At 59.8% G+C, this 57,671-nt stretch carries 45 protein-coding genes and 5 pseudogenes (1 of these 50 only partly in view); 24 read left to right on the top strand and 26 right to left on the bottom strand.

Annotated elements, in window-relative coordinates; all coding sequences use genetic code 11:
- Positions 1-1,879: the 3' portion of an SH3 domain-containing protein gene (locus LPJGGPFB_RS22615; protein WP_210264581.1), read on the top strand. The gene continues 719 nt to the left of window position 1, outside the view; 1,879 of the gene's 2,598 nt are visible here — the last part of the coding sequence; the start codon falls outside the window, past its left edge; its stop codon occupies positions 1,877-1,879.
- A gap of 128 nt (positions 1,880-2,007) precedes the next feature.
- On the opposite strand, the gene LPJGGPFB_RS22610 is transcribed toward LPJGGPFB_RS22615, so the two are convergent.
- The 7 genes from LPJGGPFB_RS22610 to LPJGGPFB_RS22580 form a co-directional block, all read right to left on the bottom strand.
- A complete protein-coding gene (locus LPJGGPFB_RS22610; RefSeq protein WP_173422126.1) occupies positions 2,008-3,687 on the bottom strand; it encodes an ABC transporter ATP-binding protein/permease in 1,680 nt (559 codons plus the stop codon).
- Positions 3,688-3,816: 129 nt separating this feature from the next.
- Positions 3,817-6,168, bottom strand: coding sequence for an ethanolamine ammonia-lyase (locus tag LPJGGPFB_RS22605; protein ID WP_173422125.1), 2,352 nt, complete (start codon positions 6,166-6,168; stop codon positions 3,817-3,819).
- Between the two features lie 58 nt (positions 6,169-6,226).
- Positions 6,227-7,546, bottom strand: coding sequence for a glucoamylase family protein (locus tag LPJGGPFB_RS22600; RefSeq protein ID WP_173422124.1), 1,320 nt, complete (start codon positions 7,544-7,546; stop codon positions 6,227-6,229).
- Between the two features lie 2 nt (positions 7,547-7,548).
- Entirely contained in the window at positions 7,549-11,388 is a 3,840-nt protein-coding gene (locus tag LPJGGPFB_RS22595) for a GH36-type glycosyl hydrolase domain-containing protein (RefSeq protein ID WP_173422123.1), read from the bottom strand.
- Between the two features lie 22 nt (positions 11,389-11,410).
- Positions 11,411-13,867 (bottom strand): phosphoketolase family protein, encoded by a 2,457-nt coding sequence (locus tag LPJGGPFB_RS22590; RefSeq protein WP_173422122.1) that lies wholly within the window; start codon positions 13,865-13,867, stop codon positions 11,411-11,413.
- 54 nt (positions 13,868-13,921) lie between these two features.
- Positions 13,922-14,950: an alcohol dehydrogenase AdhP gene (gene adhP, locus LPJGGPFB_RS22585; RefSeq protein WP_173422121.1), complete on the bottom strand. Its 1,029-nt coding sequence runs from the start codon at positions 14,948-14,950 to the stop codon at positions 13,922-13,924.
- 65 nt (positions 14,951-15,015) lie between these two features.
- The gene (locus LPJGGPFB_RS22580; RefSeq protein ID WP_173422120.1) at positions 15,016-15,681 is read right to left on the bottom strand and encodes a CBS domain-containing protein; all 666 of its coding nucleotides are present in this window, start codon (positions 15,679-15,681) and stop codon (positions 15,016-15,018) included.
- Between the two features lie 272 nt (positions 15,682-15,953).
- Here LPJGGPFB_RS22580 and LPJGGPFB_RS22575 point away from each other — a divergent pair, with 272 nt between their 5' ends.
- Together LPJGGPFB_RS22575 and LPJGGPFB_RS22570 are read left to right on the top strand one after the other, a co-directional pair.
- Entirely contained in the window at positions 15,954-16,625 is a 672-nt protein-coding gene (locus tag LPJGGPFB_RS22575) for a DUF938 domain-containing protein (protein WP_173422119.1), read from the top strand.
- 210 nt (positions 16,626-16,835) lie between these two features.
- Entirely contained in the window at positions 16,836-17,945 is a 1,110-nt protein-coding gene (locus LPJGGPFB_RS22570; RefSeq protein ID WP_210264543.1) for a sulfite oxidase, read from the top strand.
- A 356-nt stretch (positions 17,946-18,301) separates the two neighbouring features.
- On the opposite strand, the gene LPJGGPFB_RS22565 is transcribed toward LPJGGPFB_RS22570, so the two are convergent.
- Together LPJGGPFB_RS22565 and LPJGGPFB_RS22560 are read right to left on the bottom strand one after the other, a co-directional pair.
- Positions 18,302-18,505, bottom strand: coding sequence for a cold-shock protein (locus LPJGGPFB_RS22565; RefSeq protein WP_173422118.1), 204 nt, complete (start codon positions 18,503-18,505; stop codon positions 18,302-18,304).
- A gap of 333 nt (positions 18,506-18,838) precedes the next feature.
- Positions 18,839-19,620, bottom strand: a pseudogene (locus LPJGGPFB_RS22560) (IS5 family transposase).
- Positions 19,621-19,859: 239 nt separating this feature from the next.
- Between LPJGGPFB_RS22560 and LPJGGPFB_RS22555 the strand changes: the two are divergent.
- On the top strand, positions 19,860-20,162 hold the full coding sequence (locus LPJGGPFB_RS22555) for a hypothetical protein (RefSeq protein ID WP_173422117.1): 303 nt from the start codon (positions 19,860-19,862) through the stop codon (positions 20,160-20,162).
- Positions 20,163-20,301: 139 nt separating this feature from the next.
- Positions 20,302-20,778 carry a hypothetical protein gene (locus LPJGGPFB_RS22550; RefSeq protein WP_173422116.1) on the top strand — a complete coding sequence of 159 codons (477 nt, stop codon included), beginning with the start codon at positions 20,302-20,304 and terminating at the stop codon, positions 20,776-20,778.
- On the opposite strand, the gene LPJGGPFB_RS22545 is transcribed toward LPJGGPFB_RS22550, so the two are convergent.
- Positions 20,768-21,424: a LuxR C-terminal-related transcriptional regulator gene (locus LPJGGPFB_RS22545; RefSeq protein ID WP_173422115.1), complete on the bottom strand. Its 657-nt coding sequence runs from the start codon at positions 21,422-21,424 to the stop codon at positions 20,768-20,770. The two genes, LPJGGPFB_RS22550 and LPJGGPFB_RS22545, sit on opposite strands and share 11 nt — an antisense overlap.
- Positions 21,421-22,815, bottom strand: coding sequence for a sensor histidine kinase (locus tag LPJGGPFB_RS22540; RefSeq protein ID WP_173422114.1), 1,395 nt, complete (start codon positions 22,813-22,815; stop codon positions 21,421-21,423). The genes LPJGGPFB_RS22545 and LPJGGPFB_RS22540 overlap by 4 nt, the downstream gene beginning before the upstream one ends.
- 276 nt (positions 22,816-23,091) lie before the next feature.
- On the opposite strand from LPJGGPFB_RS22540, the gene LPJGGPFB_RS22535 reads away from it, so the two are divergent.
- Positions 23,092-23,763, top strand: a complete 672-nt coding sequence (locus tag LPJGGPFB_RS22535) for a hypothetical protein (RefSeq protein ID WP_173422113.1) — start codon at positions 23,092-23,094, stop codon at positions 23,761-23,763.
- 205 nt (positions 23,764-23,968) lie between these two features.
- On the top strand, positions 23,969-24,463 hold the full coding sequence (locus LPJGGPFB_RS22530; protein WP_173422290.1) for a YciE/YciF ferroxidase family protein: 495 nt from the start codon (positions 23,969-23,971) through the stop codon (positions 24,461-24,463).
- 231 nt (positions 24,464-24,694) lie between these two features.
- Here LPJGGPFB_RS22530 and LPJGGPFB_RS22525 read toward each other — a convergent pair whose 3' ends face one another.
- From LPJGGPFB_RS22525 to LPJGGPFB_RS22515, 3 genes are all read right to left on the bottom strand, one after another.
- The gene (locus LPJGGPFB_RS22525) at positions 24,695-25,084 is read right to left on the bottom strand and encodes a hypothetical protein (RefSeq protein WP_173422112.1); all 390 of its coding nucleotides are present in this window, start codon (positions 25,082-25,084) and stop codon (positions 24,695-24,697) included.
- An 844-nt stretch (positions 25,085-25,928) separates the two neighbouring features.
- Positions 25,929-27,767, bottom strand: coding sequence for a PBP1A family penicillin-binding protein (locus LPJGGPFB_RS22520; RefSeq protein WP_234903007.1), 1,839 nt, complete (start codon positions 27,765-27,767; stop codon positions 25,929-25,931).
- A 1,335-nt stretch (positions 27,768-29,102) separates the two neighbouring features.
- Positions 29,103-29,297 carry a hypothetical protein gene (locus tag LPJGGPFB_RS22515; protein ID WP_173422111.1) on the bottom strand — a complete coding sequence of 65 codons (195 nt, stop codon included), beginning with the start codon at positions 29,295-29,297 and terminating at the stop codon, positions 29,103-29,105.
- Positions 29,298-30,134: 837 nt separating this feature from the next.
- Between LPJGGPFB_RS22515 and LPJGGPFB_RS22510 the strand changes: the two genes are divergently transcribed.
- Both LPJGGPFB_RS22510 and LPJGGPFB_RS22505 read left to right on the top strand, forming a co-directional pair.
- Positions 30,135-30,605 (top strand): BA14K family protein, encoded by a 471-nt coding sequence (locus LPJGGPFB_RS22510; protein ID WP_173422110.1) that lies wholly within the window; start codon positions 30,135-30,137, stop codon positions 30,603-30,605.
- Between the two features lie 56 nt (positions 30,606-30,661).
- Positions 30,662-31,205: pseudogene (locus LPJGGPFB_RS22505) on the top strand (LysR family substrate-binding domain-containing protein); the annotation flags it as partial.
- 114 nt (positions 31,206-31,319) lie between these two features.
- On the opposite strand, the gene LPJGGPFB_RS22500 reads toward LPJGGPFB_RS22505, so the two are convergent.
- From LPJGGPFB_RS22500 to LPJGGPFB_RS22485, 4 genes are all read right to left on the bottom strand, one after another.
- Positions 31,320-31,874, bottom strand: coding sequence for an OmpA family protein (locus LPJGGPFB_RS22500; protein ID WP_173422109.1), 555 nt, complete (start codon positions 31,872-31,874; stop codon positions 31,320-31,322).
- Positions 31,871-32,548, bottom strand: coding sequence for a L,D-transpeptidase (locus LPJGGPFB_RS22495; RefSeq protein WP_173422288.1), 678 nt, complete (start codon positions 32,546-32,548; stop codon positions 31,871-31,873). Before LPJGGPFB_RS22495 ends, LPJGGPFB_RS22500 begins: the two co-directional genes overlap by 4 nt.
- Positions 32,549-32,816: 268 nt before the next feature.
- Positions 32,817-33,296, bottom strand: a complete 480-nt coding sequence (locus LPJGGPFB_RS22490; RefSeq protein ID WP_173422108.1) for an Lrp/AsnC family transcriptional regulator — start codon at positions 33,294-33,296, stop codon at positions 32,817-32,819.
- Between the two features lie 35 nt (positions 33,297-33,331).
- Positions 33,332-33,934 carry an amino acid synthesis family protein gene (locus LPJGGPFB_RS22485; RefSeq protein WP_173422107.1) on the bottom strand — a complete coding sequence of 201 codons (603 nt, stop codon included), beginning with the start codon at positions 33,932-33,934 and terminating at the stop codon, positions 33,332-33,334.
- A gap of 170 nt (positions 33,935-34,104) precedes the next feature.
- Here LPJGGPFB_RS22485 and LPJGGPFB_RS22480 point away from each other — a divergent pair, with 170 nt between their 5' ends.
- From LPJGGPFB_RS22480 to LPJGGPFB_RS22435, 10 genes are all read left to right on the top strand, one after another.
- Positions 34,105-35,910 carry a helix-turn-helix domain-containing protein gene (locus tag LPJGGPFB_RS22480; protein ID WP_173422106.1) on the top strand — a complete coding sequence of 602 codons (1,806 nt, stop codon included), beginning with the start codon at positions 34,105-34,107 and terminating at the stop codon, positions 35,908-35,910.
- A gap of 179 nt (positions 35,911-36,089) precedes the next feature.
- Entirely contained in the window at positions 36,090-37,076 is a 987-nt protein-coding gene (locus LPJGGPFB_RS22475; protein ID WP_173422105.1) for a flavin reductase, read from the top strand.
- Between the two features lies 1 nt (position 37,077).
- Complete coding sequence (locus tag LPJGGPFB_RS22470) at positions 37,078-38,592, top strand: aldehyde dehydrogenase (RefSeq protein ID WP_173422104.1); 1,515 nt, start codon at positions 37,078-37,080, stop codon at positions 38,590-38,592.
- 34 nt (positions 38,593-38,626) lie between these two features.
- Entirely contained in the window at positions 38,627-39,703 is a 1,077-nt protein-coding gene (locus LPJGGPFB_RS22465; protein ID WP_173422103.1) for an LLM class flavin-dependent oxidoreductase, read from the top strand.
- A 2-nt stretch (positions 39,704-39,705) separates the two neighbouring features.
- Positions 39,706-40,515, top strand: a complete 810-nt coding sequence (locus tag LPJGGPFB_RS22460) for an alpha/beta fold hydrolase (protein WP_173422102.1) — start codon at positions 39,706-39,708, stop codon at positions 40,513-40,515.
- Positions 40,508-40,897: a carboxymuconolactone decarboxylase family protein gene (locus LPJGGPFB_RS22455; protein ID WP_173422101.1), complete on the top strand. Its 390-nt coding sequence runs from the start codon at positions 40,508-40,510 to the stop codon at positions 40,895-40,897. The genes LPJGGPFB_RS22460 and LPJGGPFB_RS22455 overlap by 8 nt, the downstream gene beginning before the upstream one ends.
- A 144-nt stretch (positions 40,898-41,041) precedes the next feature.
- Complete coding sequence (locus LPJGGPFB_RS22450) at positions 41,042-41,875, top strand: transporter substrate-binding domain-containing protein (RefSeq protein WP_173422100.1); 834 nt, start codon at positions 41,042-41,044, stop codon at positions 41,873-41,875.
- Between the two features lie 59 nt (positions 41,876-41,934).
- Positions 41,935-42,909, top strand: coding sequence for an amino acid ABC transporter permease (locus LPJGGPFB_RS22445; protein ID WP_173422099.1), 975 nt, complete (start codon positions 41,935-41,937; stop codon positions 42,907-42,909).
- Positions 42,906-43,649, top strand: coding sequence for an amino acid ABC transporter ATP-binding protein (locus LPJGGPFB_RS22440; RefSeq protein ID WP_173422098.1), 744 nt, complete (start codon positions 42,906-42,908; stop codon positions 43,647-43,649). Before LPJGGPFB_RS22445 ends, LPJGGPFB_RS22440 begins: the two co-directional genes overlap by 4 nt.
- A 930-nt stretch (positions 43,650-44,579) precedes the next feature.
- On the top strand, positions 44,580-45,044 hold the full coding sequence (locus LPJGGPFB_RS22435; RefSeq protein WP_173422097.1) for a BA14K family protein: 465 nt from the start codon (positions 44,580-44,582) through the stop codon (positions 45,042-45,044).
- Positions 45,045-45,175: 131 nt separating this feature from the next.
- Here LPJGGPFB_RS22435 and LPJGGPFB_RS22430 read toward each other — a convergent pair whose 3' ends face one another.
- Both LPJGGPFB_RS22430 and LPJGGPFB_RS22425 read right to left on the bottom strand, forming a co-directional pair.
- Positions 45,176-48,316 (bottom strand): efflux RND transporter permease subunit, encoded by a 3,141-nt coding sequence (locus LPJGGPFB_RS22430; protein ID WP_173422096.1) that lies wholly within the window; start codon positions 48,314-48,316, stop codon positions 45,176-45,178.
- Positions 48,313-49,467, bottom strand: a complete 1,155-nt coding sequence (locus LPJGGPFB_RS22425) for an efflux RND transporter periplasmic adaptor subunit (protein ID WP_173422095.1) — start codon at positions 49,465-49,467, stop codon at positions 48,313-48,315. The genes LPJGGPFB_RS22430 and LPJGGPFB_RS22425 overlap by 4 nt, the downstream gene beginning before the upstream one ends.
- A gap of 631 nt (positions 49,468-50,098) precedes the next feature.
- On the opposite strand from LPJGGPFB_RS22425, the pseudogene LPJGGPFB_RS33155 reads away from it, so the two are divergent.
- Positions 50,099-50,215 (top strand): annotated as a pseudogene (locus tag LPJGGPFB_RS33155) (LysR family transcriptional regulator); the annotation flags it as partial.
- Positions 50,216-50,766: 551 nt separating this feature from the next.
- Here LPJGGPFB_RS33155 and LPJGGPFB_RS22420 read toward each other — a convergent pair.
- Positions 50,767-51,204, bottom strand: a complete 438-nt coding sequence (locus tag LPJGGPFB_RS22420) for a hypothetical protein (RefSeq protein ID WP_173422094.1) — start codon at positions 51,202-51,204, stop codon at positions 50,767-50,769.
- 227 nt (positions 51,205-51,431) lie between these two features.
- On the opposite strand from LPJGGPFB_RS22420, the pseudogene repC reads away from it, so the two are divergent.
- The 3 genes and pseudogenes from repC to LPJGGPFB_RS22405 all read left to right on the top strand — a co-directional run.
- Positions 51,432-51,752, top strand: a pseudogene (gene repC, locus LPJGGPFB_RS22415) (replication initiation protein RepC); the annotation flags it as partial.
- Positions 51,753-51,828: 76 nt separating this feature from the next.
- Positions 51,829-53,067, top strand: a complete 1,239-nt coding sequence (gene serA / locus LPJGGPFB_RS22410; protein WP_173422093.1) for a phosphoglycerate dehydrogenase — start codon at positions 51,829-51,831, stop codon at positions 53,065-53,067.
- Positions 53,068-53,225, top strand: a pseudogene (locus tag LPJGGPFB_RS22405) (plasmid replication protein RepC); the annotation flags it as partial.
- A gap of 326 nt (positions 53,226-53,551) precedes the next feature.
- On the opposite strand, the gene LPJGGPFB_RS22400 reads toward LPJGGPFB_RS22405, so the two are convergent.
- The 3 genes from LPJGGPFB_RS22400 to LPJGGPFB_RS22390 are packed head-to-tail and all read right to left on the bottom strand — an operon-like array spanning position 53,552 to position 55,351.
- A complete protein-coding gene (locus LPJGGPFB_RS22400) occupies positions 53,552-54,703 on the bottom strand; it encodes a site-specific integrase (RefSeq protein ID WP_173422092.1) in 1,152 nt (383 codons plus the stop codon).
- Positions 54,693-55,112: a type II toxin-antitoxin system VapC family toxin gene (locus LPJGGPFB_RS22395; protein ID WP_173422091.1), complete on the bottom strand. Its 420-nt coding sequence runs from the start codon at positions 55,110-55,112 to the stop codon at positions 54,693-54,695. The genes LPJGGPFB_RS22400 and LPJGGPFB_RS22395 overlap by 11 nt, the downstream gene beginning before the upstream one ends.
- A complete protein-coding gene (locus LPJGGPFB_RS22390; protein WP_090300147.1) occupies positions 55,109-55,351 on the bottom strand; it encodes a type II toxin-antitoxin system Phd/YefM family antitoxin in 243 nt (80 codons plus the stop codon). The genes LPJGGPFB_RS22395 and LPJGGPFB_RS22390 overlap by 4 nt, the downstream gene beginning before the upstream one ends.
- A gap of 181 nt (positions 55,352-55,532) precedes the next feature.
- Between LPJGGPFB_RS22390 and LPJGGPFB_RS22385 the strand changes: the two genes are divergently transcribed.
- Complete coding sequence (locus tag LPJGGPFB_RS22385) at positions 55,533-56,672, top strand: RHE_PE00001 family protein (RefSeq protein ID WP_173422090.1); 1,140 nt, start codon at positions 55,533-55,535, stop codon at positions 56,670-56,672.
- A 287-nt stretch (positions 56,673-56,959) separates the two neighbouring features.
- Here LPJGGPFB_RS22385 and LPJGGPFB_RS22380 read toward each other — a convergent pair whose 3' ends face one another.
- Positions 56,960-57,373 carry a hypothetical protein gene (locus LPJGGPFB_RS22380; RefSeq protein ID WP_173422089.1) on the bottom strand — a complete coding sequence of 138 codons (414 nt, stop codon included), beginning with the start codon at positions 57,371-57,373 and terminating at the stop codon, positions 56,960-56,962.
- An 86-nt stretch (positions 57,374-57,459) separates the two neighbouring features.
- A partial coding sequence (locus LPJGGPFB_RS32885) for a hypothetical protein (protein ID WP_210264541.1) occupies positions 57,460-57,671 on the bottom strand: 212 nt, incomplete at its 5' end.

The following is a 57,671-nucleotide window of genomic DNA, read 5'->3' as shown; positions in this document are numbered from 1 at the left end:
CAAGGGTGTTAACGGCCTATCGTTCGTGGTCAATACGAACTGGGATCTCTTCAAGGTGGATCAGTCGGGCGACTACTTTTTGCGAAGCGACAAGAACTGGCTCACCTCAAAGACATTGGAGGCAGATTGGGTTGCGACGGAAACGGTTCCGGATCTGATTTCCAAACTTCCCGAGAGCGAAAACTGGAAAGAGGTAAAGACCGCGCTCCCGCCAACACGCTTCAACGAGGACGGGATCCCGAGGGTTTTCTATTCCCAGAAACCAGCGGAGCTTTTGCTATTTGAAGGAAAGCCTGTGCTCGAACCGGTGGCGGGTACCGGACTTGACTGGGTCTCCAATACCACCAGTTCGGTCTTCTTCCATCGTAGCAGCAAGAACTGGTACACCCTTATCTCCGGCAGATGGTTTTCATCCGCCTCGCTCAAAGGACCCTGGACCTTTGCTACTCCAGACCTGCCGGACGATTTCCGGAACATACCGGACGACGCGTCCTATTCGGCAGTGCGCGCCTCGATACCTGGCACGTCCGAGAGCGCGATGGCGCGCCTGAGGGCAAGCATTCCGAAGCTCGCGCGCGTTTCCACCGATGGGTCATTGAAGGTCGATGTACGCTATAATGGCGAGCCGAAATTCGAAGCGATTGAAGGCACGTCCTTGTTTTATGCCGTCAATGCGAATGAGCAGGTCATCAAGGTTGCGGATAAATACTTCGTCCTCAAGGATGGCATCTGGTTCGTCGGTGACACACCGACCGGTCCGTTTGCCGTTGCGCGCTCCGTTGCGGACGAGATCTATACGATCCCATCATCGTCTCCGTTCTATAACGCGACCTATGTCCGGGTCTATGACACCGAGCCCGACGCCATCTGGTACGGGTACACTCTCGGCTATCTCTATACTTATCTCGCCTGGGACACGGTCGTTTGGGGGTCGGGATGGTATTATCCGCCCTATTGGGACTACTACGACGACGATTGGCCCTATTATCCGCCTCCGATAAGCTACGGCTTCGGCGCTTCCTACAATCCGGCTTACGGAACCTTTGGACGCTACGGTTACGCCTACGGCCCCGAAAGAGGTTTGGCGTTTGGTGCGGCTTATAATCCAGTGACTGGAACCCGGTTCCGTGCCGGCGCGGTGGCAGGACCTGGTGGCGAACGAGGCTTTATCTCCGCCTACAATCCAAGCACCGGCAACGCCATGGTCGCGCGTGGCGGACAGAATGTCTACGGTTCGTGGGGCAGTGTGTCCGTCAAGCACGGCGGCGAATTCGCGCGCATAAGCGGAGGAACGACCGGGAGTGCTGGCGGTCTGCGCTGGCGCAACACCGAAGGCGAAAAAGGCTTCATCGTCGGTAGCAAGGGTGGTGACGTCTATGCCGGCCGCGACGGCAACGTCTATCGCCGCCAGGACGGGCAGTGGCAGAAGCACTCACCGGACGGTTGGCAGCCCGTTCAGCGGCCTGACGCAGAAAGCGTTCGCAACGCCGCTCAGCGCGCAGCATCCAACCGGCCGCAAGCCGCGCAACGCATCCAGAACCGGGCTGAGACGAGGCCCGCGCCACGCCGCAATCAGCAGGTTCGGCAACGGGCACCGGATCATCTTTCATTTGATCGGGCCGGACGACAATTTGGCAACCAGAACGAGCTGAGCCGCAACTATGGCCGTCTCTATCAGCAGCCTGGCGGCAACTTCCAGAACTTTGACCGCGGCAGCTATCGCGGCGGCGGTTTTCAGGGCGGCAACCGCGGAGGTTTCCAAGGGGGCGGCGGTCGCGGAGGCGGACCAGCCTTCAGTGGTGGCGGTGGTGGGCGTGGTGGTGGGGCAGCCTTCCGGGGTGGCGGCGGCGGGCGTGGCGGAGGCGGTCGGGGGCGCTAAGAAACCGGGTCAAGTCAGGTAAGAGCCGGCCGATCCATCTGTCTCGGTAACTGCTGTCGGCCGCTCCGTCGATAGTCGGCGCGGTTGGCGTATGCGCAGTAGCTGCCCCTTGCTGGGACTGCCGGTGGTCACAAGCGGATGGCTTTCCAAGCCCACTGACCGTCCTCGTGGCATTCCAGCACGGCGTCGTAGAGGTCGCGTTTATTGGATCGCTCACCGTTGTTGACGCACGTGATCGACTTTGCGGAAAAGAGATGCAGCACCCTGTCGAACTGGTCTTGCCGCAGCATTGACTCGACGCGATCCATAAAGACGAACTGTGGTTTCGACAGGAGGACCTTGGCGATGGCCAGGAGCTGTTGGTCGCCCAGCGAGATTTCTCTATTTTGTTCTTTGCCCAGCCCTTCGACATCGCCGGCGAGTTCCTCCAAGCCAAGTTCTCGCAGGACCTGCCGGAGCCGGGCATCGGAGGTCGCGCTGACTTCGCCCGGAGGAAGCAGAATTTGTCGCAGCGAGCCAGGCGTCAGGTAGGGTCGCTGCGGGAGAAACATGAGGTCTTCCGAGCCCGGTCGAATGATCCGACCGGCTCCCGCCACCGGGATCCCCGCAGCCGCCCTGAACAAGGCTACCCCGACGGCCGGGCTGGCTCCCGTAACCAGCACCCGGCTACCAGCAGGTATGCTTATCGAAAGGTCATTCAGAAGAGGCGATCCATCCGGCAACCGCAGTGTCACCCGCTCAAATGCGAATTGTCCCTTCTGTTCTTCGAGTTCAATGCGCGATTCATCGCTTGTATGGGTTCGTTCAATCGCTTCCAGCAATGAACTCAGACGAGAAACGACTGCGGCAAAGTTCGAGATCGAGTTGAACTGGCGAATGATCAATGAAAATGCGCCGACGAGCATCGCAAAGGCTGCGCCCGGCTGGGTGATGACGCCAAACTCGATTTCGCCTCGCATGAAGGCCGGGGCTATGATGAGGTCCGGAATAATCTGGATCATCCAGTTGTAGCCGTTGGTGAAGAAGCCCAGGTTCCGGTTGACGGCGATGATACTGCGAATGTTGGCGACCAGATCGTCAATGCGGTGCAGCAAGCGGGTTCTCTGCCGATCCTCGCCGCGCGTCACAAGAACGGATTCGGCGTTTTCACGAACGTGAATGAGGCTGGAGCGGAAGTTGGCCTCCTTGTCGAGCCGGTCGTAGTTCAGATCAATGAGCGGTCGACCCAGGACGATCGTCATGTAGGAACCGGATGCCGCGTAGAGGACGGCCACGCCAAACAGCAAGGGACTTATGGACCAGAGCACGCCGGAGAAGCTCACCACCGTCAAAGCGCTGCTGAACAGCATGATGACGTAGGAAAGCGTCGTGACGGTGAAGGCGCGGATATCCTCGGCAATGCGCTGGTCCGGATGAGCGAGTTGCCCGGATATGTCGAGGCGATAATACGTCCCCTCTTCAAGATAGAGGTTCACGGCGCGGCGCGTGAGGAATTCACGCCAAAGCAAGGCCAGTCGCTCTTCGGTGAAGCGGGCGATGACCCCGACAATGGTAAGGATAGCGAAAACGCAGATGTAATAGACCGCCTGTCGGACGAACTCATCGGTCTGGCGCTCCGCGATGGCGGTCATGAAGTTTCGGCCGACATAGTTGTTGACGACATTGAGACCGTTCAAGCCGAACAACAATGCCACGAGCCCGGCGAACGTCAGCTTCGCCCTCCCACCTACCTCGGAGCGCAATAGAATTCGCACGGATCGCAAGAAGCGAGCCGCCGTCACTTTGAGTGACGCTTGCTGGGTCTCCATGCCGTTTTCCTTCGCGAAAACGCCGGCTGCGAAGATGGAGCCCTAGAAAGCGGGCACCAAACCTCCAATCAGGACCACTGCCCGTCAACCTTTTGCGGATCGCACGGCGCGCCGTGCGATGGCGGCTGCCTACCCATATCTCCTGCTATTGTTAACCTGTTTACCAACGATCTCCCTGATGATCGTCAGGGTTTCCCTGGCAGCGTCTCGCGGGTGCAGCGCGGTGTCAGCCACATTGCTCACAAGTCTTGTGGCATCGTGGTCGATACCCTTCTGCGACCATCGCTTGCCCTTGGCGACCGTGATGTAGACCGAGTATGCGTGGTGCGTTGTGCCCGGTCGCTCACCGATAATATGGAGAATCCCCCTCAGACTGTCTGGGTCCGACTTCTCAAAGAGCGTTTCGCCGATGCGATATCCGGCCCGCACTCTTCCACTGGTGACGAGGATGTTGTCTTCGCTCATGGTGACACCGGCGTCCGAAAGCAGCTTGCGCACTTCCTCCAGGTAAGGTGCAAGATGCCCGTCGTCCATGATGGCCTTGGCGTTAAGGCCGTCGGAAATGACGATCTGGCCCTTGGGCATATCGTTTCCCCAGGAGGCCCTTATCCGTTCAATCTCCCCAATCGACTCCGGGCTCAGCGTCTCACCGGTGGTCGGGTGCGCGATGTAGTCGTTCCGATCCTTGGACAGGGTGCGAACGGGAACGACGTTGGGGACGGCCGCGATAAACCCCGGTGTAAGTTCGGCCCAAAGAGAGACTTTGGCGTCGTCATAAAGGCCCCTGACTTTTGCGGCGAGGGCCGGATTGAGGTCCCAGATCTTCTCCCCATGCCCCATGGCCAGGTCGACGCCCCTCGCTTCGACTTCCCGGACCTTCTCACGACCTTCATCGTAGATCGCGTCCTGGGGCCTGCCATCACCCTTGGCGAGGCGATATTGGTAATAGACCCACAGAGGATCTCCGTAATACCTGGTGAAACGCCCGTCCTCGCCAACGACCCCGATGCGCTTGTAGAAATCCCACATCGCGTCGTTGACCTTGAAGCCAAATTTGTCCCTCACGCGCACATGATCCTGGAATGCAGTCGTGAGATAGCTCAGCATGGGGTCGTTCTTGGTCGGCAAAGCAATCAGATAGGCGGGGTTGGCGGGCATGATCTGGTCCTGGCACCAATCGAGATCGTCCAGGCTCACCGTCATGTGCAGCGTGGTGCAAACATCGAGGCCGATGGTCAGCCCATGGAGCTTGCCCATGACCATGTCCTCCAGACAGCACCGCACGAGTTGTTCGCGGCTCTTGAAGACCTCCGGTCCAATAAAGCCGGCAACATCATTGACATGGAGCCAGGCACCTTCGGGTTGGACCTTTGCGAGTTCGATGCCGACCGCTCGGCTGAAACCATACTTTCGAGACTCAAGCACCACCATGTCGACACCGTTGGCGACACTGTTGGTGAATTCCGAACCTTGCCCTGTTTCAAAATAAAGACCGTAACGCTCTCCGGCCTTCGCCTGCGCGTATTTGAGGATCTTCTCATTGGTAATATCGAAGATCTTGTTGCAGTCATCCGTGCCGGCGAGGCTCTGGAACATCGTGGAAACCGTTCCCGGGAACCTTTCGCTCACCTCGCTCTGGACGTCGATGTGGGCAAGCACGCACCACGGGATGACATCGCCCAGTTTGAAGGTGTCCACGATGTCCTTGAGCGCACGCTCCACCGTGACGACGCTGTCAACAGTGCTGTCCACCGGGTTGGTGCCGATGACGATGTCGCCCGTAGCATAGGAAAATGCGTCGAAGACCTGCCACATAATGTCGTCTGGGTGGTCGGTTGGCGAATTCGGCTGGATACGCGCACCCATGTAGCCCTTGGCCCCCAGCTTGGTGCCCGGCATGACGTTGAAAATCTTCTGACTGACGGTGATCAGTTCTTCGTTACTCATCAGTTTCGGCACGCATCCGATCGCGTCGCTGGTGAGGCCGTTCATGATGGCTTTGATGCTTTCCTCCGGCTCTTTGAGGAGAAATTCCTTCAGGTCACCCAAAGTCCACTCTTTGATCTGCTCGAACTGGGCCTTGTCGGTCGTCTCCCAAATCAAACGCTGCAGATCGTCCTCGAACAATGGGTGCTGATGGAGATTGCTGATTGTCGTCCTTGTCAGAAGGCTGCGCGCATAGCGCCGTGTCGCGTCGTCTTCGGCGCCAACTCCAATTGTCTGGTCGCCTTCCTTGAAATCGTTCGCAGCGCCGATGACCTGCTGATAGGTCTTCTGATCGAAACTGCCCTTCATCCTGCTGATATAGGCAAAGACGTCCTCGTCCGGCTTGACCTCCACGATCCTGACGGCATGTTCCCTCGCCGCCGCTTGCGCTGCATGCCTGGAACTGGACAGCGCAGCAGCGGCAGTTCCGGCAATAATCAGGAGATCCCGTCTATACAATCCGGCACTTTGATTGGAGAACAAGCCCTTCCTCATGGCGATTTCCTTTCATCAGAAGGCCGCTCCCGGCCCTGGATTGAACGACGCGGAGCGCTTACAGCCAACCGCCGGAAAAGCCGGCGCGGCGCAGCCCCCTCACCAGGGGCTCTGATCGGCGCATGATATTCCACAACAGCCCGGTCCTGTAGTTTTCGATCATCAGCACCACGGGCCCCTGGTCGATGCCGAAGTGGTGGGGGCTGACCCACCATCCCGCCTCGGCACCTTCCACGGCATAGCTCCGGTTGAACGACGGTTTGAATCCGTAGAGGCGCGTCATGCCGAGATTCATGCGGGCAAAGTTCCAAACCGTTGGAATGACGATCTCCGGAGCAAACGGTAACGATGCGACGACGGCCCATGGAGACACCGTTCCGTCGTCCGGTCCGAAGGGTGCACCGCGGGCAAGGTAGTCGAAGAATTCCCTTTCGACGCCGTCGACGGTGCGCTTGACCCATCCTGGTCCGTCGCTAGCCGTGAAGCCCCAGCAGAATTCGCCGTATCCGGCGAAGTTCAGCGGGTTGTGGATGGCATATTGCTGTTGGACGTAGGTCGCGTGCCGGCTGTTTTGGAAATAGTCGCTGTCACGTTCGCGCATGAATTCGTCACGGATGCCGCGGAAGTCGATCCACATATGCGAAAGCTGGTGGGTGAACAGCGGTCCCGAATAGAGTAGTTCCCGCCCATAGAGGTTCCGCCAGTCGTAGCTCTCGGTATAGGCGGAGTAGGATTCCGGTGGCAGCGGATGAGTGGGCGATCCAAGGCCTAGGATGTAGAGCAACAGGCCTTCGTCATACCCGCGCCAGCGATAGGGAATAAAGCCGTTTTCCGGTCGCCAGCCATGGGTCAGCGTGAGTCCGTGATCGCGGGCCCAATTCCAGTCCGCGCGTTCATAAAGTTCGTTTCCCAGCCGACGAATTTCCGCCTCTTCCGGCGCATCGGCGTCGAAGTAGGCGGCCACCGTCAGTGCCCCTGCGAAAAGAAACGCTGAGTCGATCGTCGACAGTTCGCATTCCCAAACGCGCCGGCCAGTATCGATATCGAGGAAATGATAGAAGAAACCCTTGTAGCCGGTGGCGTCAGGCTCCGGCCCCTGCGGACATTCCAGGAGAAATTGCAGTCGCCTGCGGGCAATTTTTGCCGCGAATTTGCGGATGACAATGCCCCGCTCGACAAGCACGGGGATTGTGGCAAGCGCCATGCCGATAGCGGCAATGCTTGCGGGTGCGTCTTCTTCCGTCTTGTCGCGAACGAGCCCGTTGTCGGGGTTGGTGCAGTGCAGATAATACAGCAGTGTCGTGAATTGCAGCCGGGCGAGATCCTGCTCGGTCGGTATCCGGCTCAGTTCTTCATCTGTCGACAGCGCTTGCGACATGGTCAGCCAACCACGAGATGTATGTTGTGATCTCGTCCGTCGTCCACGAGTGGAACACTCAGATCACCGACACTCTTGCCGTCGAGGGTCAGCGCATAGGAGCCCTCTCCTGATTTGGCATCATTGCGTACCTTGATCCGGTAAATCGACCTCCCGTGTCGGAAGTCGACTTCGTATGTCGACCATTCCGTCGGTATGCACGGTTTCACGAAAAGCCGATTCCCCTGACGGCGAATGCCGAGAATAGCTTCCAGCCCTACACGATACATCCAGGCGGCCGATCCGGTGTACCAGGTCCAGCCGCCGCGGCCGGTATGAGGCGGTGCACCGTACACGTCGGCGCTAACAACATAGGGTTCGACCATGTAGCGCTCGGCGTCTTCAGGTGAAAGGGAATGGTTGATGGGATTGAGCATGCTCCAGAGCTGAAATGCTCGATCGCCGTCCCCAAGCAACGCGGTTGCAAGGGCAACCCAAGTGGCTGCGTGGGTATATTGGCCGCCATTCTCCCGAATGCCGGGCACATAACCTTTTATGTATCCAGGCTGCAGCGCGCCCTTGTCAAACGGCGGATCGAAAAGCTGAATTAGCTTGCTCTCGGTGCGAACGAGCCTTTGCCAAACCGCTCGCATTGCCATAGAGGCGCGTTCAGTATCGGCGGCGCCCGAGATGACCGCCCACGCCTGAGGTATGGCGTCAATCTGGCATTCGTCGTTGAGGGATGAACCAAGGGGAGTGCCGTCGTCGAAGTAGGCACGGCGGTACCAGGATCCGTCCCAGGCATGGCGCTCCAACGACACGCGCAATGCCTCGGCTGCGCCAGTACACCAGGCGACCCGATCTTTGTCTCCCATGACTTTCGCGATCGCGGCAAATGATCCGAGCACGGTCAGGAAGAACCACCCGTTCCACACACTCTCACCTTTGCCCTCGGCGCCGACCCGGTTCATGCCGTCGTTCCAGTCGCCCGTTCCCATGAGTGGAAGCCCGTGGCGGCCCAGTCTCAAACCTTGATCGAGCGCCCGGCAGCAGTGATCATAGACGGTGCCGCGCTCTTGGCTGACCCCGGGGACCTCGAAGCGTTCCTCCTCTTGGTTATTAAGGGTTGGGGATACGATGAAAGGAACCAGCTCGTTCAGGAGCTTGTAATCGCCAGAGATCGTCACGTAACGATGGACGACGTATGGCAGAAAATACAGATCGTCGGTCATGCGGGTGCGCACGCCCGCGCCCGATGGTGGATGCCACCAATGCTGAACGTCTCCTTCGGTGAACTGGCGGGCGGCCGCGCGAAGGATGTGAGCGCGCGTTTCTTCAGGCGCGCTATGGACGAGGGCGGCGACATCCTGGAGTTGGTCGCGAAATCCGTAGGCGCCGCCGGACTGGTAGAACCCTGTTCGAGCCCAGATGCGGCAAGACAGCACCTGATAGAGCAGCCAGCGGTTCATCATGAGGTCAAAGGCCTTGTCGGGCGTACGAACCGTGACGGAGTTCAGCAACTGGTCCCATTGGCGGGAAGCCTCTGCCAGCGAACGCTTTGCACTCCCCGGTTCGGCGTGTTCACGGACGAGCCTGCGGATCTCTTCGTGATCCTTTGCCTGTCCCAGCACGAAGACCAGTTCGACGGTTGATGCCGGTGAGATTGAAACGTCGACCATGAGGGCGGCGCACGGGTCGAGCGGGGATCCGAGGCGCCCGTCGAGCTCCAGGCCTACCAATCCCGCCGGCTGAGAAATTGACCCCTCTCTGCCAAGAAACCCGAGCCGGTCGCATGTGAAGGATCGCACCGGCGCACTCGATGCCACAAATGCCAGGTCTCCGGAAAATTCTCCCGTCCCGCGGCGCGCAGCGACGATGGCACTGCTTTCGATGTCGAATTCACATTCGATCAGAGCGTGCCCGTCTTCCCGCAAGATGCCGAGCACCCATTCAACGAAATAGGTGGCGGTGAGATTGCGTGCATATCTTCCATCGTTGCGCAAGGAGAGGCGGACGATCTTGACCGTGGCTGCAACGGGCACATGGACGGTCAGTTCATGATGAAGGAGCCCCAGATCGCTCTCGTATCGCGTGTAACCCTGCCCATGCCGCACTGTCGTCGCTGAGGCCTGCCCGAGAGGCAAAGTCGTCGGCGTCCACAACGTCGCTGTCGACTCGTCGCGCAAGTAGACAATTTCGCCGGGCTGATCTGAAACCGGATCGTTTGACCAGGGCGTCAGTCTGTTCAACTGACTGTTGCCTGCCCAGGTGTAGCCAAGACAACTGTCACTCGTCATGCAGCCGAACACGGGGTTGGCAATGACGTTGCACCACGGCATCGGTGTCGCGCGATCACCTTCAGTCGCGATGACATATTCGCGCCCGTCTTTCGAGAAACCTCCGCGACCATTCCAAAAGTGCAGGCCGTCTCGCCCCGCTCGACGTTTTGCACCCACGCCGGCAAGGGGCGCTTTCGTCGGTTTCCAGATCGGCAAAGCGATAGCGGGCGCTGGAGCGAGTTGCTCAGCAAGCGACCCGCGACCACAACATAGTACCGCACGAGCCTTGGCCGCGATTGCATCCCCCACGTTCTCGGTGGATACCACGTGGATACCCCCGGCTTTGCCCAGCGTCGCTTCCATGTGGACAGATGCCTTCGTGCTCAGCGGCAATCGTGTGATTGCCTCTGTCTCGTCGAGGATGGCAAGATCGAAGGGAAATCCGCGACCGGTGATGAACGCGTGGGCGTCGATCGCCGTGTCTATGAGGGGTGCTTCGCCCTGTTTGTCCACGCGCAGGAGCACAATAGGGAGGTGTCCCGAGATGCCCGCTGACTGGAAGCCGCTGTCACCGGGATGCTCTTGCGCGGCCGTGCCATGAAGGCCCGGGCGCGAAAACAACAAGGTGCCCGCCAGCCGATTGAAGAGGGTTGCCTCTTCGGGGGATGGAAGGCCGCCATCGGCGCAACTGGCCGTGGCGTCAGACAATGCGCGGCGAGCGGAACGAACGTCGGCAAACCGCTTCGCGATCGTTGCTGCCGTTTCCTCATCCTCCGCAGCCCCAGTTGCAAACGCAACCTGTTGCGTCTCGGCCGGGCCGAGAACGACCACTCGGCGCAAGCTGAAAATGGGATCGAGGACAGGGCCGGTCGTGCCTGAGAGGCTTCTTCCCGGCCCCAGGGCGCGCGGGTCTGTTGGTGTCCTGTGCCGGCCGAGAAATCTGTGCCGATCGGTGTCATGCTCCACCGAATGATGGGTTTCGTCGCTGGAGGCCGACACATGTACCGCCCAGATTGGCTTCTCCGCCGCGCTGCGCGGTCGACGCCGCGCGAACAGTGCTCCTGTTTCGGCGTCGAAGCGGGTTTCAATGAAAAGCTTGGCAAATGCCGGGTGTGCGCTGTCGGCGCGTCGGCTGTTGAGGCATATTTCGGAGTAGCTTGTCAGCTCGATCCTTTTCGTTTTGCTTCCGGTGTTGTGCAGGAAGAGCACGCGAACCTCCGCATCGCAATCGGGCGCGACGCAAACCTCCCACCGGATGTCTATGTCCCCGTAATGACAGTGGTATTCGGCGCGATCGACGTGAAAAGAATGTTGGTAGGCAGCCGCTGGATGATGGATCGGTTGTCGCCCGATTGTCCAGACCTCGTTGCTCTCAAGGTCTCGAATGTAGCAAAACTGGCCCCAACAGTCGCGCGTACCGTCTTCTCGCCAACGGGTGATGTCGAGGCCGCGCCAGGATCCATATCCAGAGCCGGCCTCCGTAAGAAGGACGCTGTATCGACCGTTCGACAAGAGGGAGACATCCGGCAGCGCACCCGCCTCGCGGCTTGCGCTGACACCACTCTTGCCAACCGGATGAACCATCAAACCGACCTTTCAACCAAAACTAGACATTGTCACCTTCCGTCGACGTCGATGCCTTTGTTTGTCCCGAAGCTTTGACGCCCCACTTCCAGCCGGTGATCGACGGCATGTCGTCGCCGTGTTTCTCGATGTAGTCGCGGTGCTCGAACAGCTTGGCCTGAATGGCCTGCTTGAAATAGGCGGCGCGGGCGCCAAGTTGCGGCAGGCGGTCGATGACATCACTGACCAGGTGGAAACGATCGAGGTCGTTAAGGACGACCATGTCGAACGGCGTCGTTGTCGTGCCTTCCTCCTTGTAGCCGCGCACATGCAGGTTGCCGTGGTTGGTCCTGCGATAGGTGAGGCGATGGATCAGCCATGGGTAACCGTGGAAGGCAAAGATGATCGGCTTGTTCCGGGTGAAGATGCCATCGAAATCCCGGTCTGAAAGGCCATGGGGGTGCTCTTCGGCAGGCTGTAGCTTCATCAGGTTGACGACATTGACGACACGCACCTTCACTTCCGGCAGGTGCTCGCGCAGTAATTGCACCGCCGCCAAGGTCTCGAGCGTCGGGACGTCGCCGCAGCAGGCCATGACGACATCCGGCTCGCTGCCTTCGTCGTTGCTTGCCCAATCCCAGATGCTGACGCCCATGGCGCAATGGCGCACAGCCTGTTCCATCGTCAGCCATTGCGGCCCTGGTTGCTTGCCCGCGACGACGACGTTGATGTAATTGCGGCTGCGCAGGCAATGATCGGTGACGGTAAGCAGCGTATTGGCATCCGGCGGCAGATAGACGCGCACGACTTCTGCCTTCTTGTTGACGACGTGATCGATGAAGCCGGGGTCCTGATGGCTGAAGCCGTTGTGATCCTGACGCCACACATGTGAGCTCAGGAAATAGTTCAGCGACGCCACCGGCCGGCGCCACGGGATCTCGTTGCAGACCTTCAGCCACTTGGCATGCTGGTTGAACATCGAATCGATGATGTGGATGAAGGCCTCGTAGCAGGAGAAGAACCCGTGGCGGCCGGTGAGCAGGTAGCCTTCGAGCCAGCCCTGGCACTGGTGCTCGCTGAGCACTTCCATGATGCGGCCATCCGGGGATAGATGATCATCCTCGGGGTAGATCTCCGCCATGTAGCAGCGGTTGGTGACCTCGAGCACGTCCTGCCAGCGGTTGGAGTTGTTTTCGTCGGGGCTGAACAGGCGGAAGTTGCGGCTGTTCATGTTGGCCTTCATCACGTCTCTTAGGAACGTGCCCATGACGCGGGCGGCCTCCACCGTGGTCGCGCCGGGTTGCGGGACATCCACGCCATAGTCGCGGAAGGCCGGCATCTTCAGATCGCGCAGCAGCAAGCCACCGTTGGCATGCGGGTTATCGCTCATCCGGCGGTGGCCCGTAGGTGCAAGCGCGGCAAGTTCCGGTCTCAGTCGCCCTTCGTCGGTGAAGAGTTCCTCCGGGCGATAGCTTTTCATCCATTGTTCCAGGATGCGAATGTGCTCCGGCTTGCTCATCTCGCCCATCGGTACCTGATGCGCTCGCCAGTAGCCCTCGCATTTCTTGCCGTCGATTTCGTCCGGGCAGGTCCACCCCTTCGGTGTGCGGAAGACGATCATCGGCCAGGCCGGTCGTTTCACATTCCCCCTTTTTCGGGCGTCATCCCAGATCTGCCGGATCTCGGCCATGGCCGTGTCGAGCACGCCTGCCAGCTGCTGGTGAACGCTTGCCGGGTCATCGCCTTCGACGAAATATGGCTTGTAGCCCATGCCTTCGAAGAATTTGCGGAGCTCGTCATGCGGGATGCGGGCGAGGAAGCACGGGTTGGCGATCTTGTAGCCATTCAGATGCAGGATCGGCAGGACGCAGCCGTCGCGAGCGGGGTTCAGGAACTTGTTGCTTTGCCATCCCGTCGCCAGTGGACCGGTCTCGGCCTCGCCGTCACCGACGACACAGGCAACGATGAGGTCGGGATTGTCGAAAGCTGCGCCATAGGCATGGCTGAGCGCGTAGCCGAGCTCGCCGCCCTCATGGAGGCTGCCCGGCGTTTCCGGCGCCACATGGCTCGGAATGCCGCCGGGAAAGCTGAACTGCTTGAACAGCCGCTGCAGGCCTTCGCTATCCTGGCTGACGTTGGGATAGAACTCGCTGTACGTCCCCTCGAGATAGGCATGGGCCACAAGCGATGGCCCGCCATGTCCCGGACCGATCACGTAGATCATGTTGAGGTCGTCGCGCTTGATGATCCGGTTGAGATGCACGTAGAGCATGTTGAGGCCGGGCGAAGTCCCCCAGTGGCCGAGCAGGCGTGGTTTTATGTCTTCTCGCTTCAGGGGCTTCCTCAGGAGCGGATTGTCGAGCAGATAGATCTGGCCGACCGAAAGATAGTTCGAGGCCCGCCAATAGGCATCCATCAGGCGAAGTTCGTCTGCCGTTAGTGGCTTTGCCGGTTTTGCGGATGCTGCCTCGTTCATCGATGCTGTGTCTGGCGTGACCATCTGACCCTCCCGGTCGACAAGACTTTGCTTGGACTTTCGGCTGACTGTGACGCGTTAGTGCAGTCGCAGAACGATGCGACCGTCGATCTTGCCTGCTTCCATCCGATGGAAGATGTCGTTGATGTTCTCGAGGCTCTCCCACGAAAAGTGAGGTTTCACCTTTCCTTCCGCCGCAAACAGCAGGGATTCCTCCAGGTCCTGGCGGGTGCCGACGATCGATCCGCGCACGGTGATGCGCTTGAGGACCGTCTCGAACACAGGCAGCGACATCATTCCTGGAGGCAGGCCGACAAGTGCCATCGTCCCCTTCGACCGCAGGAAGCCGAAGGCCTGTTCCATGGCGATGGGAGACACGGCGGTCACAAGGACCCCATGAACGCCGCCATTTGTGGCGCGCGTTACCTGCTCGATGGCGTCTTTTGCCTTGCCGTTGACGGTGATGTCAGCGCCAAGCTGCTTGGCCAGGGCCAGTTTCTCTTCAAAAATATCGGCGGCGACAACGTTCATGCCCATGGCCTTGGCATACTGCACCGCCATGTGACCAAGTCCTCCGATGCCTGAGACGGCCACCCATTCGCCCGGGCGAACTTCCGTCTCTTTCAGCCCCTTGTAGACGGTCACCCCCGCGCAGAGGACGGGCGCGGCAGCGCCGAATTCCAGGCTCCTGGGAAGGCTGCCGACAAAATCAGGGTCGGCCAATCCAAACTCTGCAAACGTGCCGTTGACGGAGTATCCGGTGTTGGTCTGCGAGCCACAAAGGGTCTCCCAGCCGGTTCTGCAATAGGGACAATAGCCACACGCGGAGTGCAGCCAGGGGACGCCGACCCTGTCACCCTCCTTCACCCTCTTCACGCCGGTGCCTGCGGCCGCGACGAAGCCGACACCTTCGTGTCCGGGTACGAAGGGTGGCGACGGCTTTACCGGCCAGTCGCCGTTTGCCGCATGCAGATCCGTATGGCACACGCCAGTCGCTTCGTACTTGACCAGTATCTGCCCCGGTGCGGGCGTTGGAACTGTCATCTCCTCAATAACGAGCGGAGCGCGAAACTGCCGTACGACAGCCGCCTTCATTGTCTTTGCCATTTCCATGTTCCTCCAGCTTGGTAGACCCAGAAGATGCATTGAGGATAGGAAGGGAAGGTACCGTGCTAGTGCGGATACGGTTCCGGGAAGTGCTCGACCACGCCTCTGACGCCGCGAACGTTTTCTGCGAGTATGCGTGCGGCCCTTCGGCATTCGGGTGCTTCGACGTTGCCCCACAGGTGCACGACGCCATCGCTGACCGCGACTGTGACATCCAGCCCTTCAAGGCCCGTGTTCTCTCCAAGTCGAACCAGAATGCTGCGGCGGATCGCATCGTCGCCCAATGCGGTCTCGTCATGTCTTGCCGACAGGATTGCCTGCAACAGATCGGCGCGGCTGATGATGCCGACAAGAACGTCGTTTCGAAGGACGGGAATGCGCTTGATGCCGCGTTCCTGCATCAGCGCCGCCACCCGCGAAACGGACGCGTCTTCATTGACCGTTACGGGATCAGCGGTCATCGCGTCGCCAACCCTCCACGACGACCGCCGCAGATAGGCGTTAGCCCTGACTTCGGTCGTTAGGGAGGCATCTATAACAGGCACACCGCCGCCAAGCTCAATCCGGCGGATCAGGTCGCCTTCCGTGATCAGGCCCACCAAATGCCCGTCATCGTCAACGACCGGGAGGCCGCTAACGTGATTGTCGAGCATGATCTGCGCTGCTTGCCTGACACTGTTGTCTGGTGAAAGCTTGACGACAACTGTCGTCATCACATCCTGGGCGAGCATGTCGATCCAACCCCCGATAGGACTTGTTGGCACCGTCATCAGGACGGGTAACGTAAACCCATCCCAGTCGTTCGACAACCTGTTCGCTTAGGACCGGTTATTCCTTGTTGACCGGAGCAGGCGATGCAGAATGCATCTTTCACGAGAATGTCACATTCTCCGAGGTGTACGCGCGTACTGACGACACCATTCTTTAGCCCGAACTCCTTGGTTTCAGTCCCATCATTTCAGCTATAAGATGGGGGACATCGCCCAAAGGGGATTCAAGGCCAATGCCCCCAGAGCAGAAGGACCGTTCGCCTGTTGCGCTGGAACAGCGCGACGTAAGCGCCGACAAGCGCATGTTCTCACCTTCCGCTGCGCGGAATTCGGTGCCGATCCTAGCGGTCCTGAAACGTGTCTTTCCAGCAGGTGGCGCCGTGCTGGAGATTGGATGCGGGACCGGCGAGCACGCCGTGTGTTTTGCGAAAGCAATGCCCAACCTCACCTGGCAGCCGAGCGATCCGGATGCCGACGCCCGCACCAGCACGTCTAGCTGGATCAGATACGCAGGGCTGAAGAATGTGCTGGCACCGCGGGATATTGATGTGTGCTCAGGACAATGGGGCGTCGAACAAGCGGGGCATTTTGACGCCATCGTGTCGATCAATATGATCCATATCGCGCCATGGGCGGCAAGCTTAGGATTGTTCGCAGGAGCTGGCCGTTTGCTTCACGCTGGTGGGCTTCTTCTTCTCTACGGCCCATTCATGTGCAAGGGGGCACACAACGCCCCCTCGAACGCTGCTTTCGATGCGGCTCTAAAGGAGCGCAACCCATCCTGGGGTGTGCGTGATATCGCTGATCTTGAACAAGTTGGTGAGGCCGTTGGACTTACTCTCCGCGAGACGATCGAGATGCCTACCAACAATCGGTTGCTGGTCTTCGCCAGCGGTAGTGCTTGAACGACAAGTGGGCGCAAAAGAGACGTGGGCCTATAGCAGCATTCGCGCCCTTTGGTTCCGTTCGAGGTCGATCCGAGGACCGCGCGGTATGTGCTAGAGTGCGGCCGAAGGCGGAACGCGAGACGCACTGCGAGGGGCGGTGTCATCGAAGCGGAATTCGCGCGAGCGAGTGCCGCGTTGTGTGTGCTCTTGGAAGGGGAGACCAGGACTATGCCGACACAAGAGCAACCCAGTCTGATCGTTCGACAGAAATCCCCACAGAACACCGAGTTTCCGTTTGCGTCGCTCTCCGATTGGCTGATCCCAACCGGGCTGTTCTTCGTGCGAAACCATTTCCCCGCGCCGGACCTCGATGCGCGAGACTGGAGGTTGCACGTTGGCGGGGCGGTGGAGCGGCCGATCGAACTTGACCTCGACAGCATCAAGGCGATGCGGAGCACGACGCTCACCGCCGTCGTCGAGTGCGCCGGGAACGGCCGCGTCTACTATGTGCCCCCGAAGGAGGGGCTCCAATGGCAGAACGGAGCCGTCGGCAACGCTGCGTGGACAGGTGTTCTTCTGCGCGAGATTTTGGAAATGGCGGGCGTTAAGCGAACCGCACGTGAGGTTCTGCTCGTAGGCGCAGACAGCGGCGTCGTCGACACGAACAGGAAGACGGCTTCTCCCGGCCCCATCGCTTTTGCCCGCAGTTTACCGCTTGAGAAGGCCATCGCGGACAGCACGATCCTTGCCTATTCGATGAACGAGGAGCCGCTTACGCGCGATCACGGCTACCCGCTACGCGCGGTCGTGGGTGGCTGGTACGGCATGGCTTGGGTCAAGTGGATCACGCATATCACGGTTCTGGAACAACCGTTCCTTGGCTACTGGCAGGCGCGGGACTACTTCCGTTGGGAGCGCAACCTCGGGGAACCCAGGCTGGTCCCTCTCGCGGAGATGGAGGTCAAAGCGCAGATCGCGCGACCCGTGCAGGGGGCGCGTCTCATCGCCGGCCAACCGTATCGGATTTTCGGAGCCGCCTGGAGCGGCGAGGCTGCTATCCGGCAGGTGGAGGTCTGCACCGGAGATGGTAGGGGTTGGCGCGAGGCAAGGCTCCTCGAAACAGAACATCCCTTTGCATGGCGCTTGTGGGAGTACATGTGGACCCCTCAAGAAGTGGGGCCATATAAACTGCGATGCCGCGCGATCGATGGGGCGGGGTGCGTGCAGCCCGACCTGCAGCGTTCCGACTGCGAGAGCTACGCGGCCAATTGGATCGTTCCGGTGGAGGTTACGGTCGTTCCCGAGCCACAGACGTATGAGGAGGAGTTCGTGATCTAATCACCCGCACGGTGCGGAATGGCGGCTTGGCGCACCTGCGAACCGCGTTGCCACAACGGCGGCCGGCGGCGCGACGACCATTATAAGGGCGCGAAGCGGAAACAATGTCCGCTTTCAGCCCTGGAGGCAACGGGACCGACCGCGCCGGAGCACCAGGCACGGACGCTTCCTAGTCCCCGACTTCGATTCATCGCAGCCACTAGACTGATGCGGTTGGCTGGGACGTGTCAGGCCCGCCCAACCTTCACTTACGAGATTGAGAACCTGCGAAGAGGTGTCCCAATGCCCGGCCGCTCGCGCGGCCGGGCAGGTAGGGAACGTAAAGAAGCGAATTCCCGAGGTGTAGGATACGACGTTCAGGCTGACCGGACGTTCTCGGCCTTCGATTTTCCGGTCTTGCGGTCCTGGCCAAGCTCGTAGCTGACCTTTTGGCCGTCGCGCAGTGAGGTTGCGCCATCAAGCGCCGACACATGGACAAAAACGTCCTGTCCACCGTTATCGGGCGTGATGAAACCAAAACCCTTGTCCTGGTTGAAGAATTTAACAGTACCGGTTGCCATAGTCATCCTTGTCAGCTTGAGTGTTCTGCGTTTTACCGCAGAACCTTATCCAGCGACGGCCCTGGCGGCAATCACGCATGCACCAGCACTGACAATTTCGGACTCGAGGGAGGCGAGCGGAAGCGGCTCGGGATGGGTAGGCATGGGCTCGGCTCGGTCTGGTGGTTGATGCGAATCCGCGCGAATGGGCGTTTCGTTGCAAAAAATGCGAGCGCTCATAACAGGCCGGCCGGCGCCGTTCAGCATCTTCGTAAAGCAGGCGGCGGATGGCCTGAGCTCCCAATCTCGTGTGGGCGGCAGGGCACAATCGGAAATGCTAGGACGAATCGACATTCACCTCAGCCAAAACATAGCGGCGAGGCGATAGAGGAAACCTTCGAAGTGGATTGTTCTGCGGTCGTATCGGGTGGCAAAGCGGCGGAAGTGCTTCATTCGGTTGAGGCACCGCTCGATGCGGTTGCGATGTGTATAGGCGGCTTCGTCGTGGGGGATGATGATCTTGCGCGAGCGGTTTGACGGGATGACCGCTTCGGCTCCGATGCTGGCAATGATTTGCCGCAAAGCGTTGCTGTCATAGGCTTTGTCGGCCAGCACGGCATCACCGCTCTGTCCCACCAGAAGTGCCGGTGCTTGGGTGATGTCGCCGACCTGGCCAGCGGTAACGATAAGACGCAGCGGCCTGCCCAAGGCATCGGCCAGCATGTGGATTTTGCTGGTCAGCCCGCCTCGGGAACGCCCCAGCGCCTGATCTTTGGCCCCCCTTTTCCCGATGCTGCCTGCTGATGAGCACGCACGATTGTGCTGTCGATCATCAGATATTGATTGTCCCGATCGGCCGTCAGCGTCTCGAACACCTGCTCCCAGATGCCGGCATGGCACCAGCGGCTGAAGCGCTTATGCACTGTCTTCCATTTTCCATAGCGTGCCGGCAGGTCGCGCCAATGTGCGCCAGAGCGCAAAACCCATAGGCAGCCATTGATGAACAGACGGTTGTCGGAGCCGGTGCGCCCTGGATCACCAGCTTTGCCGGGCAACAGAGGCGCAATCTTCGCCCACTGAACATCGCTCAACTCATACCGACTGGCAGCTATCCAAAGACCTCCGTGTTCCAACACGGTGTCCTATGAATCAGCATTCAAGTGATTTGGGAATCCTGAATGTCGATCGACCCTAGGGAACCCAGACGATGACGCCGTCCAGACAATCTGGTGTCGACGCGCAACCCATATTGCGAAAATGTCGGGCGTGCCGCGCTGGCGGACTTTGGTCCTATCTATCATCCGACTTCAGTCCGCTTTGACAGCAACCCGCTTCTTACGCACGCTGAGTACACTGCCGGGCTGGTGTCGCGAACATGTCGATCAAGAAATCACTGCGCCAATTTCTTTGTCTGCCGGTTCGACAAGCGCCAGCAAGCAAAATCCATGATCTGGAGACCTTTCTCGACGTATGGCAAGCCTATAGCGTGGCAGTGATGGAACTGCACAGACTGCATGCCGAAAAACCGCCGCGGCAAGAAACGATCCGCGAGTTTGAAATCCTTTGCCGCCTTATTGAAGAACGGTTGATGTCAGCCCTCGACATGAAGGATCGGGCCGGAAGCACGGATGGATCGGGGCAACTGCCTGCTGGATTGCATTGGTCGGGGGAGCCTTGAAACGTCGTGCCTTCATTGCCCTGGTTTATCGAGGCGGGTATTTGGGACGGGCATATTCGGGGGTTGGTCAGATAGCGGAGATCGCACAATCGCGACAACCTGTCGAAGGCCGGGTGAAATTCTGATCTGAGGAAATGCCATGTCTACGCGTCGGAAGTTACTTGCCGCAGCCTGTTCGACGGTTGTTTGTCTGTCTACCCTTGCGTTTCCTTATAAGCTCCAGCCCGCTGGTTCGCTTCTTCAGCTTGTTCCCCAGGAGGCCTTCGCCAAGAGCGGGGACAACAACGGCAACGGCGGTGGCAACGGTAACGGTGGGGGCAACGGTGGTGGAAACGGTGGAGGCAATAGCGGAGGAAATGGCGGAGGTAACGGAGGGGGCAGATCCGGAAATGAAAAATCGAGCGGGGGCAATGCTCGTGGCAGTTCGACGGGCGCCAGGGGTGGGGGAGCCGCTCTCGGCGGCGGTGCTGCCAGGATCGGCGTGCGTCATGCCGATGGCATGAGCGAGGAGATCAGTGACGGCCGCTACATCATGAAGGATGCACGTGGGCGCATGATCATCAACCGAAGGGCGACGCTGGCCGACATGAAACGAATTAAGTCCCTCACTCCGTGAGAGGACGCCAATCGGCCGCGTCGCGCAGTAGCATGGCGGCCTCAGTCCGGTTGGTGACACCGAGTTTGGCCATGATCTGCGTCATATGGTGCTTTACTGTTTTTTCCTGAAGGTCGAGCTTCCGGGCGACGTGCTTGTTGCTCATGCCTGCGGCGACAAACTGCAGCACTTCGTGTTCGCGCGGGGTCAGGCTGGCGACCAGGGCCGTCAGGTTTGTTGTCGCGCGTGCCCGGTTGGAAAGGAGTTTGGCCGAGAGTGCGGGAGTGACGTAGCTTTCGCCCGTCGCGACGCCGCGAATGATTTCCGCAAGCGCTCGACCGCCGACCCCCTTAAGGACATATCCGAGCGCGCCTCGGTCAAGGGCCGCGGTGACATCGTCGCTGGTCTCGGAAACGGTCAGCATGATAATTTTCTGTGATGGCGACAACTCGAGGATCGGGAGGATTGCGTTCAAACCGCCCCCGGGCATCGAGATGTCCAGTAGCAAGACGTCCGGACGTAGGTTCTCGGCAATAAGCAGGGCTTCGTCCCTGGAACTCCCCTCAGCAACGATCTCGAAGCCACCGATCTCCAGCAGACTCCTTGTCACGCCCTCTCGAAACAAGGGATGGTCGTCGACCACGGCCACGCGTATCGCTGTCGTCATGCCGCTTTTGTCTCCTCGGTGCTGATTGTCATACGAACGAGAGTGCCGGAGGTAGAGACCATAATCTCGAAGGTTCCGCCCAAACTCTCGATACGCTCTCTCAATCCCTCAAGACCAAGTCCGGTTGGCTCGACGCGATCGGGGTCGAAGCCGGGTCCATTGTCGCCGACTTCGATCGTCACGTAGTCACCCGTCACCGATTGCAAGACACGTTGTCCGGCGCCTCTGGCATGACGATAGGCGTTGTTGAGGGCTTCCTGTACGAACCGGTATATGCAGATTTTTGCCGAAAGCGAGATATCAGCCGGTGGGTCGACAATCGACAGCTGCACCATCGTCCCCGTTCGCTGTTGATGAGCGTGAACCACCCGCTTCAAGATCTCGGGCAGGGTCGCGGTCTCAATCTGCGGCAGGACGAGGCCGCTGCAGATCGTCCGGATCTCCTGCATCGCCTCATCCAGACTTTCCTTGATTTCGCCTATGACGCGCTCGCGTGCGGTGCGTGCCGATTTCGGGTTGGTGAAAGCACCGCTGTCGAGCCGCAGGGAAGCGAAGGCCAGCAACTGAGCCGGCCCATCGTGCAGATCAGCGCCGATGCGACGCAGATGGCTTTCGTTGAGCGCAGTCGTGCGTTGCGAGGCGCGCTGAAGTCTCGCGCGCAACCCTTCGTTCTGCTCAAGCAGCGTCGAAAGCTCCGCGATCCGCTCCTTGAGCGCGTGGCGCTGGCTTTCAATCGTCCGGCTGCCTCGCAGCACGATCGCGGAAAGGACCACGAAAAAGGCGAGGGTAAATGCCGCGACCGCCAGCCAGGTATATAACCGCGCTTGCTTCAGGCCGTGTTGAAAGTCGTAGGAGACTTCATGAAACTCCGAGACGGCGACGACGGCTCCCGACCACGGTTGCAGCACCGGATTATAGATCTCAAGGACCGGCATGTCGGCTGGGCGTCTGTCGGGCTGCTCCCCTGATTGATCGAACAGCGCCACCATGCTGCCCGAAAACGCCGTTCGAAGCTCGTCGCTGAGTTCGAGCCTTTTTCCAACTTGAGCCTCGTCGCTGGAATAGAGGACCGTCCCGTCTGCCCGCCACAGCCGGAAGGACAAAAGGCGGTCCCCCAGTGCTCCTTGGCCAAGCGTTTCGTCGAGTGCGCGCGCAACTGCACCGTCAAGCACCTGTGTCCGTTGCATATCGGGCAATAGCGGTGCGATCACACTGTCCACATAAAGAGCCGTGGTTGCGGCGGAGTTCCGCGTGACCGCCTCCTCGATAATGCGTGAAACAAACGCACCGACCAGCACCATTGCAGAGATTGCAACGAGGCCACCTATCAGCAGGAACTGACTCGCCAGCGATCGGGAGTTCCAATTTTTGATGAGTTGGTTGGCGCGCAAGAGACTTCCCGGGATCGACCGCTGGGTTGCCAGCGTCGTTGTAGGACAACAAACCCACGATAGCCTAACCGCTTGGACAGGCCGGTCAATGCTGTGGATCGGTTCTCAATCCTTGTCGGACCTTTGGCTGTCTGCCGGATAGGACCAAGGTCCGATCGGCTGCAGCAATGGTCCGGGGGGCATAGCCGCTCACTTTTGCCCAAGATAAGTTCGGACCTTCTACAAGCCCGGCCTTTGTCAACCCCCTGTGCCGCGGCGATCCTAGGAGGAATTCTAATGGTTTTCAACAAAGCAATCGCTCGTGGCGTCGTGGCGCTGAGTTTGGCCGTAACTCTTCCGGTGGGCGGGATGGTCGGCGCGCCAGGCACTGCCCTTGCCAAGGACGGCCATGGCAATTCCGGTGGCGGTGGAGGTGGTGGGAGCGGCAACGGAAATGGCGGCAGCCACGGCGGGGGCTCAGGTTCCAGCCATGGGAAATCGGAAGCCGCGCGCGCAAACAAGGACTCCCGGTCCAGCAAAGCCAGCGACAAGTCGACGTTGAAGTCGTTCTTCACACGCGACAAATCACCCGAGACAACAAGAAAACCTGCCAAAGCGGACAAGCTGGCCAAGGCGGAACCGGTCGGTGCCGGCGTCGGCACTCCGGGGCTACGCTCGCTGAACCGCAACTATCACGCCTATATCAACTCGAACGATCCGCGTATGGCTGCGGTTTCTGCGTACGCGATGGCCTACGCCGAGTTCGAAGCGGAGAACGGCGTCGACGCCATCCCAAGTGACCCGGCTCTCAGCGACGAGGCATTGCGCGATGCGCTGGCCAGCTTCACGAAGGATGGCATCGTTACCGATGAGGTGCTTGACGAAGCCAAGGATATTCTTGGAGTTGGACCCGAGGTTGGCAAGATAGACCAGATCCGCGACACGCTTCCTCCCCCGTCCGTGGATTAACAGGCCGGTTGGCCAACCAGGTAGACCCAAGCCGATATTCGCCGAGCCCCAGTTGTCGTGGTGGACAACTGGGGCTCGGCGTTCTTGCTGGCATTGCTCCGGTTTGCCCCCCGTCGCCCTGGCGCACCGCATTTTAGACCGGCGAACTGGAACGATTTCGCATTTGGATGCTTTCTCCCCTGCATACAATCAAGGGAGAACGTTTATGAAATCGCTGGCTGATATTTTCGAACACACGCTGCAGGACGTTTATTTTGCCGAGAACGCCATCACCAAGGCGCTTCCAAAGGTCGCCAAGGCCGCAAACAGCGCCGAACTGAAGAAGGCAGCCGAGGACCACCTTTCGGAAACGAAAGAGCAGATCAAGAAGTTGGAGCAGGTCTTCAAGTCAATCGGCAAGACGGCATCCGGCGAAAAATGCGATGCCATCGAAGGTCTGATCAAGGAGGCCGACGGCTTGATGAAAGAGGCTGAAGGGACGGCACTTGACGCCGGTCTTCTGGCTGCTTGCCAAGCTGTCGAACACTATGAGATCGCCCGCTATGGTTCGCTTCGCGAATGGGCAAAGGACCTCGGCCATGATGAGGCGCACAAACTTTTGAGCGAGATCCTCGACCAGGAGAAGGCGACCAACAACAAGCTCACCAACTTGGCCGTCACATCGATTAACAAGACCTCGGCGCGCTTCAAAGCCGCATAGTAATAACAAGGGCGGCAATGTCCGCCCTTTTCCATTTCATATTTCGCGGCGGGCTGCTGCTTGCTCACGTCAGCGTTTCATAGCGCGGGCTCGCGCAGGAGCAGACACCACAAAGCCGGCAAGTGAGCGATCAAGTAACCGTCGTGATCAGCCAGACTAATCCGACGACCCGGACACGAGATGCCCGCACGCTGCCAGTTCCGCGGGACCGCCCACATTTGATGATGGAGTTCAGGCGAGGCGTCCGACATCTTTCAGAATTGCGTACAGTTCCGTCGCCGCCTCGTCTTCTCCGCCGGCATCGACCCAGATTGGTCCGATCGCAAGTTCGATTTCTTCGCGATACTTCTCGCCCAGTACCATACTGACGGTGTGCAGCCCCACGGCCTCAGACGTTGTCAGATTGACGGCAATGTGAAAGGAGCCATTCGCAATATCGTGCGGCATGTCGTAGATCCGCGTGATAAAGCCCTGAAAGTCATTCGTATCGCCTCGTTGCTCGAGCGCTGTAAGCAACGAAGGATGAAGGATCTCTATCGCGACGCTTTGTGGCACAAGCCAGCGGGTGCCAGGCTCAATGACGTCCTCGACGTTACTTTGGTCAACTGGTTCATTGAGCATACTTGTTCCCCCCTTCACGGAAGGTATTGCAGTGTGCGGATGCGTCAAGTGATGGTGACGTTGTTGTTCGGGTCGACCGATAAATAGAGCTGGAAGTGGACGGGTGTTGCAGGCGGATTTGGCTGATCTCGCGATAGATCGCGAAGCGGTGGTCGCGCTCGCTCGACAAGCCGGAACTCGTCCTTAGGGACTCGCGGGTGACATGCTTCGAGGGGGACGCGTAAAGTGAGGGAGGGTCACCGGATGGAATTGCGCGCGGGCCGAGCAAAAGAACATCGCAAAATGTATCTGCATAACAGGACCCATGTACGACTTCTCGCCTCGGTTTCAACCGGAGCATCCTGGTGAGCTCCACATCTAATTGCCGACACCGTTCTGCCGAGCACCCAAGCCTAGTTGCAGCATTGGGTGCCAGCGCACTCTTGGCGATCACTCGATCAAGGTTGATCTGATGGTAGAGGCAGCCGTTGCTGCGCTTAGCGTAGTCCCGAAGTGGCAGTAGCAAATGATTTCATGCGACTGCGCATGCGCGCCCACATCGACCCGTTGAGCACTGACTTCGCAACAACGCGGGAGTATCCTTCGACGGTGCCTGACAGGGTCGAGCCCGATGCCAGCGATTTGCCGCTCAGATGCGACGCTTTATGTCTGACCTTCAACTTTAACGCCAATGGCCTGCCCGGCTCGGCGGGCCTTGGCGTTCGGCTCGCGCCCGTTTGGACGCTCGAACAGCAGAACCGCAATTTTCAGTGCAGGAAGGTGAGGGGTATCGATGTCAGGATCGGGTCTGGGTTGCGCAGAGCGTATTTGGTAAATGGGTCCAGGCCAAGTGGCAACCTGGTCGTTACCTCTCACACAGCCGTCGCTCTCCCCGATAGGGTTGGTAGGTGCAATCGGAAGCCCGAAACGATCGATAACTCCGGGCGCAAGCTCTGATGTTGCAGGATGCCGCAGGCGTTCTTTGGCTTGTCATGAGCCCGGTCTCCGGATCAATCGGCTGTGCCGGTTGCGACATAGCCGCATGCATGAAGTCCCGCCAGATGCGCGCCGGAAGCGCTCCACCGGTCACGCCTTTCATTGGTGTATCGTCATCGTTGCCGACCCAGACGCCCGCAACGAGATCCTCCGTAAAACCTACAAACCAGGCATCGCGGTTGTTCTGGCTGGTGCCTGTCTTCCCGGCAGCAAATGCGCCCGGCGAAGCGTCTTGGCCAGTGCCGCGCTCGACCACGAGCTGCAGTAGGCTCACCAAGTCCTGTTGGTAGGAGGCGAGATCGATAGTTGCTGGAACCAGCGGCCCGACGCGGAAGGCCCTGGTTTGGCCGGACGCCTGAAAGTCGATGACGCCCCAAGGTTCGACAGGAGATTTGCCAAGACGGATCGAAGCATAGGCGCCCGTCAGATCAAGCAAATTGACTTCGGATGATCCAAGCGCCAATGCCGGCACCGGATTAAGTGGAGCGTCGATACCAAGGTCCCTCGCGGCGGCGATAACATTCTCGACGCCCACGTCCTGCGCCAGCGCGACGGTCGCGCCATTCAAGGATCGGGCGAAGGCTTCGGCAAGTGTCACCCAACCGCGGTAGCGGCCGGTCGAGTTTTGCGGCGACCAACCGTCGATTTCAATCGGACCATCGAAGACCCTATCACCCAGGGTAAGCCCGTTCTTGAGGGCTGCATAAAAGACGAATAGCTTGAATGTTGAGCCGGGCTGCCTCTTGGCGGAGACGGCGCGATTGAACTGGCTGATCTTGTAGTCTCGTCCACCGACCATGGCGACCACCGCTCCATCCGGCGTCATCGCCACAAGCGCTGCCTGCGACGCACCTACCGCTTTCCCGTCCTTGTCAAGATTGCGGGCCACCACCTCCTCGGCGAGTTGTTGAAGGTGGGGTACCAGCGTCGTGCGCACTGTTGTCAAACCTGGAGAGGCTCCCGCAATTTCGCCGGCCTGGGGTGAGATCCAGTCTGCGAACCAGCTGCCCAGGCGCGGGGTCGGGCTGGTTGGGTGCAACTCAGCAAACTCTGCTTTCGCGGCGATCGCGTCCTCTGACCCCAACTTTCCGTTTGTTACCATCGCGTCCAGGACCGTTGCCGTCCGTTCACGTGCGGCGTCAAAATTGTCGATCGGATTCAATTGGCTCGGCGCCTTCAGGAGACCGGCAAGCATGGCGGCCTCCTGCACGCTGAGTGCGGCGATATCCTTGTTGAAGTAGATCCGCGCCGCCGCCGGCATTCCCGTCGCGCCTGCCCCAAGGTAAACGGAATTCAAGTACCGCGTCAGGATCTCGCGCTTGCCCAGTTTCCACTCGAGCCAGAATGCGACGACCAACTCCTGCAGTTTGCGCTTCAGCGTACGATCGCTTTCAAGATACTGCAGCTTGATGAGCTGCTGGGTAATGGTGCTGCCGCCCTGGACGACCGTGCCGGCCTGGAAGTTTCTGAGTATCGCCCGCATGATCCCTCTAGCGTCGACGCCGTAGTGATCCATGAACCGGCGATCTTCGATTGAAAGCACTGCATCGAGCAAATGTACGGGGAATTCCTCGTATCGGGCGTAGCGACCCTGGAAGGGGCCCTGCCTTACGATCGGATTGCCGTCAGCGGCTTCAAGTACCACAATCGGTTTCAGAGAGCCATCGGCAATTTCTCTCCAGGGCACGTCCTTCAGTGCCCACGTCATCGTTCCGATCGCCAAGATCAAGACGCTCAGCAGCACCGTCGCAATACCGACCTTCCATGACCGTAGCGGAGCTCGCAGGAAACGAAACCATACCGGCGTGGTGATGGCGCCTATCGCACCGGGTATGCCTCTGGTCACGGAAGACAGCGTGGTCGCCGCCTTCAACTTCATACCGTGCGGCATTCGTGCGCCCAGAGCGCTCGCTGCCGATTTGATCGTGTTGATCAGCGCGGATGAAACTGTCTCGAAATGCCGTCCGATCGTGCCGAGATCACGTCGAAATGCAGATGCGAGATGGCGAAGCGCGAGCTTGCTTTCCGTGAACGCCAAAGGATGCGGCGCCGTGATTTCCGCACCTCGTTGCGGAGAAGACCCGTTTTCTGTTCTGCCGTCATTGGAGCTGAGAACTGCCTCAACGGACACTCCAAGGTGTTCTGGTTCGGCGCCGGAGGCGGCATTTTGCTCATCGGTCCGATTTGAGTTGTCTGAGGAATTATTCATTTCCTGCCGGCGCTGTTGTTGCATCTAGGATTTAGCGCGGGAAAAGGCGGAAGAAAGGCGTTGACCGGAGCGGCTGCTCACGCGGTCGACGAGATTTGCGTTCCCAGTCTTTGCGACGGGGAACGAAGCGCCAGAGATATCGGGAACCTTACCGGTCCTTCATCGTTCAGTTCTCAATGGTCAATTGAACTTTACTGAGGAGGCGGACATGCGAAAGTCCCTTCACAATTTTCTGGCAGCGGGCCTGCTGGCAGTGGGCGCCCTTTCTGCCCTTTCATCGACGTCATCGGCGCAATCATTGGATCTCTATATAGGTCCGGATGGGCGACCGGACACATGCAGTTCCGCGATCAAGACCGAGACCGCCGATACTACGACGAGGAATATGAGCGGCCGGGTTGTAGCGAACGGCAGGCGCTTCGTCGCGCATCGCGACTTGGTGTACGAGATCCTGAGATCCAGGCGGTAACACGCCGACAGATCGTTGTTGACGGTGAGCGACGTGGGCGGTTCGTGACCGTGGCATTTGCCAATAGGCCCGGTTGCCCGCGCCTCGGCTGAGCGCAACGCCGAGCTCGGATGCTGTACTGACTTCTAAGGCAGCGTCTGCGCGCCATTTCACGACCGGCCCGATGAGGCTTTACCCGCGAATGGGGGCTACGAAGGAGCCGGGCTATTGGTTGCTTCAACCCGCATCGCCGCTATCATCGCTCCGATCGCGAGGATGTTCCTGCAGGACAAGCTATTTCGCTGCCACGCTTCATCTCATGCGCGTGTTGGAGCTGCAACCAATCTCTTCTCTGAGGGAGACAAGTTCTGCATGGAGGCCGCCTTTCATTCGGCTGGCAGCAATCGCACGCGAGAACACTTTTGCAGCCGACCCTTGATCGCCTGCCCAACGATCGTCAGCAACGGCTCGCCACGCACGAAGCTCTCTTCGACGAGATGAGACTGCTCCAGTCGGCCGACGACTTTTTCTGACAGGTGTTTGTCACCAACCAGCCAGTCGCTACCCCCTGGCCGTTCCATGGCCAGACTTCAGTCGCATGGGGGGGGCGACCCTAGTCTGCGGGCCTTTCAGACGATGGTCAGGCGAAGCTTCGTTTAACTCCAAAGTTCAGTGGCGGCTCACCGCGGATACGCTTGCAGCCCGGCCGCCGAGCGCCGCCTGCAACAACCGCTGCCGACATCGACGAGCACCGCCGCCTCGCCTTCAGGGATCATCGCCGATGGGCCGAGTGCCTCTATCGTGGGGAACTATGTGTCCAGTCAGGGCCACCACGGGTCAGCTTGTGCAGGCTCGACGGGTCGACATGCACCGCCAGGATCGCTCCCTCGTCAGGGCTGGAGACTGGCTCCACGTTGTGCGCCGAAGTCACCAAGTCGCGCAACGTCCTCAAGTAGAGAATTGGATGGTTTCCTATCACTAAAGTTATAGTACTTCTGATTGAGGGGCGCAGATTTACATATAGTTACCGATACTATGTAACGGCACCGAGCACTTCAAGAAGCGTGCGCGAATACATGCACGAGAAACCCACGAGGTGAGGACAATCCCGTCGCGACGTTGTCGATATGCGGGCGTAGGCTCCGCACTGAAATCTCCGGATCCCGCCCGAATTCGGCGCAACCAAGCGAGATCGCCTCCACCCTCGTAGAGCCGACCGGCTCGAGCGGCATATAGGACCTTTGCGGGGCGGCCATAGGACTGAGGTCCTATGGCACGCGATATTCTTGGCGCTAAGTGATTGGGTAAGCGGCTTCGCTCTGTTCACCATCGGAAGTCAGCCCGAATTCCACGCGCAGCCCGTTAGTGGCGCGTACTAATCACAGACATCTCTTAGCAGGAAGCTTTTGGGTGAAGTCATGAAAACAATAGGTACAATATTCGTAGCAGCCGCTACGGCATTGTCGGCGGTCTCGGCTCAGGCCGTGCCTATGTCTCCTGTTACGGGCGGCAAGTCTCTCTCTCAGTCCGTCGAGTTTGTCCACCACAAGCCAGGTCACTACGGTGGCCCGCCGCGCTCACGGGGGTACAATGGCTATCGTTACGATGTGGGCCCGCGATACGGCTATTACAATGGCCACCAGGGTTACCGTTACCGTCGGGACGGGTATCGTCGACACAGTGACGGGTGGTGGTACCCTCTCGCTGCTTTCGGAGCTGGAGTGGTTATCGGTGGTGCGATCGCCTCACCTCCCCGCAGGGTCTATTCCAACGCGCCATCAGCGCATGTCGAATGGTGCTTTGACCGGTATCGGTCATACAGAGCCTACGACAACACCTTCCAGCCCTATTATGGACAACGCCAGGAATGTGTGTCGCCGTATTATTGATCAGGACGCCTCTCGCTCCGGGAATGAGCCGTGCCGCTTTCGATGCTTTACATTCGGTAGCCCGCATCGGCCGCAAGTATCCCGATATCGAGCTGCATATTTCCAGTGGCTCGACCAACGACATCATCCGCGGGCTCGAGAACGGCCAAATTAATCTCGATTTTATTCGCCCGGTCGAAAACATCGGCTCGGTCCGTTTCTTCTCGATCGCGCATGAGCGCTACCTGCTGGCGATGGAGAAGAAGAGCGCGCTGCTTACCCGAAGTGAGATCGGCTTCGAGGATCTAAAGGGCGAAAAGATCATCTCGTTCTCGCGGCAGAACCTCTCGCTATTTCGCGGAGAAGTTCGAGGAGCACGATCTTTCGAAGAGTGTCGCCTATACCTGTGACGACACCTTCTCGCTGGTGTCAGCCGGACTTGGCATCGGCTTTGCGCCGGAATGGACGCTGGATCTGCCCAACCGCAACTTCGAGCTTCGGAAGGTGAGGGGCGTCGACTTCCGGATCGGGCTCGGTGTCGCCTGGTCGAAGGACGACCCGACGGCAGCGCGCGACGACATCATCGATATCGCGCGGTCGTTAGTCAGGTCGGGGAAGTGAGGGCGAGGTGGCCAAGGTTGCTCCTGTTCGCAATCCCTTATCAAACGGAGGGGTTTGCCGGTAGCCTCTCTACTAAGGTAGTTAACAAGGCGACGCTTCCTGGACACCTGCCTCTCAGAGTGTGTCCCGTTCTGCGCGAAGATTGGAGACCACGCGCCGATTCTGCACCTTGCAGGAACGCTCCGCGCAGTCGCGCACCTCGCGGTCGTTGCCATAGCCCTTGGCCCACATGCGGCTGGGGTCAACGCCCTTCGAGGCAAGATAGGCCATCGCCACATCGGCGCGCTGCTGCGACAGATCCGCCATCTTCGAGGCGGAGCCGCTGTCGTCGGAGAAGCCCTGCAGCTTGACCAGCCAGCGCGGATTGCTGTTGAGCCAGGTCGCCTGCTTGTCCAGAGTTGCCTTGGCGACGGGGTCGAGCGCGGCCGAATCCTGCGTGAAATAGGTTCGGCGGCCGACATTGAGGATGAAATCCTCCTCGCTGCCAGCCGAGACAGTCTCGAAGCCGGGAGCCGGATCGTCGGTTCTTCCGGTCATCGGCACCGCGGCTGGTTCTTCGACCGCAGCAATCTCGGTGGTGTTGCAGGCGGTCAGCGTCAGGAGAATGGCCGCAGCAGAAAGCAGCCTCATATAGCCAGGCATAGCGGGCATCAGGGCGGTGTTCCTCATTCGACGGGGGTTGTGACCGGAGTTGCTTGACTGACCTCGGGGGCCTTGTCGGCAATGTGTGGCAGGACCTGAACGGCGGTGCCGATCGGGCAGCGCTGATAAAGATCAATCGCATCTTCATTGAACATGCGGATGCAGCCGCTGGAGGCATCCTTGCCGATACTACCCGGCTCCAGCGTCCCGTGGAAGCGATAGCCGGTGTCGATACCATCACGAAGCAGGTACATGGCGCGCGGGCCAAGCGGGTTCTTCGGCGAGCCCCCGTCGACGAACTCAGGCAGTTCGGGGTGACGTTCGCGCATTTCCGGCGGCGGTGTCCAGCGCGGCCAGAGCGATTTGCGGTCGATCGTAGCGCGGCCATACCATTTGAAGCCCTCGCGCCCGACGCCGACGCCATAACGGATGGCAGTCTTGTTCTCCATGATCAGATAGAGAAAATGGTGCCTTGTATCGACAACGACCGTGCCGATCGGCTCGGTGCTGAAATATTTGACGACCTGACGCTGCCATTTCCTGTCGATCTTGGCGAAATTCGTGCTTCGGTAGGTCACACCATTGTCGACTGCAGGGCCGGAAAAATAGGACGTCGCCGCAGCGAAGACCGGTTTTTGGATTGCGCCGGCGCTTAGCAGGGCCAGACCACCAAGCATAATATCCCTGCGGGTGCATTCCATCGGCAATATCCCCCGAAAAGCCAAGCAGCGAGCCGCAGTAAAACAGATTGGTAATTTTCTACAATATAAAATTCCCCGGCATCTCCAGAGAGGTGATTGCACCTATTCCTGCGTGCCGACCACCGGGGATCGTAACGTCGGGGTGTCCATCATGATCAATAGACAGGGCCGCGGCCGCGCTTTGCCCAGCGCTCGGCGAGGTGGGCGTTCTCAAACGGCGTTGACATGTCACTGTCTTCATCAATGGTGCGTGTGTCTACGACCCGTTCTAGGCCTCGTCCACCAGCATAGCCAAGGGAAGTACGGGTTCTTCCTTGACAGTCTTGGTAACGATGTAGGTGAAATAGCGAGCGATGCCGAGCTCCCGGTCAAGCAGCGCATCGATCAGGCGCTGATAGGCGTCGATGTCGGCGGCGACAATTTTCAGGATGTAGTCGACGCCGCCGCCAACCGACCAGCAGCAGACGATTTCTGGAACGTCGCGGACGGCTCGTTCGAACCGGTCGAAGTCAGCCTGGCGGTGGTTGGCGAGCGTTAGCTCCACCAATAAGCTTGCAACCGGGGCCAGCCGCCGCAATGCCACATGCGCATGGTAGCCGCTGATAATGCCAGCCTTTTCGAACTTGCGCAGCCGCATCCAGCAGGCCGTGGGAGACAGGCCCGCCTTATCGGCGAGCGCAAGTTTGGTGATGCGGCCGTCTCGCTGGATGGCATCGAGAATGCGCAGGTCGGTCGCATCAAGCCTCATCACAAACTCCCACACAACTTGCCTGTCAGCTCACTTCAGACCTTGGCGCGCAGCGCGGCCTTTTCGGCATCCATTTCGGCGATGTCCTGGAAGCGGTCGGCAATGCGGGCATGGGCGCGGCCGCTGTCTGAGGCACCGATTGCAACGATGATCTCATCGGGACCCGGCGCGTCGGCGATCTGGAAATTGGCCGTCAGGAAATGCGATCGTTTGCCGCTCTCGCTCTTGTGCATCATCGGCAGGCAAAGCAGCGCGCCGGCTGCGTTGCGGGTGTTCGCGAATTCTAGATAGTTCGTACCGCCGATCGCCTCGCGGAAGGGATTGCCGAAGCGCAGCGTATGGATCATCGCCGAGGCGTGCTCGATTTCACCGTTAACGCCGACTGCAGCTGCCTTGCCGCAAGCCTCGATCCGCTCGGGCTCCATTTGCCGAAGCAGCCGGCTCGTCATTTCGTGGCTGAGCTCACTGGCAATGCGAATGATTTCTGGCCTGAGGTCTTCGACAAATCCGCGGCCGGCCCAGGGGTTGTGGATCACCGCCGCGACCACGACGATATTGACGGGACGGGGCGCTGCCTTGCCGCCTTCCACCAATGTCTCTTCCAGGAAAGTGTAGAATTTTCGAATGCCGATCGTCATGGGATGTGCCGTTGCTGTTTGTTGGGATTGTCTCGCACCCTAGCGGGATCGCCGAATGACGCTTCCTACGTTTCGTCGGATGATGTGCGCATCGGCTTCAACGAAGCAGAGTAGACTTTGGCCTTCGGCACGCGCATGGTTGCTTGATGAATGTCAAGAGGCGAGACGACTTGGATCAGAAGTCCCGGATACTGGCGCTCCGCGACGTCGCCAGTCAGATCAACAGTGGCGGCGATCTTCAGACAGTGCTGCAGCAGCTCATTGCGGCCGCCTGTCGCCATGCGAACTGGTCTCTGGGGTCGATCATGGGCATCGATGCCGCTCATGGTTATGCGCATGTCATCGTGCGCTACGATCCGACGTTGATCCAGCGGGCGCTGCCCGACAAATGGGAACTAGCGACAAGTCCTTCCCTGATCGCGCTGCAACGAAACGAACCCGTCTACATCCGCGACGCGCGCGAAACCGCCGAGTTTCCAGGCTACCGCAAGGAAGCCTTCGAGCGCGACTATCGCACCGTTCTCGTCATGCCGATGAACTGCAGCGATGCGGAAGGCCGGCCGATGGTCCTGAGCGTCATCGCAAGGCAGGTGACGGATGTTACCGAGGACGATCTCGCCTTTCTCGGCACGATCATTCACCTGGGCGCCGTCGCCGTCGAGCGCGAACATCAGCTGGAAGCGCAGAAGGTCTCGGCCCAGCGTCTGGAGCGCGCATTGAAGGCGCATACGTCGCTTCTGGAACATGTGCTGACCGACGGTTCGGTTTCGTCGCTCTCGGCCATGGTTGGAACGATGCTTCCCAATCCGACGGTCGTCGTCGATTTCACCGCGAACCAGGTCATGGCGGGCAAGTCGCCGAATGTGACCTTGTTCGACGATGCTGGTTGGCAGGAAGCGGCCTCGACCGTCCTTGCCCGGCCGCTGATGAAAGCAGCGCGTGACGCTGTCGAGAAGGGGACGACCGAGGGAACGAGCCTGTTCCTGGATGACGGCAAGCAGCGCTTCCGGATCAGCGCGCGTATCGAGGGGCTGATGGTCGATATGCAGCTCGTCGGGGCGCTGATCATCTTTCCGACATTGCGGGAGTTCAGCGAACTCGACCTCCTGATGCTCGACAGCGCCAAGTTTGCGCTGAGCGTGCAGATGATGCGCAGCTTTATTCGCTTTCGTTTTGAGACACGGACGCAGACCGAGCTCTTCTTCGAGGTGGTCGAAGGGCGTTGGCGCAACGCGAACGACATATCCCAGCGTGCGCAGCGTCTGGGGTTCAGTTTCGCCGCCCCGCAGCAGATGATCGTCGTCGATTTCCCGGAAAAGACCAAGGCGTTCGGCGGCGCGTCCGTCGATGTCGAGCACACGCTATCACGCATCCTGCAGCAGGCGTCGATGCAAGCGAACCTTGTTGCCATCGACGGCGGAGTGGTTTGCCTGGTTCCGCCGGAAACCGGCAAGCGACAGGAGCGTATGGCGAAGCTCACGCGCCGCATTGCCGAAGAACTCGGTCGTTACTTCGACGAGGAACCGATCGTAGTGGTCGGCAATCGTTGCTCCACGCTTGGTGACTATCCTGCCGCCTGGGAGCGTTGCACGCGCATGATCGGGATCGGTCGCTCCTTCGGCTTGAACGGGGCGATATCGGCCCAGGATTTCGGTCCCCTTCCGATGCTGGTAGCAGCCTGCGACGCGGGCGATGTGCGCGGCTTCGTCCAAGAAAGCATCGGCGCGATCGCCGACCACGATCGCGAAAACGGAACGCCCTATCTCGAGACCTTGTCGATCTATCTGCAGGAGGGGTGCCGTAGCCAGGCCTGCGCAGATACGATGGGTCTGCACGTCACCACGCTGCGCTACCGCCTGACGCGGATTCAGGAACTCTTCGGCATCGATATCGAGACGCCGGAAAAGCGATTTGCCGTCGAACTCGCCCTTCGCCTGCACGGTGTCATCGACAACCGTTCCTCGGCACGCGCCTGATATTTCTCATCCCGCTGAAGTACCCCTTGCGATAGGGTCGCCATGCTGTTTTTTGGCTTCTGTTGCCCTGCTAGGGATCGGTGAAGAAGTTCTCGATCTCTTCCTATGAAGTCACGGAAGAACAGCCGTGATCGCCACGATAGCCTCCTCTCAATGTAATCGAGAGGAGGTACGAACGCATGGTGATCGAAGATGCATCGACGGACACGCCGATAGATCCCATTGCGCTGCGCCGCGCCTTCGGGACTTTCGTGACCGGTGTCACTGTTATCACGACCCGCGACGAGGATGGCATGCCTCGCGGCATGACGGCGAACTCCTTTACCTCCGTCTCACTCGATCCACCGTTGCTTCTGGTCTGCGTCGCGAAGTCGGCATCGAGCTACCAAGCCTTCACCAGCGCGGGATGTTTTGCAGTCAACATCCTGCACGAGGGACAGGTCGACGTCTCCGGTACCTTTGCCTCCAAGGCGCAAGACAAATTCCAGTCGGTGACGCACGACAACATTCACACAGGCGCGCCGGTGCTGACCGATAGCCTGACCTGGTTCGACTGCACCACCTTCAGCACGGTCGATGCCGGCGACCATGCGGTTCTGATCGGCCAGGTGCGCGCTTTCGGGACGAGCCCGACCGCGCCGCTCGGTTTCTGTCGCGGCCGCTATGCGAGCGTCAAGGATCCGCTGCCGAACGGCTGGCTTGCTTCTCATGGAATGATCATCGGCTACCTGATCGAAGCGGGTGATCGCCTGTTGCTGCGCGCGGATGGCAAGGGGGGATGGGTGTTGCCCTCGGCGCGGCGTCGCAAGGCGGATAGCCAGCTCGTCGTCGATGGTGGCGATGCGCTTCGTCTCGTGCCGGAGGAGACCTTCCTCTACTCCGTCTTCGACGTCGCCGACAGCGATCCTGGCTATCTCGTCTACCGCGCGCGGCTCGCCGGTGAGGGGACAAATGTGCCCGGTGATCTCCGGTTCTTTTCTCTCGACGATCTGCCTTACGACGCGATCGGCACCCACGAACTGCGATCCATGCTGCGGCGCTATGTGCGTGAGCGGCAGGCGGGACGCTTTGGCATCTACATGGATAGCAATGACGGCGGCCGCGTCGCGATGATCGACGGTGAAGCCCGTGCCTGGCTTCAGGCCTCCCAAGACCAAGGACAATGACATGAAAACGACAGTCAGTTCCATTGAAGGCTCGCGCCAGCCCCTGTTTATCGGCGGGCAGTTCGTGGCGCCGAAGAACGGCAAGTACATACCTAGCTTCGATCCGACGACGGGTGAGCCCTGGTATCACTTTGCCGAGGCGGATGCTGATGATGTCGAGGCCGCCGTGGCCGCCGCCAACGCCGCCTTTCGCAACCCGGACTGGCGGCGCATGACACAGACCGATCGCGGCGCGCTGATGCGCCGGCTTGCCGAACTCGTCCGCGCCAACGCCGATACGCTCGCGGAAATCGAGACGCGCGACAATGGCAAGCTGCTCAAGGAAACCCGGGCGCAGATGCGCGCCATGCCCGACAGCTACTACTACTTCGCCGGCATGGCCGACAAGCTGCAGGGCGAAACGATCCCGATCAACCGGCTCGATACGTTGAACTTCAATCTTCGCGAGCCCTTGGGCGTCGTCGGCATGATCACGCCGTGGAACTCGCCGCTGATGCTCTTGACCGGCACGCTGGCGCCTAGCCTTGCGATCGGCAACACCGTCGTCATCAAGCCCTCGGAACACGCAACGGTCTCGACGCTGGCGCTTGCTGAATTGATCCACGATGCGGGCTTCCCGGCCGGTGTCGTCAATATCGTGACGGGTACGGGAAAAAGCGCCGGCGAGGCGCTGACCCGTCATCCCGGTGTCGCTAAGTATGTCTTTACGGGCAGCACGGCCACTGGCCGGCGCATCGCTGGAAATGCGGCCGAGAACCTTGTTCCCTGCTCGATGGAGCTCGGCGGCAAGTCTCCCAATGTGGTCTTCGGTGACGTTGACATCGAGCACGCTGTGAACGGCGTCGTCTCTGGTGTCTTTGCCGCGGCCGGTCAGACCTGCGTGGCCGGTTCACGATGCTTCGTCGAGGCGCGCGTCTACGGCAAGTTCATCGATGCGCTCGTTGCCAGGACCGAACGCATCCGCGTCGGCCTGCCGACGGTCGACGACACGGATATCGGTCCGCTGGCGCTCGCCGACCAGCTCTCGAAGGTGGAAGGATACATCGTGTCCGGCGTCAAGGAAGGGGCGAAGATCGCAACCGGCGGCCGCCGCCCTGAGAGGGAAGGGCTTGCCGAGGGAGGCTGGTACTTCGAGCCGACCGTCATGATCGATGCGCAAAACGACATGTCCTTCATGCGTGACGAACTCTTCGGCCCGGTGGTCGGTGTCATGCCGTTCCGTGACGAGGAGGAGATGATCGAGCTTGCCAACGACACGCGCTATGGCCTCGCATCCGGCATCTGGACCAAGGACATCGATCGGGCGCTGCGTTTCGCCAACCGGATCGACGCCGGCACGGTCTGGATCAACACCTATCGCTCCGCCTCGTTCATGTCCGCCAACGGCGGCTTCAAGGAAAGTGGCTACGGCCGGCGCGGCGGCTTCGAGGTCATGCACGAGTTCTCGCGGCTGAAGAACGTCATCGTCGACTACTCCGGCGCCATGCAGGACCCCTTCATCATTCGCCTGAAATAACAGCAGAAGCACGGGCACAGGAAAGGCAGAAACCATGAAGTTCGCAGTCTCCCTCACGATGGAACGCTTCTCACCGGACGTGCCGATGGAGCGGGTGAAAAGCAACCTGCTTCAGCTCGCGCGAATTGCCGACGAAGGTGGTTTCGAGGCCCTCTGGACGGCTGAACACCATACGCTTGAATGCACGATCTCGCCGAACCCGTTCCAGACGCTGGTCTGGCTTGCCCAGCACACCGATCGCATCCGGTTGGGCACATCCACGCTGGTGGCACCCTACTGGAACCCGATCCGGCTCGCAGGCGAGTCGGCGCTTTGCGACCACCTGACCAATGGTCGCCTGGAGTTCGGTATCGCGCGCGGTTCCTACCAATACGAGTTCGACCGCATGGCAGGAGGCATGCCGCAGCAGGAAGGCGTCGCCTACATGAAGGAGATCGTGCCGGCGGTTAAAAAGCTCTGGTCCGGCGACTATGCGCATGAGGGGCAATACTGGAATTTTCCGGTCACTGCGGCGGTGCCAAAACCCCTGCAGCAACCCCATCCGCCAATCTGGGTGGCGGCGCGCGATCCTGGAACCTTCGACTGGGCGGTCGCCAACGGCGCCAGCATCCTGTCAACGCCGCTCTCTGCGCCAGCCGCAGAAATTCAGGTACTGTCCGACAAGTTCCGCAAGGCGGTCGCTGACCACCCGGAAGTGCCGCGGCCGCGCTTCATGATGCAGCGCCGGACCTGCGTCTACGACAGGCCGGATGGTTGGGAACTCGCCGTCAAGCGCAGCATGGACTACGGCCGCGCCTTCGAAAACCTGATGCAGAACATTGGCGCGGTACACAACGGGTTCCCCGAAGCCGTGCCTTACGAAGCGGTCAAGGGCAAGGATAACTACAATCCGGAAAATATCCGCAAGAACCTGATGTTCGGGACTCCGGACGAGGCGATCGAGAAGCTGCTCGCCTACGAGGCCGCCGGCGTCGATCAATATTGCCTCGGCCTGACCTTCAACCTGCCCTTCGAATTGCAGAAGCGCACGCTTGAGCTGTTCATCACCGAAATCATGCCCTTCTTCGCAGCCCGCGAAAATGAGCAGAAGCGCGTCGCGGTGGGACGCTGACGATGGCAGGGATGCAGCGTCATACGATCGGCGAGGTAACGCTCAACTACCGCATCGACGGGGACGGCGAGCCGCTTGTCTGCATTCACGGCGTCGGATCCTATCTGGAGGCGTGGTCGGGCGTGGTCGAGCGGCTGAAGGATCGGTTCACGATCCTGACCTTCGATCTGCGCGGCCACGGCCAATCAAGCCGGGTGACCGGGCGATACGAGATCGACGACTTCGTCAACGAGACGTTGACGCTTGCCGACCGGGCGGGCTTTCCCACCTTCAATCTCGCCGGCTTCTCGCTGGGTGGCCTGATTGCCCAGCGCCTGGCTCTGACCCACCTTCAGCGACTGCGCCGCCTGGTTCTTCTGTCGACCGTCGCCGGTCGCACGCCGTTCGAGCGCGAGCGCGTTCTTGAGCGCCTTGCAGCGCTCAGAGCCGGGACCCCTGCGGATCACCACAATGCATCGCTGTCGCGCTGGCTGACGGAGGGCTTCCAGGAGCGAAACCCCGAGGTCATCGCTAGGCTCAGGTCGCGCGACGCCCAAAACGATCCGGATTGCTATGCCTCTGCTTACCGGGTGCTGGCAGAGACGGATTTCGGCGGATTTCTCGACCAGATCCGGTGCCCGACGCTGATCGCCACCGGCGAGGACGATGCCGGCTCCAATCCGCGCATGGCCAGTTACATGCACGAGCGCATTCCCAGGTCCGAGCTTCGGATCCTGCCAGGCTTGCGGCATTCGATCCTGATCGAAGCGCCCCACGTCATAGCGGATCTGATGGGTGAATTTCTGAGCCAGGGAGTGACGGTCAATGGATGAGGCGCTGCAGAGAAGGGGAGAAACCATCCGGCGCAAGGTGCTCGGTGACGACTACGTCGATCGGGCGATCAAAAACAGCGATGCTTTCTCGCGCCCCTTCCAGGATCTGCTGAACGAGTATTGCTGGGGCACCGCCTGGACGGACGAGAGGCTCGATCTGAAGAGCCGAAGCCTGCTCAACCTTGGAATGCTCGCCGCGCTCAACCGCATGCATGAATTCGGCATCCATTTCCGCGGGGCGATCCGCAACGGCCTGACCGACGAAGAGCTTCGCGCGGCGCTCGTCCAGATCGCGATCTATTGCGGCATTCCCGCGGGCGTCGAGGCCTTCAGGGTCGCACGCAGTGTCCGTGACGAGATGGACCAGAAAGGCGAGTGCTGACTTCCACTGTTTCTAGGAAGGGGCGGCTCCGCGCTGCCTCATATCGCCGGAAGACGGAGGGGCCTTGAGAACTCAAGATCAACCCGATGGCAGGAAGAGGACCCTGCCGGAAAAACCCAGAACGACAAAAGAGGGAACGACAGCATGAACACTTTCACCAAACTGACTGCGGCGGCGGCCTCGCTTGCCATTTCGCTCGCGGCTCTTCCGGCCCATGCAGGTGCCGTACTCGACCGCGTGCTCGACGCAAAAACCCTGAAGGTTGCGACCGACGCCAGCTGGGCGCCGCAGTCCTTTATGAACGACAAGAACGAGATGGACGGCTTCGACGTCGATGTCGCCAAGGAAGTCGCAAAGCGACTGGGTGTCGGCGTCGAATTCGTCACCCCGGGCTGGGACATCATCACAGCCGGCAACTGGCAGGGCCGCTGGGACATGCACATTGGCTCGATGACGCCAACCAAGGAACGGGCCAAGATCTTCGACTTCCCCGCCGTCTACTATTACACGCCGGCTGCGGTCGCGGTTCACAAGGATAGCGTTGCAGTGACGCTGATCGATCTGGACGGCAAGGTCGTCGGAACGACAGCGACGTCCACCTTCGAGGCCTACGCCAAGCAAGAGCTGACGCTCGATGCCGCCGGTGCGCCGGCTTTCGAATACGTGTTCAAGCCGACGGAAGTGAAATCCTACGCCAACTCGTCAACGGCCTTCGACGACCTGCGCCTTGGTGACGGCGTTCGCCTCGACGCGGTGGTGTCGTCTCTGCCGAGCATTCGCGACGCCATCAAGGCAGGCTATCCGATCAAGCAGATCGGCGCTCCCGTCTTCTATGAGCCGCTCGCCGTTGCCATCGAGCACGGCGACAAGGAACTGAACGACAAGATCGCCGAAGCGATCAAGGCGATGCAGAGCGACGGCACGCTGAGCAAGCTGTCCGAGAAGTGGTACGGCGTCGACTACACCGTCGCGAAGTAACCCTTCCCACGTTTGGCGCTCCGGTCGTCCGGAGCGCCTTTTTGTTCAGAGGGACTAAGATGCTTTATCCGGATACAGTCGAGTCCGAAATACTCGTCCACAACCCGCGGTTCGTAGCGACGGTGTTCGCCGCCGCCCTGATCGTCTTCACCGCCTTCAATCTGACCGGGACGACAATGGGAGAACTCATGCGCCCGGTGATAGGCGAACCTTTGCAGAGCGGTTTCTACGGCCGTTTCGCCATCGCCCTCGTGATCGCAGCGCTCTTCAGCCTCAACATCGTTCTGATCGGCTTTGCCAGCCTCAGGGTCCAGATCGCCATTGTATGGCTCGAGCTTCTCGCGTTATTTCTCGCCTTCTTCCAGACGTTTCACTTGAGCCTGCCGTTCATCGAACAAAAGCTGCCTTTTCTGATCGCCCAGGGTCTCGTGACGACCGTCTATGTGTCGGCGATCTCGATCGCTATCGCCTCGCTCATCGCAATCCTTGGCGCGGTGGCCAAGTTGTCGACCAACGGTTTTGCCTATGCGATCGCAAGCTTCTACACATCGTTCTTTCGAGGACTGCCGCTCCTGATGCAGGTCTATCTGATCTATCTGGGTCTGCCTCAGCTCGGCATCATCATCGATGCCGTTCCGGCCGGTATCCTGGCGCTTTCGCTCTGCTACGGCGCTTACATGACCGAGATCTTCCGCTCAGGCATACAGAGCATCGACCGCGGCCAGTGGGAGGCCTCAAGGTCGATCGGCTTCGGCTTCGGGCTGACCATGCGCAAGATCATCCTTCCGCAGGCGTTGCCGGTCATTATTCCCCCAACCGGAAACCAGTTCATCTCGATGCTGAAAGACAGCTCGCTCGTCTCGGTGATTGGCGTCTGGGAACTGATGTTTCTTGCCCGCACGCTTGGCCAGAAAACCTTCCAGCACATGGAAATGCTGATCTCAGCCGCCATGCTCTACTGGATCATGTCCATCTGCCTTGAGCTCATCCAGTCCCGCATCGAACGCCACTATGCCAGGAGCAAGGTCAGATGAGTGTTGAAACCATCATCGAAGTCAGGAACGTTTCCAAATGGTACGGTGCCTTTCAAGTGCTGACCGATATCAACCTGACGGTCCGCAAGGGCGAGCGCATCGTAATTTGCGGCCCGTCCGGATCCGGAAAATCGACGTTGATCCGCTGCTTCAATAGGCTGGAGGCGCATCAGGAAGGCGATATCGTCGTCGACGGTATCCACCTGCATGCCAAGATGCGCAATATTTCGGACGTGCGGCGCAATGTCGGCATGGTGTTCCAGCATTTCAATCTGTTTCCGCACATGACAGTGCTGATGAACTGCATGGTTGGGCCGATGTGGATCAGTGGCGTGCCGGAGGCAGAGGCGCGGGCACGGGCACTGAAGTACCTTGACCGGGTTCGTATTCCTGAACAGGCAAACAAGTTCCCGGTCCAGCTCTCGGGCGGTCAGCAGCAACGCGTGGCGATTGCCCGCTCACTCTGCATGCAGCCGGCAGTGATGTTGTTCGACGAGCCCACCTCGGCCCTTGACCCTGAAATGGTGTCGGAAGTGCTCGAAACCATGACCGGTCTCGCCAAGGACGGGATGACCATGGTCTGCGTCACCCACGAGATGGGGTTCGCACGGGCGGTCGCTGATCGTGTGATATTCATGAACGCCGGGCAGATTGTTGAAGAAGCAAAGCCGGACGAGTTTTTCTCCAATCCCAGGCACGAGCGGACGAAGCTTTTCCTCGGTCAAATCTTGAAGCACTGAAGACCCCAGCCGGCGCGAGATTGTAGGCTTGGGGTGTGTGGGACGATCATCGACATGATCCTCGAGAAGACCGAGCAGAAGGGCGCCGGCAAATACTGGGTGATCGAGCGAGAACGTGAGCGATGACAGGCAAGAAAGTCTTTATGCGGGCTGGTCGCATCGTTCGGCACGGTGAGCCACGGCCAAGCCAAACTCCGATGGAGCCGGGGTTGAAGCTCCGCGCGATGCCGTGCACCAACCTTGAGCCCGGCTGCTACGAGATCGCATAACGGGTCGACTGGGACGATTGTGACCTTCCCATAGCTCTGACGTCCGGATCAGGCCCTCCGCAAAAGTGCCCCACGTGTGTTCGCAGGTCGCAGATAAGAGCAAGACCGGCATCGCCTCGCTGAGGTGTTTCAAGACGTACAATGTTGGAAGTGGCCACCCGCTTCATCCCGCGACACGATTAGCCCTCAGCGGTGTTAAGCGGGGGGCGGGGTGGGGCTGCCGCCCGAAGGGAGCCTAGACGAACTTCGTTTAATGGGAGGTGGCTATCCCCCCGGCAAAATATCCGTTCAGCGGATCGCTGAAGCACTCAAACGCACTCATTTATGTTTATGCTGTTGCCTCTCTAGTCTCTTGGATCGACGCCAATCCCGGCGATGCGCGACCTGAGCATCTCCCGCTCAAATGCATCGGATGGAAACCTGCGCCGCAGCTTGTAGCGCCCGCCGGCTACGGCGATGACGAAAACCGTGGGCTGGGCACGGCGCGCGCAAAAGCGTGTGCGCAGCCGTCGACAGGCAAGCGCAATGGGTGGTTTTCGCCGATGCATAAATTCTCAACTCCAATCGGTTTTGGAGTACAATTATGAGGCTATCGAAAGGGCTGCAGTGTTTCTAGCGTGCCGAGTTCGACTTGCAGCGCTACAGAGGAAAGGTGAAGACAATGCAAAGGTTTGCAATCGTTGCTCTGTCGCTTGTCACTGGGCTGACATGCGCTGCGCCAGCCAGGGCATTTCCCGTTCTTTCTGCGCCGAAGATTGAAGCGCCGCAAGCTCAACCGGTTCAATACCGCCGATATGGCGGTTATCACGGTGGCTACTACAATGGTCATCATCACGGTGGCGACGACTGGGCCTGGGCGTTAGGGGGGCTTGCCGCTGGCGCCGTTATCGGCGGCCTATTGGCGCAACCCCGGTATTACGGCCCGAGCTACTACGAACCCGACTACTACGGGCGGACCTATTATCGGCCGCGCTATTATGCGCCACGCTATTCCCGTCAAGTCTATTATGGCGGCGGCACACACACGCGCTGGTGCTACGCACGATATCGCTCCTACAGGGCCTTCGACAACACGTTCCAGCCCTATCACGGCCCCCGACAAGCATGCATCTCGCCGTACTATTGACAGCGGGGTGAGAGGCGCGAGGGCGTCTGGCGCCGGCGCCGGCGCCGGCGTCATCGACCAGGACCGAAGTGCGCGTAAGAACGACACCACGATCCTCCAGTTTCTCCGGTGTCAGGTCGAGTGTTTAGGTTTCAGGCATTACTCTCGTCCTGGGCACCGGCTGGACCGAACAGACGGCGTTTGACTGCCTCGCGCAGCGTCTGTGCGAGAATATAAAGCATCGGGATGATCACCAATCCGAGGACAGTGCCCACGAGCAGACCGCCGAGCACGGTTGCGCCGATCGCCTGTCGACTGCCCGCGCCCGCCCCGGCGGCGAGGACGAGCGGTACAACGCCCAGAACGGACGCCATCGCGGTCATCAGCACCGGCCGAAAACGCTGCGACGTCCCCTCGGTAGCCGCATCTATAATGCTCATTCCCTCCTCCCGGCGATCCTTGGCGAACTCCACGATCAGGATGGCATTCTTGGCCGCAAGGCCTATGAGCAAGAGAAGGCCAATTTGAGCGTAGATGTTGAGATCGATGCCGCCTACCAAGAGTGCTCCCAAGGCCCCAAGAACGGCCACTGTGACAGACATCATCACTGCTATCGGAATGCTCCAGCTCTCATACTGGCCAACGAGAAAGAGATAGGTGAAGACGATGCCCATAATAAGGATCATCACCGTCTGGTTGCCCGATTGTTTTTCCTGCAGTGCCAGCCCGGTCCACTCAAATCCAAAGCCGGTCGGCAGTGTGCTTGCCGCAAGCGCCTCCATGGTGCTCAGCGCCTCACCGGTGCTGGTGCCCGGTCCGGCCTGGCCGTTGATCGAGGCGGAGGGGAAGAGGTTGTAGCGGTTCACCGAATTCGGACCGTAGTGGGTGGAGATCGAAAGCAAGCCCTGCAACGGCACGAGGTCGCCCGTATCGCTGCGTACTCTCAGTCGCTGGATATCTTCTATCCGGCTGCGGAAGGCCGGCTCGTTCTGAATGCGGATCTGGAAGACCCGGGAAAGGATGTTGAAATCGTCTACGTACGACGACCCGAGATGGGACTGCAGCGTACTGAAAATCGTGGCGGGGGACACGCTGTAGAGCTCCGCCCGCTCCCGGTCGATGTCGAGGTAGACCTGCGGCACGTCGGCTGAGAATGTGCTGAACACTGAGGCAAGGCCGGGCGTCTGGTTCGCGCGCATGATAAGACTGCGCATGACCTCGGCAAGCTCCTCCTGGCTCTGCCCGGCGCGCGCCTGAAGGCGGAAGTCGAAGCCGCCCGTTGTGCCAAGCCCCGGAATAGCCGGCGGATTGAAGGGCACGACGGATGCGGTCGAGATCGTTGCAAGTTCGGCCCGTAAACGGCCCATCAGTGCGAAGACGCTTTGATCCGGTCCCCGCTCGCTCCACGGCTTTAGTGCCGAGATGATCATGCCGGAGTTCGAACCACCACCGCCGACCATGCTCGCACCCGCGATGCCGATCGTATTGGCGATACCGGGCGTGCGCTGCAGGAGCGCGCTGACCTCGGCCATTGTCTGTTCCGTGCGCTCCAGGGAAGCTGCGTTTGGTAACTGCACGTTCATGAACAGGTAGCCTTGGTCCTCGGCGGGCACGAAACCAGTCGGAATGATGCGGTAGAGGCCGTAGATTCCCCCTGCGACCGCGACCAGGACCAGCGTCGCCAGGGCGAGCCGTCGGGCGAAAGCGAGCAGCAGGTTCAGGTAAAAACGCCGGGAAGCGTCGAGGCCTGCGTTCAGCTTCTCGAACAGTCCAAGTCGCCGTCTCGGCGTTGGACGAAGCATGAGCACACACAAGGCCGGGCTGAGGGTCAGCGCATTGACCGTCGAGAAGACGATGGTAATCAGGATCGTGACGGCGAACTGGCGGTAAAGCTCGCCGGTGATGCCGGCAAGGAAGGCCACCGGCACGAAGAGTGCGGCAAGTACCAGCGTCGTCGCGACGATCGGTCCCGTTACCTGCTCCATGGTGCGTAGGGTGGCATCCCGTACGTTGGCCCCGGTCTGGTCCATGATGCGCTGGACATTTTCGACGACGATGATGGCGTCATCGACCACAAGGCTGATGGCGAGGATGACCGCGAAAAGGGTGATCGTGTTGGCCGAGTAACCGAGAACATAGAGGACGGCGAAGCCCCCAATGAGTGAAACGGGTATGGTCAGGGTCGGGATGACCGTTGCGCGCCAGTCCTGGAGGAAGGCAAATACCACGGCGACGACGAGGGCAAAGGTAATCGCGAGCGTTATGAAGATCTCGCGGATGGTTTCCTTGACGAAGGCAGTCGTATCGAAAACGACCGTATAGGCGATGTCGTCTGGAAACTGCCGCGACAAAGCTTCAAGCTCGCTCACGACCGCCTCGGAGACAGAAAGTGCGTTGGCGTCGGCGGACTGGTAGACGACGAGCGTGGCGCTGGGAAGGCCGTTGAGCGTCGACGTGGTGTCATAGGATTGTGCGCCGAGTTCGACGCGCGCGACATCGCGGAGGCGCACGATCGCGCCGTCGCGGTTCGTGCGCACGATCACGTTGCCAAACGCATTCGCGTCGGCAAGACGCCCCAGCGCCGTTACTGTCAGCTCCAGCTGCTGGCCCGACGCCGTGGGAGGTGAGCCTATCTGGCCGGCGGAGGCCTGTGCATTCTGCGCCCGTATCGCAGTGGCGAGATCCGACGCCGTGATGCCCAGAGCCTGCATGCGGTCAGGGTTCATCCAGACCCGCATGCTGTAGGTTGGGCCGAACACGCCTGCCTCCCCGACACCTGGCACGCGGGCGATGGCATCGCGGATATTGACTGTCGCGTAATTGCTGATGAAGACGTTGTCACGCGTGCCCTTCGGCGAATAGATCGCTAGCCCCATAAGCATACTGGACGAACGGCTTCTCACTGAAACGCCCGTCTGGGTGACAGCGGCAGGCAGCCGCGGCGTCGCTATCGCGACCCGGTTCTGCACGTTGACCTGCGCGATCGCCGGGTCGGTTCCTGGCGCGAACGTCACCGTCAGACTGTAGGTACCATTGTTGGTGCTGGAGGAAGACATGTAGAGCATATCTTCGACGCCGTTCACCTGATCCTCGATCGGCGCACCCACGCTATCCGTCATGACGCTGGAATTTGCCCCCGGATAGCTCGCCGTCACCTGCACTTCGGGCGGAGTGATCTGCGGAAACTGTGCGACAGGTATCTGCAGGAGGGCGACAGCACCGGCGATTAGCATGATCACCGCAATGACCATTGCAAGCCGCGGCCGGCCGATAAACGGGGCGGAAATATTCATTGTGAGGCACCCGATTGGGAAGCGGACCTATCGGCGCTATCGTCAGACACGGGAAGTACTTTGATGGCCGATCCGTCGGCAATGTTTGCCAGCCCTTCAACGATCAGCATCTCCTCGCCTTCAAGACCGCTGTCGACGATCCAGTTGCCGCCCGCCTGTTCGGAGACCATGATGCGACGCAGGACAGCCTTCCCGTCGTCGCCGACAAGGAGGACATATTTGCCTTCACGGTCCTGATGCACCGCGCCGAGGGGAACGACCGGGCGCATCTTCCTCTCGTCCCCGGCGATCACCACCGTCACGAACTGACCCGGTACGAGCAGAAGGTCGGGGTTGGCGAACTGTGCACGCACGGCAAGCGTACCAGTCCGCTCGTCGACTTCATTGCCGAAGAACTCAATCTTCCCCCCTTGCTTGTATTGCTGCCCGTTCGAAAGGCGCAGCGAAAGCTGGAAGCGTTGGGCAAGTTCCTCCTTGCTGATCTTTCCTGCCGCTACGCGCAAGTCCAACACCGTCCGATCGCTAACGGAAAAAACAACCCGCACTGGGTCCATCTGGACGATCCTGGCCAGCGCCGGGGAACTGGCGTTTACGAAGCTGCCTGCGGATAGCGATGCCGCACTGATGCGGCCCTTCATGGGGGAAGATATCTTGCTGTAGCTGAGATTGAGTTTCGCCTGGCTCACCCTGGCCTCGGCGGATAGAACGGCCGCGTCAGCCGTATCGAGGGCCGTCTCGCTTTCCTCCAGCGTCGCGCGTGACACCGTTTGGTTCAAGGCGCGGTTGCGTTGGAAGCGACGTGCGGCATCTGTCTGGGTGGCTTTCGCGCTGGCCAGTTGGGCCTGCGTGACGGTCAACGCGATTTCCAGATCGCGTGGGTCGATGAGGAAGAGGGGTTGGCCAGCCTCAACGACGGTACCTTCGTCGAACAACCGTTTGTCGATAAACCCATCGATGCGGGAGCGAACATCAACAGCCTCCATGGCTTCGACCCGACCGACGAACTCGTACCTCGGAGAGACGTCGTCTACGCGAACCTTCGCTGCACCGACAGTGGCCACCGTTTGCGCCGCCAGTTCAGCAGGCACGAGGCTGGAGACACCGAGAAGGATTGCGCAGCAGACGCGGGTGATACAAGCTGTACGGTTCATGGGGAACTCCAGCAAAAAGTGGGTACGCCGGCACGGCTGACCGGACCCGGCCTGCCGAAGTAAATACTGAGGAATGCGCTCTGCGGATCGGCCGTCAACCTGAACATGCACGACAAAAAATTGGGGTGCTCGACAATGATCGCGCGTTCCAGCAAACGGGTCGTGTTCACCAGCTTGTCAGCGGGGGCCGGTGCCTATTTAGCCCCGTCCAGGCTGTCCAGCGACGTTTCCGATGACCGCACCTCGTTCCGTGGTGCTGCATCCCGGCAGGACCGTTGCATCAAGCAGATAAGAATGGGAGCATGTTTCATGGTGCTGCCCTAATCCTGTGTGATCTGCTTTCGCAACGTAACATTGCGTACGCTCTAGTCCATCCCTGTTGGCTGTCGCCCTTGAAATAGTTTTATTCGTGCTCGACGAGATATCGTGGCGCGTGCCGGATGCCTTGCTAGAAAAGTGTACCGGCATGTCGAGATGCTCTGTCGCAGGTGCAATTTATGTGGCAACGACCTCCGCGGACTGTGCAGCCGCAGTTTCGCGGCCGATTGCTAAGGTCAGTGACAGCCGCGTGAGCGCATGCCGCGGTACGACCGCGAGGCCACGTATGTAGGATCGGCTGCGGCCCTTCAGACCCGTGCGCGGTGTCGATCTGAAGATCGGGTTTGGGGTAGCCTGGAATATGGAGGACCCAACCGCATCACGGGACGACATCATCGACATTGCCCGGTCGCTACCGCCGGGAAGGTGAGGGGATGAGACCACCCTTCATAGCGACCTGGACCCTCGAAGGAGCGGAGCGGCTTGCCGGGGACTCGGCTCGATTCCTGACTTTTGGCCGACAGGAGCCGACATGCGTCACGGATGCTATCCGATAAAACCCGGGTACTGCACCTCTTCTCGATTCACGCCCTTGGAATCCAACCGAACCGGAGTGAGCTCCGGGACGTCGGCCATGTGCCGATGCGCAACAAGCCAGTCACGCAAGATCGTCTCAATCGCGGCGGCTCGGCCGGCGGGCGGCGGTGAAAGGCCCGGATCGGTCATGTATGCCGCAAGCCCGGCTTAATATCGTATTCGCCTCACGAAAAACCTGACAGCTGTCAGGGTTCCGTTACCCCATCAAGAGGTTGAAGACGGCTCGTACGTGATAGTTTCCCTCAGCAGAAGCAGATGGGGCGCCTGCTAGACGACAGGTTATTGGGAACGCCGATTTACGCGAGGGATGCAAATAGCCCTTCCGCGCTGACCGCTATCTAGGCGCCCCATGATTGCAGTCGAGTTGGGTGGCACGTCGCCGATCTAACCAATGAACAATGCCCGCAGTGAAGACCAAAAGCCCATGGGCTTGTCGGACAGCAGGACGCGGACTTGGCGAGCCGCTGCCGCCGCACTCACGGTGGTTCCGAAGCGGCAATAGCAAACAACGTCATGTAACTCTTCGTCAGAGATCTCGAAAAACCGTATCGCTTCGCCATAGGTATCGTTCTTCATACCGGCCGAATGGAGAACGGGATCGCGGAATGCGACAGTTATCGGAGAATAGTCGCAGCGCAGTGCATTTCGCTCCTCGCTGGATTGGAACTCTGTCTCGTGAAGCGTGTCGAGGTGCCTATGCCGTATTTCCTCAAGGAGCTCGGTCCAGCGCTCAAGTCGCTGACGGCGCGACATCCCATGCAGGTGGAAGAAGGGCTCTATCTGCGCGATGTTCTGCATCTGCTCTAATGTATGGTGCTTCATTGTCGCCTCCAATCAAATGGTGCTGCGAATGCCAGCTCAATCAGCCTGTTCCTCGTCCCGCGCTCTGTCCAATCACGATGCTGGCGAGCGGAGTTGTAGATCTGAGGTCTAAATCGCTTGCTCGGTGGCTGCGCGCTACGACAACACTTCCAGAAAGACCCTCGGTTCTGTAGTCCGGAGCGCAGGGCGCGAAGCCGAGCCCTGAAATCAGGCCGATGCGGTAGCCGATAAAGACGTTTCCGGAGTTCCGCGATTACGGCCCGAACGGTGCGGTCGAGAGCTGGCACGATCTTTTGTCTGCCGCCGTCGTGGTTCGATCGATGCTCGGGGTCAGTCCGAGCGCCTATGAGGAAGCCTGCGGAATCCTTGGGGCCGAGAATGCGGCCGCCGTCATGGCGTGTATCCTCGAAAGGGCAGGGCACATCAATTCTGCCGGAGGCTATCTGAGCGATTTTACGCGAAAAGCCGAGCGCGGGCTCTTGCCCTTTGGGTACGAAGCATTGAAAACCGCGGTACCTCGAGATTTGTTCGCGGTATCAGTGTGTTGATATTAGCCTGACCAGCCGCTTAAATCTTCATAGGCGCCGAAGCCACATCGGCCTTCCGGAAATCGGAGCGATATTTATGACCCGCCAACTTTCTCTCCCACGCGACCGAATTTCCGTGCTTCTGCTGGAAGGCATTAGCCAGACCGCCGTGGACTACTTTTCTTCGTCCGGCTACACCAACCTCATTCTTTTACCGAAGGCGCTCGACGACAGGGATCTTAGGAGCCACATCGCCGACGCTCATATCATCGGCATTCGTTCCCGCACGCAGCTGACGGACGAGATTCTCGAATCCGCAAAGAAATTGATCGCCGTTGGCTGTTTCTCCGTCGGTACGAACCAAGTCGATCTGGATGCAGCGCGGCGGCGCGGCATTCCGGTGTTCAATGCACCTTATTCAAACACGCGATCGGTGGCCGAGCTTGTGATCGGCGAGATTATCATGCTGACACGGCAGATCTTTCCGCGCTCGGCTTCCGCGCATCGAGGTGGGTGGGAGAAGTCCGCTGTCGGCAGCAGGGAGGTCCGCGGCAAAACGCTCGGCATTGTCGGTTACGGAAATATCGGATCGCAGCTCAGCGCGCTTGCCGAAAGCATGGGCATGGTCGTGCGCTACTTCGATCTTTCCGATCGGCTGCGCCGGGGCAATTCGGAGTCGATGGCTTCGCTCGGTGACCTTCTCGAAATCTCTGACTATGTGACGATGCACGTTCCCGAAGCACCCTCGACGCATAACATGATCACCGAAACCGAACTGCGCCGCATGAAGAAGGGCGCCATCTTCATCAACAATTCTCGCGGCACGGTGGTCGATCTCGATGCGCTTGCGAAAGTCCTGAAAGACGGGCATCTGGCGGGTGCCGCCGTAGACGTGTTCCCCAAGGAGCCGGCATCGAACAACGAGCGTTTTGAGACACCGTTGCAAGGCTTGAGCAATGTCATTCTGACGCCGCATATCGGCGGCTCCACTGAGGAAGCCCAAGAGCGCATCGGCGGGGAGGTTTCAAGGAAGCTGGTCGAGTATTCCGACATCGGCTCAACGATGGGCGCCGTCAACTTTCCGCAAGTACAACTGCCCGAGCGCCCGAACGGCACGCGTTTCATTCACGTGCATGAAAACCGCCCCGGAATGCTCATCCAGCTCAACGAGATCTTCTCGTCGCGCGGGCTGAACATCGTCGCTGAGTTCCTTCAGACGCATGGCGACACGGGCTATGTGGTGGTCGAGGCCGAAGGAATTTCCGCAGATGCCGACGAGATTCTTCAGGCCCTACGCGAAATTCCTGGAACGATACGAACGCGATTAGTCTACTGAGAACCTAGCTCTCGAATAGAGCAGGGGGCGAAGCCGAGCCTTGAATCAGGCCGATGCGGGAGCCGATAGAGACACTTCCTTTGGGTATGGTGCTGCAGGCCTGCCCGGAGATCCGCGATTACGGCCCGAAAGGTGCGGTCGAGAGCTGGCGCTACCTTTGTCGGCCGCCGTGATGGCATGCATTCTCGAAAAGGCAGCGCACATCAATCCGCCCGCGCCAAGGGAAGGGGATAGCCCGCAAGGGCCGAGAACTTCCGTGGTAAATCCATGGCGATCGCCGGATCAACGTGCATCTCATCCAGGAAAGACACCTGCCGTTATGTCGCTGCCGACGAGATGTTGCCGAAACCTGTCGATGAATTGCGACTTCATCGGCACAGTCTGCTGCCTTCGATCCACAAGGAGCTTAGTGTCGCAGAGCCCTGCCGTGGATTTTATCGGGCGCGATCGCTAGCAATGTTGCAGCGCTCACCCCGAGTTCCTCCTAGACGATCAGTCGCGCCGCTCGTCCATTCTTGCGTTCCGCGTTGTTGTAATAGCTCGCCGCCTGGGTCACCGATTTGTGCAGCGACTGCTGCATCGCCTCGGGTAAGGGGATGCCGCGATTGGCTGCCTCGGTCAGGTAGCCGGACCGCAATCCATGCGCCGAGAACAATGTCGGATCCAGCCCAGCCTGTTTGCAGCGGGTTTTTAGGATTAGATTGACGGACTGCGGTGTCATCGCGCGCCGATCGACATTCCCCCACTGGTCAATGCGCCGGAATATTGGTCCTTTTCCGATACCTGCCTCATCAAGCCAGCCCTTCAACGCCATAACCGGCCGGCCGACCAGCAGCACATGTTCGTCGTTGTCACTCGCCGTCGTCTTAGTGCGACCAAGGCGGATCGAGAGGCAGGGGAGGGGAGGGGAGTCCGGGTTCGCCGGGTCCGTCCGGACCGGGTCTTCCTCGAGGAGATCTTCGACTCGTAACCCTGCTATCTCCGATCGGCGTCGCCCGCCGGAGGCGAACGCCACGAGAAGCAGCGCCCGGTCGCGCAGATCGACCAGCCGTTCGCCGGCACAGGCGTGCAACAGATTCGCCAGGATATCGCCGGTCACCGCTTGCCTGCTCTTGCGTTGGCGTGGGCGGGCACTGGCGCGGACAGCAAGTCGCAGTGCCGATTTGAGGGAAGGGCCGTCAAACGAGCCGGTGAGGCCGCGCCAGCGAGTGAGGATCGACCAGCTCGTCAGCCGGCGCCGAACCGTCCCTGGGGCGTGGGGCCCGTAAACGCGCAGGACGCGAAGGGAACGAAGGCCGATTTCCACCTCTGCCGGCATGCCATGGCTCGGATCCTCTGAGCGCTTGACCGGGTCCCACAGGTGGTGCGCAAGGAACTTTAGCAGCAGGCTTTCGGGCGCCGGCCAGGGGAGGGGATCTTCAGTTGCAAGCTGGCACCAGGCCTCGAGGTAGCCGAGATCGGAGGCAAGCGCCCGAAGCGTGTTGTCGCCCATGCCTTCGCTGGCCAGATGCTTGAGCGTCGCGACGTCGTCGTCGGTGAGGAGCGCAGCGAGTTGGTCACGCCGGTCGAAGGGCAGGATGGAATCGAGCGCGTCGAGTGCCACCGCGCGCCGCTCTATATCATGATCAATGCTCATTCTCGAATGGTCCCAGCACCTGAATCCTCTCAGTGCGTGCCGCCCCGGCGAGTTTGCGGTCGAGGGTGGCGAGCGGCAGGGATTGGCGGACCGCAAGGTCGAGGTAGGCGGCATCGTAGGCGCTTAGCCCGTGCGCACTCGCGAGCTCGAGCACCGAGCCGTCCTGACCGGCACCCATGTCCTCAAGGGGCAATCGGCGCAGCCGGGCCATCGCGTTATGGGCCTGGCCGGCGGCAATCCGTTGCCGCCGCTCGGCGCTGATCAAAATGCTGCGCGTCTCGTGCCAGAACAGGTCGGGCACCGGGCAGGGGCCTGAGATCCTGGCGATAAGCTGCTCGGCTGCTTCACTGTATTCTTCTGGCAATAGCCAGGCAGCGGCGATCGACGCATCAAGGATAAATTTGCTCAAAACCGCTGACCCTCACGTTTCCAGTCGAGGATCTCGTCGTTGGACACCGGTTTTGCCCGCATTCTCGCCGCCCGCACCTCGGCGATCAGCGCCGAAAGCTCGTTGTCCTTCTTCACGCGCGAGAGCCGGGCGACCGGATCGTTGCCGCGGGAAATGATAACCTCCTCGCCGGCTTCGACGCGGGCCAGCAGTTCTGAAAGATGGGCTTTGGCCTCGGCGACTTTGACAGTGACGCTCATGGGAAACTCCGTTGAACAATGTCTCTCGTCGCGCAGATTGCGGACGATCGCGAATTGGACGTTCTACGCCAAGATAGGACGCGTTTATGAGTTGGTCAACTAGTGGACCACATCACTATCGATACTTGAAACTTATCGATGGTTAGAGCCTCAGCGAGCAATAATACCAAGTGGCGTTACCATGATTTCAATGGCTTACAATCTAGCAAAAATCAGCATGACAGCTCTAATGCGGCCGGCATTCGACGCCGGTCTCGCCCTCACGCGCCTGGACGAGCGCATCGCCCGTTCGCCGGTCGGGCATGGATGGATCGAGCGCACCCATTTTGCCGACGCCTGCGCCTCTCTGTGGATCGACGGCGAACTCGTCCATCTCGAGGACCTCATCCTCCACGACGACATCAGAGATATTCGCACACCCACCCACGAGCTGACAATCGCCCGTGACGTCTTGCGAACTCGCCGGCGCATCGCAGCCCAACTGCCCGGCTGGGCATTGTCGGCCGACGGCGTTCGCACGCTGCGAAAAACCGCTGAGATCACACTGGTCGACGCTGACGACACAGCAGGTGCCATCCGGCGCGCGGTCGCGATCAATACGGAAGGGGAGGGGGAGGGGGACGAACCCGACGACGTCTCCAATCTCCCCGGAGTCGACTATGCGGCCATTGATGCGGTGCTCGCCCGATCGGAGGCTGCGATCGAGAACGCAACACGGCCGGGCCGCGCCAGCGCGGCGGAAAGAGATCCGCTGGTCTATGACCTCGACTGGGACGAGGATTCCAGGCTCGAGGAATGGCGCGGTGTGTTGCGGCAGGCAACCGATTTGCCGGCGGTGCTTCAGGCGATCGTCGCCCTCGACGCCTGGAACGAGCTTTCGGTCCTCCAGCACGCGCCCTGGCTCGGCCGGCTGCTGGTCGCATCGATCCTGCGCCAGGCTGGCATCACGACTGGCACCCATCTCGCCGCCATCAACGTTGGCCTGAAATCCATCCCGGTCGATCGGCGCCGACATCGTGATCGGGAGACCCGGTTGTTAGCCATTGCTCACGGCCTGATCGCGGCCGCCGAGCTCGGTCTGAAAGAGCATGACCGGCTGGCGTTGGCGCGCACGATGTTCGGGCGAAAGCTGGGCGGACGCCGGACGTCTTCAAAGCTGCCGGAGCTGGTCGAGCTGGTGATGGCGCGGCCCCTGGTGTCGGCGAAGATGGTGGCGAAGACGCTCGAGGTGACGCCGCAGGCGGCGCGGCGGATTGTTTTGGAACTCGGCCTCAGGGAGATGACGGGCAGGGGGAGGTTTCGGGCGTGGGGGATTCTGTAAATGGCATGCGTCGTCTTGGAGCACCCCTGACATTCAGAGTTGTGTGAGCGACGACCATTGTATCAATTGAGTTTCTGGTTTGGGGTAAGGGCGAATGAAGGGACTGCCGAACGAAATTCTAAATACTTATGCTCTCGCTCTACCGCGACGGCATGCATTCGGGGTGCGTCCGCCGTTTGAATCCTCGCAAAGCGCGATGAGCTTTCAATTGAGATAATCGACGAATTAAGCATAAGCCCGGCGCCTATCCTTCCACTAACGCTCTTGCCTATTTACTTGATCTATTTCTATAGTGGTTGCAAAGACCCTGCTCGATTTGATTTTGGCCCCAACTCAATTTCTCTCAGCGCCTCAAACCTCTTTCCTTTGTAGAGATACCAATCGATAAAGTCTGCGGCCTCTTCCGCCGAGCAGCCCATAATCTCTACGTGCTCTTTAACTAGCTCGTCGCGCGCCCGTTCAAACGAGCAGCGCTTCCATCTGGCAATCCGTTTAGCGCATTCGAGATAATAGCGAGCGTTGCCCTCGAGCTTGTGATAGTGGTCGATTGCTTCTTCCAATCCCTGGTTTTCATAGGCTCTTTCTATAAGGATATCGAAATCGACTTCGTGAACAGTGTTCGCGGCGATCGCAACGATTGCCGAGCGGATATCAGGCAATGTCACCGAATACTCGCTCAGTGCGTCATCGCGACGTTGCATTTCAGAAACAACGTTCCTGCAGTCCTGGCATATGAATGCCGGCACATGGTTAAGTACATAAAAGGTTCCGCATTCGTCGTTTAGGTCTAGATCAGAGACTGGTTCGTCGAGCTTCCAGTCTCGTATGACGTGAATGCGAGCGGTCCATTTCCCCGAGTTGGATTTTCGGCATATCGATCGTTTTGAGCGTGAGCAACAATCGCAGGTCCAATCATCCCCGAATCGGCCCCAATGCTTTTGATCGTAAGCGCGAATTTCTCCGCACCTTCTGCAATTGAGTGAGCTTTGGCATGAGGTG

It is taken from the genome of Ensifer adhaerens, from assembly GCF_013283195.1.
In the GTDB taxonomy this organism is placed as follows: domain Bacteria; phylum Pseudomonadota; class Alphaproteobacteria; order Rhizobiales; family Rhizobiaceae; genus Ensifer; species Ensifer adhaerens_G.
Note: the sequence above shows the minus strand (reverse complement) of the source record. Positions and strands in the feature narration are given on the sequence as shown.

What these genes read in the sequence shown, in the direction of transcription:
- LPJGGPFB_RS22460 (WP_173422102.1), top strand. Translation starts at nt 39,706, where the DNA reads ATGGCAGGGATGCAGCGTCATACGATCGGCGAGGTAACGCTCAACTAC.
- LPJGGPFB_RS22485 (WP_173422107.1), bottom strand. Translation starts at nt 33,934, where the DNA reads ATGACGATCGGCATTCGAAAATTCTACACTTTCCTGGAAGAGACATTG.
- LPJGGPFB_RS22490 (WP_173422108.1), bottom strand. Translation starts at nt 33,296, where the DNA reads ATGAGGCTTGATGCGACCGACCTGCGCATTCTCGATGCCATCCAGCGA.
- LPJGGPFB_RS22605 (WP_173422125.1), bottom strand. Translation starts at nt 6,168, where the DNA reads ATGAGGAAGGGCTTGTTCTCCAATCAAAGTGCCGGATTGTATAGACGG.
- LPJGGPFB_RS22425 (WP_173422095.1), bottom strand. Translation starts at nt 49,467, where the DNA reads ATGAACCGTACAGCTTGTATCACCCGCGTCTGCTGCGCAATCCTTCTC.
- LPJGGPFB_RS22465 (WP_173422103.1), top strand. Translation starts at nt 38,627, where the DNA reads ATGAAGTTCGCAGTCTCCCTCACGATGGAACGCTTCTCACCGGACGTG.
- LPJGGPFB_RS22435 (WP_173422097.1), top strand. Translation starts at nt 44,580, where the DNA reads ATGCAAAGGTTTGCAATCGTTGCTCTGTCGCTTGTCACTGGGCTGACA.
- LPJGGPFB_RS22495 (WP_173422288.1), bottom strand. Translation starts at nt 32,548, where the DNA reads ATGGAATGCACCCGCAGGGATATTATGCTTGGTGGTCTGGCCCTGCTA.
- LPJGGPFB_RS22390 (WP_090300147.1), bottom strand. Translation starts at nt 55,351, where the DNA reads ATGAGCGTCACTGTCAAAGTCGCCGAGGCCAAAGCCCATCTTTCAGAA.
- LPJGGPFB_RS22545 (WP_173422115.1), bottom strand. Translation starts at nt 21,424, where the DNA reads ATGACGACAGCGATACGCGTGGCCGTGGTCGACGACCATCCCTTGTTT.
- LPJGGPFB_RS22515 (WP_173422111.1), bottom strand. Translation starts at nt 29,297, where the DNA reads ATGGAACGGCCAGGGGGTAGCGACTGGCTGGTTGGTGACAAACACCTG.
- LPJGGPFB_RS22525 (WP_173422112.1), bottom strand. Translation starts at nt 25,084, where the DNA reads ATGCTCAATGAACCAGTTGACCAAAGTAACGTCGAGGACGTCATTGAG.
- LPJGGPFB_RS22565 (WP_173422118.1), bottom strand. Translation starts at nt 18,505, where the DNA reads ATGGCAACCGGTACTGTTAAATTCTTCAACCAGGACAAGGGTTTTGGT.
- LPJGGPFB_RS22555 (WP_173422117.1), top strand. Translation starts at nt 19,860, where the DNA reads ATGTCGATCAAGAAATCACTGCGCCAATTTCTTTGTCTGCCGGTTCGA.
- LPJGGPFB_RS22440 (WP_173422098.1), top strand. Translation starts at nt 42,906, where the DNA reads ATGAGTGTTGAAACCATCATCGAAGTCAGGAACGTTTCCAAATGGTAC.
- LPJGGPFB_RS22535 (WP_173422113.1), top strand. Translation starts at nt 23,092, where the DNA reads ATGGTTTTCAACAAAGCAATCGCTCGTGGCGTCGTGGCGCTGAGTTTG.
- LPJGGPFB_RS22520 (WP_234903007.1), bottom strand. Translation starts at nt 27,767, where the DNA reads ATGACGTGGGCACTGAAGGACGTGCCCTGGAGAGAAATTGCCGATGGC.
- LPJGGPFB_RS22595 (WP_173422123.1), bottom strand. Translation starts at nt 11,388, where the DNA reads ATGGTTCATCCGGTTGGCAAGAGTGGTGTCAGCGCAAGCCGCGAGGCG.
- serA (WP_173422093.1), top strand. Translation starts at nt 51,829, where the DNA reads ATGACCCGCCAACTTTCTCTCCCACGCGACCGAATTTCCGTGCTTCTG.
- LPJGGPFB_RS22610 (WP_173422126.1), bottom strand. Translation starts at nt 3,687, where the DNA reads ATGGAGACCCAGCAAGCGTCACTCAAAGTGACGGCGGCTCGCTTCTTG.
- LPJGGPFB_RS22455 (WP_173422101.1), top strand. Translation starts at nt 40,508, where the DNA reads ATGGATGAGGCGCTGCAGAGAAGGGGAGAAACCATCCGGCGCAAGGTG.
- LPJGGPFB_RS22430 (WP_173422096.1), bottom strand. Translation starts at nt 48,316, where the DNA reads ATGAATATTTCCGCCCCGTTTATCGGCCGGCCGCGGCTTGCAATGGTC.
- LPJGGPFB_RS22590 (WP_173422122.1), bottom strand. Translation starts at nt 13,867, where the DNA reads ATGGTCACGCCAGACACAGCATCGATGAACGAGGCAGCATCCGCAAAA.
- LPJGGPFB_RS22450 (WP_173422100.1), top strand. Translation starts at nt 41,042, where the DNA reads ATGAACACTTTCACCAAACTGACTGCGGCGGCGGCCTCGCTTGCCATT.
- adhP (WP_173422121.1), bottom strand. Translation starts at nt 14,950, where the DNA reads ATGGCAAAGACAATGAAGGCGGCTGTCGTACGGCAGTTTCGCGCTCCG.
- LPJGGPFB_RS22380 (WP_173422089.1), bottom strand. Translation starts at nt 57,373, where the DNA reads ATGCAACGTCGCGATGACGCACTGAGCGAGTATTCGGTGACATTGCCT.
- LPJGGPFB_RS22500 (WP_173422109.1), bottom strand. Translation starts at nt 31,874, where the DNA reads ATGAGGAACACCGCCCTGATGCCCGCTATGCCTGGCTATATGAGGCTG.
- LPJGGPFB_RS22550 (WP_173422116.1), top strand. Translation starts at nt 20,302, where the DNA reads ATGTCTACGCGTCGGAAGTTACTTGCCGCAGCCTGTTCGACGGTTGTT.
- LPJGGPFB_RS22385 (WP_173422090.1), top strand. Translation starts at nt 55,533, where the DNA reads ATGATTTCAATGGCTTACAATCTAGCAAAAATCAGCATGACAGCTCTA.
- LPJGGPFB_RS22580 (WP_173422120.1), bottom strand. Translation starts at nt 15,681, where the DNA reads ATGCTCGCCCAGGATGTGATGACGACAGTTGTCGTCAAGCTTTCACCA.
- LPJGGPFB_RS22570 (WP_210264543.1), top strand. Translation starts at nt 16,836, where the DNA reads ATGCCGACACAAGAGCAACCCAGTCTGATCGTTCGACAGAAATCCCCA.
- LPJGGPFB_RS22445 (WP_173422099.1), top strand. Translation starts at nt 41,935, where the DNA reads ATGCTTTATCCGGATACAGTCGAGTCCGAAATACTCGTCCACAACCCG.
- LPJGGPFB_RS22510 (WP_173422110.1), top strand. Translation starts at nt 30,135, where the DNA reads ATGAAAACAATAGGTACAATATTCGTAGCAGCCGCTACGGCATTGTCG.
- LPJGGPFB_RS22400 (WP_173422092.1), bottom strand. Translation starts at nt 54,703, where the DNA reads ATGAGCATTGATCATGATATAGAGCGGCGCGCGGTGGCACTCGACGCG.
- LPJGGPFB_RS22470 (WP_173422104.1), top strand. Translation starts at nt 37,078, where the DNA reads ATGAAAACGACAGTCAGTTCCATTGAAGGCTCGCGCCAGCCCCTGTTT.
- LPJGGPFB_RS22420 (WP_173422094.1), bottom strand. Translation starts at nt 51,204, where the DNA reads ATGAAGCACCATACATTAGAGCAGATGCAGAACATCGCGCAGATAGAG.
- LPJGGPFB_RS22475 (WP_173422105.1), top strand. Translation starts at nt 36,090, where the DNA reads ATGGTGATCGAAGATGCATCGACGGACACGCCGATAGATCCCATTGCG.
- LPJGGPFB_RS22575 (WP_173422119.1), top strand. Translation starts at nt 15,954, where the DNA reads ATGCCCCCAGAGCAGAAGGACCGTTCGCCTGTTGCGCTGGAACAGCGC.
- LPJGGPFB_RS22530 (WP_173422290.1), top strand. Translation starts at nt 23,969, where the DNA reads ATGAAATCGCTGGCTGATATTTTCGAACACACGCTGCAGGACGTTTAT.
- LPJGGPFB_RS22600 (WP_173422124.1), bottom strand. Translation starts at nt 7,546, where the DNA reads ATGTCGCAAGCGCTGTCGACAGATGAAGAACTGAGCCGGATACCGACC.